General features: G+C 71.7%; 58 protein-coding genes (1 of these 58 only partly in view). 29 read left to right on the top strand and 29 right to left on the bottom strand.

Annotated elements, in window-relative coordinates:
* The 7 genes from ACYU7L_RS21325 to ACYU7L_RS21295 form a co-directional block, all read right to left on the bottom strand.
* Nucleotides 1-1374: the 5' portion of an LCP family protein gene (locus tag ACYU7L_RS21325; RefSeq protein ID WP_460800782.1), read on the bottom strand. The gene continues 111 nt to the left of window position 1, outside the view; the window shows 1374 of its 1485 coding nt (coding positions 1-1374); the start codon lies at nt 1372-1374; the stop codon falls past the left edge of the window.
* A gap of 140 nt (nt 1375-1514) precedes the next feature.
* The gene (locus ACYU7L_RS21320) at nt 1515-2042 is read right to left on the bottom strand and encodes an acyl-CoA thioesterase (RefSeq protein WP_460800780.1); all 528 of its coding nucleotides are present in this window, start codon (nt 2040-2042) and stop codon (nt 1515-1517) included.
* A gap of 76 nt (nt 2043-2118) precedes the next feature.
* A complete protein-coding gene (locus tag ACYU7L_RS21315) occupies nt 2119-2520 on the bottom strand; it encodes a hypothetical protein (protein ID WP_460800778.1) in 402 nt (133 codons plus the stop codon).
* A gap of 27 nt (nt 2521-2547) precedes the next feature.
* Nucleotides 2548-4182 carry an NAD(P)-binding protein gene (locus ACYU7L_RS21310; protein WP_460800776.1) on the bottom strand — a complete coding sequence of 545 codons (1635 nt, stop codon included), beginning with the start codon at nt 4180-4182 and terminating at the stop codon, nt 2548-2550.
* A gap of 1 nt (nt 4183) precedes the next feature.
* Nucleotides 4184-5218 (bottom strand): thiamine pyrophosphate-dependent enzyme, encoded by a 1035-nt coding sequence (locus tag ACYU7L_RS21305; protein ID WP_460800774.1) that lies wholly within the window; start codon nt 5216-5218, stop codon nt 4184-4186.
* Between the two features lie 27 nt (nt 5219-5245).
* Nucleotides 5246-6568, bottom strand: a complete 1323-nt coding sequence (locus ACYU7L_RS21300; protein ID WP_460800772.1) for a transketolase C-terminal domain-containing protein — start codon at nt 6566-6568, stop codon at nt 5246-5248.
* Nucleotides 6546-7166, bottom strand: a complete 621-nt coding sequence (locus ACYU7L_RS21295; protein ID WP_460800770.1) for a 2-oxoacid:acceptor oxidoreductase family protein — start codon at nt 7164-7166, stop codon at nt 6546-6548. The genes ACYU7L_RS21300 and ACYU7L_RS21295 overlap by 23 nt, the downstream gene beginning before the upstream one ends.
* Nucleotides 7167-7377: 211 nt before the next feature.
* On the opposite strand from ACYU7L_RS21295, the gene ACYU7L_RS21290 reads away from it, so the two are divergent.
* Genes ACYU7L_RS21290 through ACYU7L_RS21280 form a run of 3 tightly spaced genes read left to right on the top strand, consistent with a single transcriptional unit; the run spans nt 7378 to nt 10902 of the window.
* Entirely contained in the window at nt 7378-8760 is a 1383-nt protein-coding gene (locus ACYU7L_RS21290) for a WS/DGAT/MGAT family O-acyltransferase (protein ID WP_460800768.1), read from the top strand.
* Nucleotides 8761-8770: 10 nt separating this feature from the next.
* Nucleotides 8771-10030: an LCP family protein gene (locus ACYU7L_RS21285; RefSeq protein WP_460800766.1), complete on the top strand. Its 1260-nt coding sequence runs from the start codon at nt 8771-8773 to the stop codon at nt 10028-10030.
* Nucleotides 10027-10902 carry a crotonase/enoyl-CoA hydratase family protein gene (locus tag ACYU7L_RS21280; RefSeq protein ID WP_460800764.1) on the top strand — a complete coding sequence of 292 codons (876 nt, stop codon included), beginning with the start codon at nt 10027-10029 and terminating at the stop codon, nt 10900-10902. Before ACYU7L_RS21285 ends, ACYU7L_RS21280 begins: the two co-directional genes overlap by 4 nt.
* Here ACYU7L_RS21280 and ACYU7L_RS21275 read toward each other — a convergent pair.
* Complete coding sequence (locus tag ACYU7L_RS21275) at nt 10859-11227, bottom strand: hypothetical protein (RefSeq protein WP_460800762.1); 369 nt, start codon at nt 11225-11227, stop codon at nt 10859-10861. The two genes, ACYU7L_RS21280 and ACYU7L_RS21275, sit on opposite strands and share 44 nt — an antisense overlap.
* Nucleotides 11228-11271: 44 nt before the next feature.
* Nucleotides 11272-11871, bottom strand: a complete 600-nt coding sequence (locus ACYU7L_RS21270) for a flavodoxin family protein (RefSeq protein WP_460800760.1) — start codon at nt 11869-11871, stop codon at nt 11272-11274.
* A gap of 255 nt (nt 11872-12126) precedes the next feature.
* On the opposite strand from ACYU7L_RS21270, the gene ACYU7L_RS21265 reads away from it, so the two are divergent.
* From ACYU7L_RS21265 to ACYU7L_RS21255, 3 genes are all read left to right on the top strand, one after another.
* Nucleotides 12127-12945, top strand: coding sequence for a hypothetical protein (locus ACYU7L_RS21265; RefSeq protein ID WP_460800758.1), 819 nt, complete (start codon nt 12127-12129; stop codon nt 12943-12945).
* 9 nt (nt 12946-12954) lie between these two features.
* A complete protein-coding gene (locus ACYU7L_RS21260; RefSeq protein WP_460800756.1) occupies nt 12955-14592 on the top strand; it encodes an ABC-F family ATP-binding cassette domain-containing protein in 1638 nt (545 codons plus the stop codon).
* 94 nt (nt 14593-14686) lie between these two features.
* Nucleotides 14687-15961: a metallophosphoesterase gene (locus tag ACYU7L_RS21255; RefSeq protein WP_460800754.1), complete on the top strand. Its 1275-nt coding sequence runs from the start codon at nt 14687-14689 to the stop codon at nt 15959-15961.
* Between the two features lie 7 nt (nt 15962-15968).
* Here the strand turns inward: ACYU7L_RS21255 and ACYU7L_RS21250 are convergent, their stop codons facing one another.
* Both ACYU7L_RS21250 and ACYU7L_RS21245 read right to left on the bottom strand, forming a co-directional pair.
* On the bottom strand, nt 15969-16244 hold the full coding sequence (locus ACYU7L_RS21250; protein WP_460800752.1) for an ANTAR domain-containing protein: 276 nt from the start codon (nt 16242-16244) through the stop codon (nt 15969-15971).
* Nucleotides 16241-16450: a hypothetical protein gene (locus tag ACYU7L_RS21245; protein ID WP_460800750.1), complete on the bottom strand. Its 210-nt coding sequence runs from the start codon at nt 16448-16450 to the stop codon at nt 16241-16243. Before ACYU7L_RS21245 ends, ACYU7L_RS21250 begins: the two co-directional genes overlap by 4 nt.
* A 264-nt stretch (nt 16451-16714) precedes the next feature.
* On the opposite strand from ACYU7L_RS21245, the gene ACYU7L_RS21240 reads away from it, so the two are divergent.
* A complete protein-coding gene (locus tag ACYU7L_RS21240) occupies nt 16715-17398 on the top strand; it encodes a GAF and ANTAR domain-containing protein (RefSeq protein WP_460800748.1) in 684 nt (227 codons plus the stop codon).
* A gap of 7 nt (nt 17399-17405) precedes the next feature.
* Here ACYU7L_RS21240 and ACYU7L_RS21235 read toward each other — a convergent pair whose 3' ends face one another.
* The gene (locus tag ACYU7L_RS21235) at nt 17406-18605 is read right to left on the bottom strand and encodes a class I tRNA ligase family protein (protein ID WP_460800746.1); all 1200 of its coding nucleotides are present in this window, start codon (nt 18603-18605) and stop codon (nt 17406-17408) included.
* A gap of 40 nt (nt 18606-18645) precedes the next feature.
* Here ACYU7L_RS21235 and ACYU7L_RS21230 point away from each other — a divergent pair, with 40 nt between their 5' ends.
* Nucleotides 18646-19161 carry a DUF421 domain-containing protein gene (locus tag ACYU7L_RS21230; RefSeq protein ID WP_460800744.1) on the top strand — a complete coding sequence of 172 codons (516 nt, stop codon included), beginning with the start codon at nt 18646-18648 and terminating at the stop codon, nt 19159-19161.
* Between the two features lie 126 nt (nt 19162-19287).
* Complete coding sequence (locus tag ACYU7L_RS21225; RefSeq protein WP_460800741.1) at nt 19288-19692, top strand: four-helix bundle copper-binding protein; 405 nt, start codon at nt 19288-19290, stop codon at nt 19690-19692.
* Between the two features lie 55 nt (nt 19693-19747).
* On the opposite strand, the gene ACYU7L_RS21220 is transcribed toward ACYU7L_RS21225, so the two are convergent.
* The 3 genes from ACYU7L_RS21220 to ACYU7L_RS21210 all read right to left on the bottom strand — a co-directional run bounded on the left by ACYU7L_RS21220 (nt 19748) and on the right by ACYU7L_RS21210 (nt 23110).
* On the bottom strand, nt 19748-21364 hold the full coding sequence (locus tag ACYU7L_RS21220) for a LamG domain-containing protein (protein WP_460800739.1): 1617 nt from the start codon (nt 21362-21364) through the stop codon (nt 19748-19750).
* Nucleotides 21365-21455: 91 nt separating this feature from the next.
* Nucleotides 21456-21821: a DUF1330 domain-containing protein gene (locus ACYU7L_RS21215; RefSeq protein WP_460800737.1), complete on the bottom strand. Its 366-nt coding sequence runs from the start codon at nt 21819-21821 to the stop codon at nt 21456-21458.
* 104 nt (nt 21822-21925) lie between these two features.
* Nucleotides 21926-23110 (bottom strand): acyl-CoA dehydrogenase family protein, encoded by a 1185-nt coding sequence (locus tag ACYU7L_RS21210; RefSeq protein WP_460800735.1) that lies wholly within the window; start codon nt 23108-23110, stop codon nt 21926-21928.
* A gap of 77 nt (nt 23111-23187) precedes the next feature.
* Here ACYU7L_RS21210 and ACYU7L_RS21205 point away from each other — a divergent pair, with 77 nt between their 5' ends.
* From ACYU7L_RS21205 to ACYU7L_RS21190, 4 genes are all read left to right on the top strand, one after another.
* Nucleotides 23188-23601, top strand: coding sequence for a CoA-binding protein (locus ACYU7L_RS21205; RefSeq protein WP_460800732.1), 414 nt, complete (start codon nt 23188-23190; stop codon nt 23599-23601).
* A 78-nt stretch (nt 23602-23679) separates the two neighbouring features.
* A complete protein-coding gene (locus ACYU7L_RS21200; protein ID WP_460800729.1) occupies nt 23680-24213 on the top strand; it encodes a 2Fe-2S iron-sulfur cluster-binding protein in 534 nt (177 codons plus the stop codon).
* Complete coding sequence (locus ACYU7L_RS21195; protein ID WP_460800727.1) at nt 24210-25220, top strand: FAD binding domain-containing protein; 1011 nt, start codon at nt 24210-24212, stop codon at nt 25218-25220. Before ACYU7L_RS21200 ends, ACYU7L_RS21195 begins: the two co-directional genes overlap by 4 nt.
* Entirely contained in the window at nt 25217-27358 is a 2142-nt protein-coding gene (locus ACYU7L_RS21190; protein ID WP_460800724.1) for a xanthine dehydrogenase family protein molybdopterin-binding subunit, read from the top strand. The genes ACYU7L_RS21195 and ACYU7L_RS21190 overlap by 4 nt, the downstream gene beginning before the upstream one ends.
* 223 nt (nt 27359-27581) lie before the next feature.
* On the opposite strand, the gene ACYU7L_RS21185 is transcribed toward ACYU7L_RS21190, so the two are convergent.
* The gene (locus ACYU7L_RS21185; protein ID WP_460800722.1) at nt 27582-28151 is read right to left on the bottom strand and encodes a GNAT family N-acetyltransferase; all 570 of its coding nucleotides are present in this window, start codon (nt 28149-28151) and stop codon (nt 27582-27584) included.
* 134 nt (nt 28152-28285) lie between these two features.
* On the opposite strand from ACYU7L_RS21185, the gene ACYU7L_RS21180 reads away from it, so the two are divergent.
* The 9 genes from ACYU7L_RS21180 (at nt 28286) to ACYU7L_RS21140 (ending at nt 36823) form a co-directional block, all read left to right on the top strand.
* Nucleotides 28286-29884 (top strand): methyl-accepting chemotaxis protein, encoded by a 1599-nt coding sequence (locus tag ACYU7L_RS21180; protein ID WP_460800720.1) that lies wholly within the window; start codon nt 28286-28288, stop codon nt 29882-29884.
* Nucleotides 29885-29940: 56 nt separating this feature from the next.
* Nucleotides 29941-30300 (top strand): hypothetical protein, encoded by a 360-nt coding sequence (locus ACYU7L_RS21175; RefSeq protein ID WP_460800718.1) that lies wholly within the window; start codon nt 29941-29943, stop codon nt 30298-30300.
* A gap of 181 nt (nt 30301-30481) precedes the next feature.
* Nucleotides 30482-30790: a hypothetical protein gene (locus ACYU7L_RS21170; RefSeq protein ID WP_460800716.1), complete on the top strand. Its 309-nt coding sequence runs from the start codon at nt 30482-30484 to the stop codon at nt 30788-30790.
* Between the two features lie 92 nt (nt 30791-30882).
* Nucleotides 30883-31524: a M15 family metallopeptidase gene (locus tag ACYU7L_RS21165; protein WP_460800715.1), complete on the top strand. Its 642-nt coding sequence runs from the start codon at nt 30883-30885 to the stop codon at nt 31522-31524.
* A complete protein-coding gene (gene alr, locus ACYU7L_RS21160) occupies nt 31521-32717 on the top strand; it encodes an alanine racemase (RefSeq protein WP_460800713.1) in 1197 nt (398 codons plus the stop codon). The genes ACYU7L_RS21165 and alr overlap by 4 nt, the downstream gene beginning before the upstream one ends.
* Nucleotides 32717-33781 carry a D-alanine--D-alanine ligase family protein gene (locus ACYU7L_RS21155; protein WP_460800710.1) on the top strand — a complete coding sequence of 355 codons (1065 nt, stop codon included), beginning with the start codon at nt 32717-32719 and terminating at the stop codon, nt 33779-33781. Before alr ends, ACYU7L_RS21155 begins: the two co-directional genes overlap by 1 nt.
* Entirely contained in the window at nt 33778-34872 is a 1095-nt protein-coding gene (locus ACYU7L_RS21150; protein ID WP_460800708.1) for an acyltransferase family protein, read from the top strand. Before ACYU7L_RS21155 ends, ACYU7L_RS21150 begins: the two co-directional genes overlap by 4 nt.
* Nucleotides 34869-36149: a sensor histidine kinase gene (locus tag ACYU7L_RS21145; RefSeq protein WP_460800706.1), complete on the top strand. Its 1281-nt coding sequence runs from the start codon at nt 34869-34871 to the stop codon at nt 36147-36149. The genes ACYU7L_RS21150 and ACYU7L_RS21145 overlap by 4 nt, the downstream gene beginning before the upstream one ends.
* A complete protein-coding gene (locus ACYU7L_RS21140) occupies nt 36146-36823 on the top strand; it encodes a response regulator (protein ID WP_460800704.1) in 678 nt (225 codons plus the stop codon). The genes ACYU7L_RS21145 and ACYU7L_RS21140 overlap by 4 nt, the downstream gene beginning before the upstream one ends.
* A 123-nt stretch (nt 36824-36946) precedes the next feature.
* On the opposite strand, the gene ACYU7L_RS21135 is transcribed toward ACYU7L_RS21140, so the two are convergent.
* The 8 genes from ACYU7L_RS21135 to ACYU7L_RS21100 form a co-directional block, all read right to left on the bottom strand.
* Nucleotides 36947-37123, bottom strand: a complete 177-nt coding sequence (locus tag ACYU7L_RS21135; protein ID WP_460800702.1) for a DUF1059 domain-containing protein — start codon at nt 37121-37123, stop codon at nt 36947-36949.
* Complete coding sequence (locus ACYU7L_RS21130) at nt 37120-38019, bottom strand: sensor histidine kinase (protein WP_460800700.1); 900 nt, start codon at nt 38017-38019, stop codon at nt 37120-37122. Before ACYU7L_RS21130 ends, ACYU7L_RS21135 begins: the two co-directional genes overlap by 4 nt.
* Before the next feature lie 146 nt (nt 38020-38165).
* Nucleotides 38166-38774 (bottom strand): 5-(carboxyamino)imidazole ribonucleotide mutase, encoded by a 609-nt coding sequence (gene purE / locus ACYU7L_RS21125; RefSeq protein WP_460801735.1) that lies wholly within the window; start codon nt 38772-38774, stop codon nt 38166-38168.
* Complete coding sequence (locus ACYU7L_RS21120) at nt 38698-39927, bottom strand: 5-(carboxyamino)imidazole ribonucleotide synthase (protein WP_460800698.1); 1230 nt, start codon at nt 39925-39927, stop codon at nt 38698-38700. Before ACYU7L_RS21120 ends, purE begins: the two co-directional genes overlap by 77 nt.
* A 9-nt stretch (nt 39928-39936) precedes the next feature.
* Nucleotides 39937-40293, bottom strand: coding sequence for a winged helix-turn-helix domain-containing protein (locus ACYU7L_RS21115; protein ID WP_460800695.1), 357 nt, complete (start codon nt 40291-40293; stop codon nt 39937-39939).
* A 130-nt stretch (nt 40294-40423) separates the two neighbouring features.
* Nucleotides 40424-41407: an adenylate/guanylate cyclase domain-containing protein gene (locus ACYU7L_RS21110; protein ID WP_460800693.1), complete on the bottom strand. Its 984-nt coding sequence runs from the start codon at nt 41405-41407 to the stop codon at nt 40424-40426.
* Nucleotides 41397-41906: a PH domain-containing protein gene (locus tag ACYU7L_RS21105; RefSeq protein WP_460800691.1), complete on the bottom strand. Its 510-nt coding sequence runs from the start codon at nt 41904-41906 to the stop codon at nt 41397-41399. Before ACYU7L_RS21105 ends, ACYU7L_RS21110 begins: the two co-directional genes overlap by 11 nt.
* Nucleotides 41907-41918: 12 nt before the next feature.
* Nucleotides 41919-42734, bottom strand: a complete 816-nt coding sequence (locus tag ACYU7L_RS21100; RefSeq protein ID WP_460800690.1) for a biotin--[acetyl-CoA-carboxylase] ligase — start codon at nt 42732-42734, stop codon at nt 41919-41921.
* A gap of 41 nt (nt 42735-42775) precedes the next feature.
* Between ACYU7L_RS21100 and ACYU7L_RS21095 the strand changes: the two genes are divergently transcribed.
* The 4 genes from ACYU7L_RS21095 to ACYU7L_RS21080 all read left to right on the top strand — a co-directional run bounded on the left by ACYU7L_RS21095 (nt 42776) and on the right by ACYU7L_RS21080 (nt 47203).
* On the top strand, nt 42776-44383 hold the full coding sequence (locus tag ACYU7L_RS21095) for an acyl-CoA carboxylase subunit beta (protein WP_460800686.1): 1608 nt from the start codon (nt 42776-42778) through the stop codon (nt 44381-44383).
* 23 nt (nt 44384-44406) lie between these two features.
* Nucleotides 44407-44625, top strand: a complete 219-nt coding sequence (locus ACYU7L_RS21090) for an acyl-CoA carboxylase subunit epsilon (protein WP_460800684.1) — start codon at nt 44407-44409, stop codon at nt 44623-44625.
* 266 nt (nt 44626-44891) lie between these two features.
* On the top strand, nt 44892-46418 hold the full coding sequence (locus ACYU7L_RS21085; RefSeq protein ID WP_460800681.1) for a glycosyltransferase family 2 protein: 1527 nt from the start codon (nt 44892-44894) through the stop codon (nt 46416-46418).
* Nucleotides 46419-46483: 65 nt separating this feature from the next.
* Nucleotides 46484-47203: a hypothetical protein gene (locus tag ACYU7L_RS21080; RefSeq protein WP_460800679.1), complete on the top strand. Its 720-nt coding sequence runs from the start codon at nt 46484-46486 to the stop codon at nt 47201-47203.
* 78 nt (nt 47204-47281) lie between these two features.
* Here ACYU7L_RS21080 and ACYU7L_RS21075 read toward each other — a convergent pair whose 3' ends face one another.
* Nucleotides 47282-48328 (bottom strand): response regulator transcription factor, encoded by a 1047-nt coding sequence (locus tag ACYU7L_RS21075; protein ID WP_460800677.1) that lies wholly within the window; start codon nt 48326-48328, stop codon nt 47282-47284.
* 76 nt (nt 48329-48404) lie between these two features.
* Nucleotides 48405-49430, bottom strand: coding sequence for a glycoside hydrolase family 6 protein (locus tag ACYU7L_RS21070; RefSeq protein WP_460800675.1), 1026 nt, complete (start codon nt 49428-49430; stop codon nt 48405-48407).
* Between the two features lie 83 nt (nt 49431-49513).
* Here ACYU7L_RS21070 and ACYU7L_RS21065 point away from each other — a divergent pair, with 83 nt between their 5' ends.
* Nucleotides 49514-50125, top strand: a complete 612-nt coding sequence (locus tag ACYU7L_RS21065) for a Maf family protein (protein WP_460800673.1) — start codon at nt 49514-49516, stop codon at nt 50123-50125.
* On the opposite strand, the gene ACYU7L_RS21060 is transcribed toward ACYU7L_RS21065, so the two are convergent.
* Entirely contained in the window at nt 50055-50627 is a 573-nt protein-coding gene (locus ACYU7L_RS21060) for a GtrA family protein (RefSeq protein WP_460800671.1), read from the bottom strand. The genes ACYU7L_RS21065 and ACYU7L_RS21060 overlap by 71 nt on opposite strands.
* A 90-nt stretch (nt 50628-50717) precedes the next feature.
* Nucleotides 50718-51899 (bottom strand): acyl-CoA dehydrogenase family protein, encoded by a 1182-nt coding sequence (locus ACYU7L_RS21055; protein ID WP_460800669.1) that lies wholly within the window; start codon nt 51897-51899, stop codon nt 50718-50720.
* A gap of 110 nt (nt 51900-52009) precedes the next feature.
* Between ACYU7L_RS21055 and ACYU7L_RS21050 the strand changes: the two genes are divergently transcribed.
* Nucleotides 52010-52402, top strand: a complete 393-nt coding sequence (locus tag ACYU7L_RS21050) for a MerR family transcriptional regulator (RefSeq protein WP_460800667.1) — start codon at nt 52010-52012, stop codon at nt 52400-52402.
* Here ACYU7L_RS21050 and ACYU7L_RS21045 read toward each other — a convergent pair.
* Nucleotides 52392-53621 carry a glucose-1-phosphate adenylyltransferase family protein gene (locus ACYU7L_RS21045; RefSeq protein ID WP_460800665.1) on the bottom strand — a complete coding sequence of 410 codons (1230 nt, stop codon included), beginning with the start codon at nt 53619-53621 and terminating at the stop codon, nt 52392-52394. The genes ACYU7L_RS21050 and ACYU7L_RS21045 overlap by 11 nt on opposite strands.
* Nucleotides 53622-53774: 153 nt before the next feature.
* On the opposite strand from ACYU7L_RS21045, the gene ACYU7L_RS21040 reads away from it, so the two are divergent.
* Nucleotides 53775-55505, top strand: a 1731-nt coding sequence (locus ACYU7L_RS21040; RefSeq protein WP_460800663.1) for an acetyl/propionyl/methylcrotonyl-CoA carboxylase subunit alpha, incomplete at its 3' end; no start/stop codon positions are given.

Raw genomic sequence — 55505 nt, 5'->3', positions numbered from 1 at the left:
GGCGTCGCTCTCGGAGGCCTCGATGGCCTCGGCGACCTTGCTGTGCACCAGGTCGATGTCGGGGTCGGCGGTGTTGATCATCGGCGGCACCAGGGAGAGCGTCGAGATCCGCTCGCCCTTGGCCTTGAGGGCCAGGGGGATGAAGCGGTCCAGCTCGCTGCCGGGCAGGCTCGTGGAGACCATCGCGGAGCTCGCCGCGGCGATCTTCTCGAAGTTGCGGATCGCGGTGGTCGGGCTGATCTGGGTGATCAGCGCGTTCATCACGCACTTCTGGCGTGCCATCCGCGAGTAGTCGTCGGAGCCCTCCCGGGCCCGGGCGAACCACAGCGTGTCGTAGCCGTCGAGCTTGCGCTCCCCGGGCTCGATGTAGTGGAAGAAGTCGTCGTGGGGCAGACCGACGGGGATCCGGTCGCGCACGTTGAGCGTCACGCCCCCGAACGCGTCGACGAGGTCCTTGAAGCCCTTGAGGTTGACCATCGCCCAGTAGTTGATGTCGAGGTCGGTGATCCCCTCGACCGCGGAGACCGTGGCGTCCATGCCCGGGTCGACGGAGCCGGGGAAGAGCTCGGTGTTGTCCTGGGCCCAGGTGCTGACGCCGTTGAGGTAGCAGTCGTCGCAGTCGAAGCCCTCGGGGAACTGCTCGGCCATCACCGAGCCCTCCTCGAAGGGGAAGTCCGCCATGTTGCGCGGCAGGCCGATCAGGACCGTACGTCCGGTCTCGGCATCGATGCTCGCCACCGTCAGCGAGTCGGGCCGCAGGCCCCAGCGCCCCGCGCCGGAGTCGCCGCCCAGCAGGAGCACGTTGAAGCGTCCCTCGTGGGAGCCGCTGACCTCACCGTTGCCGAACATCGCGAGGAAGTCGCGCTGGACCCCCACCAGGTGCGCACCGAAGAGCAGGGTGCCCGCGACCGAGAAGCACAGCACGCCGTTGACGCCGACCACGGCCAGGCGATGGTTCTGGCGCAGGGTGAGCGGCGCCCCGAGCCGCCAGGCGTCCATGAACAGCACCGCCCACCCGATGGCGAGCGCCATCAGGACCAGCCGCACCAGTCCGAGCAGCGTGGTGTTGGTGCCCGCCCAGAAGGCGAGCCCGTGCCAGAAGAAGCTGACCAGCAGGAGCGGGACGCCGATGGCCAGGATCGCCGCGCTGGTCAGCAGCGCGGCCCGGCCCACCTTGCGGTTGCCGGCGACGAGCTGGGCCGAGCCGGGCAGCACCAGCGTCATCAGCATCAGCGTGATCGCTCGACGGAACCGCACCCGCGAGGCGCGGTCGTCGGCGCTCAGCGTGGTCGGTCGCCCGCGGCCGGTCGGTCCGCTCGGCCCACTGGGGCCGCGGTCTCGATCGGGCAACCCGGGGGAAGATTCGGGTGGCATCCGAGGTGCCTCTCTGCTGGGGAAGTGCCTGGTGAATGACGCAGTGTCGCGACAGCCAGTATCACCAGTCACACGCGTCACAGCCGGCTGCGACGCGCCGGGAGCCGGTCACAGGTCGACCGGGGAAACCAACACGGGGATCAGCGGTCGCGCCCCTGGTCGATCTCCTGCTTGCGGGCCAGGCGGTGGGCGCGGCGGATCTCCGCCTCCCGGGAGCGGCGGATCTCGGTGGGGGTCTCGGGCACCAGGGCCGGCACCGTGCGCGCCTCCCCCTGGGCGTCGACGGCCACGAAGACGAAGTAGGCCGACGCGACGTGGCGTGGGGCGTTCGCGTCGTCCCAGGGCTGCGCCTCGACGCGCACCCCGATCTCCATCGAGGAGCGCCCGGCCCAGTTGACCTGGGCGGAGGTGCGCACGATGTCGCCGATCCGCACGGGGTTGAGGAAGACCATCTCGTCCATCGCCGCGGTCACTGCCGGACCGCCGCTGTGGCGTTGGGCGACCGCACCGGCCGTCGAGTCCGCCAGCTTCATGATCTCGCCGCCGTGGACGTTGCCGAGCAGGTTGGCCTCGGCGGTGTGCATGAGCATCGCCAGGGACACCCGGGCGTAGGACGGCGGGTGCGCCTCCGCGGTCTGGTCCAGCGGCTCGGTCACGTGCTCCGTCATGCTCATCACGCTAACCCGAGCGGGGCGTTCGGAGGTCGAAGGCCGGCGCCGACCTGGCCGGGAAGTGGCGGTCATCTCACTCGGCGTGGTCCACGTCTCCCCCCAGGGTCTCGGTGAGGCTCTGGCGCAGCCTGTTCCAGTGCGTGCTCCAGGCCTCCACGGGTGCCAGCGAGCGCTCGAAGACCTCCAACTGGCGGTCGAGCACGGCGAGCTCGGCCTGCAGCGCCTGGATGCTCTGTCGCTTGGCGTGCACCTCCTGGATGAGGACGTCGAGCTGGGCCGTCACCGGCGGCATCTGCTCGGCCACCTGGGCCAGGGAGGAGAGCATCCGGCTCACCGCCCGCGGGACCGGCTCGGGCAGGGCGCCCAGGGCTCCGGGCCCGGCGCCCGCCATCATCTCGGCGAGCGCCCGCGTGCGCTCCAGGAACCCGTCCACCGCGCCCTGCAGCAGGTGGGGCAGCTCGTTGTCTCGCGTCATCGGCCCTCCCTTTGATCTCTCCGGCCCTCAGATCTCCTCGGGCACCATCGCGATGGCCCCAGCGGGGCACTCGGACACGCACAGGCCGCAGCCCTTGCAGTAGTCGAGGTCGATGAGGTACTTCTCCCCCGGCTCGCCGAGCTTGATCACGGCGTTGTCGGGGCAGACCCCGAAGCAGTTGTCGCACGAGAAGCAGTTGCCGCACGACATGCAGCGTCGCGCCTCGTAGAGCGCGTTGTCCTCGCCGAGCCCCTGCACCACCTCGTCGAACGTGGACTGGCGGCGCACGCTCTCCAGCAGCGGGCGGTGCACGCGGGGTGCGTCCGCGTAGTACCAGGTGTTGAGCATCGCGAAGTCGGCGAGGTCGCGCTCCGGCGGCCGGTCCTCCACGACACCGCGCAGCCAGGCGTCGATGTGCCGTGCGGCCTGGGTCCCGTGCCCGATGCCCACGGTGACCGACTGCTCGTCGGGGATCATGTCGCCGCCGGCGAAGATGCCCGGGCGTCCGGTCATCATCCGGTCGTCGACCACGACCACGCCGTCGGTGACCTCGACACCGGCGAGCTCGCGGACGACCGACAGATCGGAGTCCTGGCCCAGCGCGAGCACCAGCGAGTCGGCCTCCAGCTCCTCGACCTCACCGGTGGGGCGGGGGAAGCCGGACTCGTCCAACTCCATCCGCTCGACCGCCATCGTGCCCACCTCGACCTGCTTGATCGTGGTCAGCCAGCGGAAGAGCACCCCCTCGTCCTCGGCCTCCTTGACCTCGCTCGCGTGCGCGGGCATCTTGTCGCGGGTCCGCCGGTAGACGACGATCGCGTCCTCTGCGCCGAGACGCTTCGCGGAGCGGGCCGCGTCGAGAGCGGTGTTCCCTCCCCCGTAGATCGCGACCCGTCGCCCCAGCAGCGGCGGCTCTCCCCCGGCCAGGTCACGCAGGAGGGAGATCGCGTCGAGCACTCGCGCCGCCGAGCCGGCGGGGATGTAGGCCCGCTTGCCCACCTGGGCGCCGATCGCCAGGAACGCCGCGTCGAAGCCGTCCCCGGCCATGGTCAGCTCGAGGTCAGCGACCCAGGTGTTCAGCTCCAGGTGCACGCCGAGGTCCAGGATGCGCTGCAGCTCCGCGTCGAGCACGTCGCGCGGCAGGCGATAGGCGGGGATGCCGAAGCGCAGCATCCCCCCGGCCTGGGCCGCCGCCTCGCGCACCGTGACGTCGTGGCCCATCCGGGCCAGGTGGTACGCCGCGGCGAGGCCGGCCGGACCCGCACCCACGATGAGGATCCGCTTGCCGGTGGGGGGCGCGTCCACGCTCACCGACCAGCCCTGCTTGATCGCCTCGTCGCCGAGGAAGCGCTCGACCGAGTTGATGCCGACCGCCTCGTCGAGCTGGCCGCGGTTGCAGGACGTCTCGCACGGGTGATAGCAGACCCGGCCCATCACCGCGGGGAACGGGTTGTCCTCCATGATCGTGCGCCAGGCACGCTCATAGCCGGCGCCGCCCTCCTCGGCGTCGTACAACCAGGACTGGACGTTCTCACTTGCCGGGCAGGCCCGGTTGCAGGGCGGCTGGCGCTCGATGTAGACGGCGCGCTCGGTGCGCCAGGAGCCGGTCTTGTTGGCCCGGCTCGACCCGACGTCGAGGGTGATGGCGAACGGCTTGTCCATCTCATGCTCCTGAGGGGTCGGGTGAGTCGGCGGGGTCGTCGGTGGGGTCGTCCAGCAGCCCGAAGCGGGCGACGTTGCGGTCGGCCGCCTCCTGGATCCGGGCGATGGTCTCGGAGTCCGGGCTCTCGCCGAAGAGGTGCGCATAGCGGCGCTGCAGGCTCAGGTAGTCCTCGACCGGCACCTTGCGGCGGATCTTCGAGACCTCGGTGACCTCGCCGTCCACCGCCTCGAAGACGGGGAAGATCCCGGTCTCCTTGGCGAGCCGGGCCACCCGGATGGTGTCCTTGGAGGCGGCACCCCAGCCGAGCGGGCAGGGCACGAGCACGTGGAGGTAGCGGGCGCCGCGGAAGCTCATCGCCCGCTCGACCTTGTACTCCAGGTCGTGCAGGTCGGCGACCGTCGCGGTGGCGACGTAGGGGATCTCGTGCGCCATCGCGATGAGGGGGACGAACTTGCCCTGCCCGAAGGCGTTGCCGGGTCGCGGCCCCAGCACCTTGGTGTTGGCGGTCCGGGCGGCGGGCGGCGTGGCGGCCGAGCGCTGCACACCGGTGTTCATGTAGCCCTCGTTATCGTAGCAGACGAAGAGCACGTCGTCGTTGCGCTCGAACATCCCCGAGAGGCTGCCGAAGCCGATGTCCACCGTGCCGCCGTCGCCGGCCTGGCCCACCACCCGCGTGTGGGTGTTGCCCTTGGCCCGCAGCGCGGCGGCCACGCCGCTGGCCACCGAGGGAGCGTTGCCGAAGAGCGAGTGCAGCCACGGGATCTGCCACGACGACTCCGGGTAGGGCGTCGAGAACACCTCGAGGCACCCGGTCGCATTGACCGCGACCATGTCGCCGTCGGTGGCGCGCATCGCGGCGTCGAGGACGTAGCGCGCACCGAGCGCCTCGCCGCACCCCTGGCAGGCACGGTGCCCGGAGGTCAGGGAGTTGGAGCGGTCCATCCGCGCCTGCACCGACCGCTGCTCGGGGTCGAGCAGCCGGTTGCCGGCCACCGAGGTGCCCACCTGGTAGAGCTTGATCTCCTGGAATGCCACGACGATCTCCTCAGCTCGGGCCTTCGGTCAGTGCGGTTCGGTGGCGACGGCCCCGAGCGAGCGCAGCAGCTGCTCCGCGTGCGGGCCGGTCCCGCCGGCGTCCGCGCGGGCCAGCTCACGCTCGACCAGTGCGGTGTCGAGGTCGTGGAAGTGCAGGACGTGCGGGTCGATCCGGTCGGCGAGCACGTCCTCGATCAGGCGACGCACGCTGGCCCGGGTGATGGGGCGACCACCGAGCCCGGCGACGACGTCGAAGACGACAGGAGGCTGCGCGGTCCTCGCCCCCATCAGGGCGAGCTGGGTGTTCTGCCCGACGATCCCGCCGGCCCCCACCGCGAACGCCTTCTCCAGCACCACGACCCGGCGCGCCCCGGCGAGCGCCTCGCGCACCTCCTCGCGCGGCCACGGGCGGAAGCAGGTGATCCCCAGAGCCCCGACGCTGACGCCCTCGTCGCGGAGCTCGTCGACGACCTCCTCGATCGTGCCGAGGACCGATCCCAGGGCGACCACGACCGTCTCCGCTCCGTCCAGCCGGTACGGCGCCACGAGGCCGCCGCTGGACCGGCCGAAGGCGGCCTCGAAGTCGGCGGCGATCCGCGGCACCTCGTCGAGCGCCTGCACCTGCTTGGCGTGCATGAGGTACTTGACCTCGGAGAACGCCTCCGGACCGACCATGGCGCCGATCGAGACCGGGTCGGCCGGGTCCAGCACCTGGCGCGGGACGAAGGGCGTGAGGAAGGCGTCGACCTGCTCCTGGGTGGGGAGGTCCACCGCCTCCGTCGCATGGGTGAGGACGAAGCCGTCCATGCAGACCATCACCGGGACCGACAGTCGCTCGGCGAGCGCGAAGGCCTGGACGTGCAGGTCGGCGGCGCTCTGGTTGGAGTCAGCGAAGAGCTGGATCCAGCCCGAGTCACGCATCGACATGGAGTCGGAGTGGTCGTTCCAGATGTTGATGGGGGCGCCGATCGCGCGGTTCGCGACGGTCATCACGATCGGCAGCCCGAGGCCGGAGGCGTTGAAGAGTGCCTCCGCCATGAAGAGCAGCCCCTGGCTGGCGGTGGCGGTGTAGGTCCGGGCGCCCGCCGCTGAGGACCCGATGCACGCGGACATGGCACCGAACTCCGACTCCGCCATGAGGTAGTCGCAGTGCTCCAGCTCTCCCATCCGGACGAGGTCGGAGAGGTCCTCCACGATGTGGGTCTGGGGCGAGATGGGATAGGCGGCGATCACCGCCGGGCGACACAGCGCCACCATCCGCGCGACAGCCTCCGAGCCCTCGATCTGGCGCAGTCCGGGAGGCCTGCTGCTCCGGCTGGGTGGGACGTCACCGGTCCTGTGCTGAGACATCGAGCTGTTCCCTTCCCTCACGGGCCCTCATCCGCCGGACCTGGGCTACGACGTGTGCGTGGGCCTCCTCGGCGGCGGCCACGTTGGCCTCGCCCATCCGGCCCGAGAAGCGCTGCCGGATGGCGTCGGCCACGGCGGCCAGCGAGACCCGCCCGGTGAGCGCGGCGAACCCGCCGAGCAACGCGGTGTTGGGCAGCGGCTTGCCGATGTGCTCGCGCGCCATCGCGGTGGCCGGCACCGTCATCGCCCGGCCAGGGGACAGCCGGCCGGACACGTCGGAGATCCCGAGGTCGCTGAAGCTGCGGGTGGTGTTGATCAGCACGTAGGTGTCGGTCCCGATGCCGTCGAAGACCTTGACCTGATGCAGGAGCGTCGGGTCCTGCACGATGAGCGCGTCCGGGAGCGTGATCGGCTCGTGGATGCGGATCGGGCGGTCGTCGAAGCGGCAGAAGGCGACCACGGGGGCGCCGGTGCGCTCGGAGCCGAAGGTCGGGAACGCCTGCGCCTGCCAGCCCTCGTCGAAGGCCGCCACCGAGAGCATCTCGGCGGCGGTCACCGTGCCCTGGCCGCCGCGGCCGTGAATTCGCACCTCGAACATGGTTGCCTCCTGCGTCGGACGGTAGGCGTGGTCACGACCCGCGGGCAGAGCACAACGTCCCACCGGCCACCGGCCATCCGACTCAGCCGTCCGGATCGACTCGGGCACTCGCCGTACGCGCGTGTGACCTTCGACCCGTGCCAGCACGGCTCGGGGTGGAGATGCTGGCCATCTCGGGGGCCTCACGAGCTCCCCTCGCCGAGGAGCGACCATGGAGCGTCTGACACCACTGGCGGCGGCCTTCCTGGAGGCCGAGGACGTCGACCCCAACGCCTCCATGTCCATCGGGTCGTTCGCGATCTTCGAGGGCCCGGCGCCCGACTTCGACGAGTTCGTGGCGACGATCGCGGGCCGGCTGCCGCTGCTGCCGCGCTATCGCCAGAAGCTGCGCCAGGTCCCCTTCGACATCGCGCCCCCCGCCTGGGTGGACGACCCGGACTTCGACGTGCGCTGGCACATCCGCAACACCGCGCTCCCGTCGCCCGGAGGGCCTGCCGAGATCGGCCGGCTGCTGAGCCGCGTGATGTCGCGCCGGATGGACCGGGGTCGCCCCCTGTGGGAGTACTGGTTCTGCGAGGGGCTGCCGGACGGCCGGTGGGCTCTGCTCTCCAAGATCCACCACAGCGTCGTCGACGGGGTCTCCGGGACCGACCTCTACAAGCTGGTGCTCGACCCGACGCCCGAGCCCCGTCCCGCCATCCCTGACGACTGGCGGCCCGCTGCCCCGACCTCGCTCGTGGAGTTCACCGCCCGTGCGCTGTGGGACCTGGGCACCACGCCGGCCCACACGATCGCGGCGGCAGGTCGAGCGGTGCGCAGCCCCGTCCGGCTGGTCCGCTCGAGCCTCGACTCCGCACGCGGCATGCTCACCATCGCCGGCGCCATGCGACCGGGACCCGCCACCTCCCTGACCGGCGTGCTCGACGGCAGTCGCCGCTATGCGTGGACCGATACCTCCCTGAGCGACGTGCGCACGGTGCGCCAGGCGTACGGCGTGACCGTCAACGACGTCGCCCTGGCGGCGGTGGCCAGCGGGTTCCGCACCCTGCTGCTGAGCCGGGGCGAGACCCCCGACGCGCGGGCGCTGCGCTCGCTGGTGCCGGTGTCGACGCGCGCTCCGGGCGAGGAGTCGATCCTCGACAACCGGGTCTCGCTGATGCTCCCCCATCTCCCGGTCGACCTCGCCGATCCCGTGGAGCGGTTGATGGCCGTCCACGAACGGATCGGCGCGCTGCGTGCCAGCCACCAGATCGAGGCCGGGGGCAGCCTCACGGCCGCGATGGAGCTGGGCCCCTTCGCGCCGATCGCCTGGGCGATGAAGATCGGGCTGGGGATCCCCCAGCGTCAGATCTCGACCGTGACCACCAACGTGCCGGGGCCGCGTCAGCCGCTCTACGCCCTGGGCCGGGAGGCGGTGGCGCTGCTGCCCTATGTGCCGATCGCGGACCAGGTGCGCTTCGGGGTGGCGATCTTCTCCTACCAGGACACGCTGACCTTCGGTGTGACCGCCGACTATGACGCGGCACCCGACATCGACGTCCTCGTCGACGCCATCGCGGCGTCGGTGACCGAGCTGGTGGGGACGGCCCGGTAGCGTCTGGTCCATGGTTGACCGTCCCCCGAACGGCGGACCCGAGAAGGGGACTCCGGAGTACGACTGGCTCTACGGCTCACGCGGCGCCGGTTCAGGCGCCGGCCCAGACTCAGGCGCCGACGACGCGACCCGCGTGGTGCCGCCCTCGTCGGGTGGTGGCGGGCGGCCGGACGAGACGCGGCACCTGCCCGTGCAGCCGCGCCCGGCCGAGCCGCGCCAGCAGCCCGCGCAGCGCCCCACCCGGAGTGGCACTCCCCAGCAGCCTCCCCAGCAGCCACCGGCGCCCCCGCCCGCCCGAGCGCCCCGAGGACGGGGCTGGCGGCCTCGTCCCCGCCTGCGGTGGATCTGGGCGCTGTTCCTGCTGTGGCTGGTCTTCCTGGTCGCCACTCCCATCTGGGCGCTGCAGAAGGTCGACGACGTCGATGCCTTCCCCGACGGTGACCGTCCCGGCGAGCAGCCCGGCACGACGTACCTCATCGTCGGCAGCGACAAGGCCGACGACCTGACGGCCGAGCAGCGCAAGGCCGTGCGTGCCGGCGACCGCGCCGGCCAGCGCACCGACACGATCATGCTGCTGCACACCGGGTCGGGTCCCAACCTGCTGATGTCGATCCCCCGTGACTCCTACGTCGAGATCCCCGGCTACGGCACCAGCAAGGTCAACGCGGCCTATGCGTACGACGGCGCGAGGCTGCTGGTCGAGACCATGGAGCAGAACACCGGCATCCGCATCGACCACTACGTCGAGATCGGCTTCGGTGGCGTGATCAACATGGTCGACGCCGTGGGAGGGGTCGAGATCTGCCCCAAGCGGGCGATGAACGACCCCGACGCCCGACTGAAGATCAAGAAGGGCTGCCAGGAGGCCGACGGGCTCACCGCGCTGGGCTACGCCCGCTCGCGCAAGACCTACACCGCCCGGGGCGACGTCGACCGGGCGGCCGCCCAGCGCGAGGTCGTCTCCGCGCTCGGCGACAAGGTGCTGTCGCCCTGGACGGTGCTCAACCCGTTCCGCTACGTCGGCGTCAACACGGCGGGCGCCGAGTCGGTGCGCGTCAGCGAGGGCACCGGCGCCTTCACCCTGGGCAAGTTCGCGATGGCGATGACCCGGGTCAACGGCGACAAGGGCCTGACGTGCGGGGTGCCGATCTCGGACCTGCGGGTCACCTGGGACGCCCAGCGCTCCCGGCAGATGTTCGACTACATCATCGACGACAAGACCGACGACATCCCCAAGAAGCTCTGCACACCGTCAGGACTCCCCAAGTGACCACTTATTCCACGCTCGACTGGGCCGTCGACGCCGACGGCGTCGCGACCCTCACCCTCAACCGGCCGGACGCGCTGAACTCGTTCACGGTCACCATGGCCGCCGAGCTCGAGCAGGTCTTCCTCGACGCAGCACGCGACGACTCCGTGAAGGCGATCGTCGTGACCGGCGCCGGCCGGGCCTTCTGCGCCGGCATGGACCTCTCCGCCGAGGGCAACGTCTTCGGTCTCGACGAGAGCGTCGACCCCACCCCCGAGGACCTGCGCGACCACCTCACCGAGGCGCCGTACGACGAGGGCGTGCGCGACACCGGCGGCAAGGTGACGCTGGCGATCCACGCCTGCCCCAAGCCGGTCATCGCCGCCATCAACGGTCCGGCCGTCGGCATCGGCGCCACGATGACGCTGGCGATGGACATCCGGCTCGCCTCGTCGAAGGCTCGGATCGGGTTCGTGTTCGGCAGACTCGGCATCGTCCCGGAGGCATGCTCGACCTGGTTCCTGCCGCGCATCGTCGGCATCCAGCAGGCCCTGGAGTGGGTCTACTCCGCTGACATCCTGACCGCGGAGCAGGCGCACGCCGGGCGGCTGGTCCGCTCGGTGCACGAGCCCGAGGACCTGCTGCCGGCCGCCCTGGATCTCGCCCGCTCGTTCGTGGTGGACCGCTCCCCCGTCGCCCTGGCCCTGGCCAAGCAGATGCTCTATCGCAACATGGCCGCGCCGCACCCGCTCGACGCGCACCTGTCCGACTCCCTGGCCATGTGGCACACCTCGGTGGGCGACGGCAAGGAGGGCGTGGCGGCGTTCCGCGAGAAGCGCGACCCGCGGTTCAGCGGCCGGGCCTCGGAGCTGCCCCGGATCTTCCCGAGCTGAGCACGTCCAGCGGCGGAACGTCGTCGCGCTGGCCGGCGCGTGCCTCGGGGATCGGGACCGGTCCCGGCCCGGTGCGCCGCACGTGCGGGAGCGGCACCGGCGGAAGCCCGCGCGGACGGACCCGCGGCATCGGGTCGGTGTCCTGATCGGCGGCTCGGTCGTCGGGGACGGACACAGGGCCGAGGGGGGCCGACTGGGCGACCTCGGCGGTGCCGGCGGTGCCGGCGGCGCCGGCCTGTCCGGCCGCTCCCGTCGTCAGCAGCGCACCGGCCACGCCCAACCCCACGCCCAGCCCCAGGACGCGCACGGCAGGCAGTCGAGCCACGTCACCACCTCCCCTCGACAGGATAGGCGCGAGGCGGACCGCTGTCAGTGCTGGCGCACCAGCTGCCGGGCACCCAGGTCGCGCGCCCAGGCCCTCGCCTGCTCGATCTCCCCGTCCAGCAGCGGTCCCGCCATGTCGGCGACGAAGAAGCTCTTGGGGTGGGCAACGGCGTCGAACCCCCGCTCGCGCAGCATCTTCATCGCCTTGCGCGCCGCCGAGCCGGGCAGGTGCTTGACCTGTGCGACGCGGGTGTCGAACGTCGCGACCACGGCGCGGTGCGGGCCGTAGCCCAACCCCTCCAGCCAGTCCCGGAGTCCAGGCTCGGCGGAGGGCCGAGTGGCTCCCTTGCCGAGCGCGTCGGCACGCGTGGAGTGCCGGCTCAGGGAGAACGCATGGGTCGGCCCGCCCACCACGAGCAGGTCGAGGTCCTCGGGCAGGGTCGCCGGGGCGGCCCCCACCTCCAGGAGCTCGACCTCCACGAGCTCGACGGCGCCCGATGCTCCGGCAGACTCTCCGGCAGACTCTCCGGCCGGCCCTCCGGCGAGGCCCTCGGCCAATCCCTCGGAGATCGCCCGGGCCACCCGTTCGCTGTTGCCCCACATCGACTCGAAGATCACCAGCGCTCGCATGGTGTCCACCTCCATCGTCTCTGCTCCCCACGCTCCTCCTCGGGCGCGGCGGCGGACAGGGCCCTAGGTCCCCGGTGCCCACCACGCACCGTCCACCGCCGCCCCCGCCACGCGCCCCGGGACCGACGCCCCCCGATCCCGGGCTCTTGGACTCTGCCCCCGTGCCCGCCCCGGATGTCGGATGGTGACATGGGCAGCCGCCGGAGGACGTCGCGTCACTCCTCCACACCCCGGACCGTCCTGCGCCGAGCGCGCCTGGGGCGCCTCCCCGTGATCCTCACCCTGGTCCTGGCACTGCTGGCGGCCGCCACCGCGACGGTCGGCCTGGTCCTGCCGGACCGGATCTACGCCGACACTGAGCCGATGCTGCGACACGCCGCCCTCGCCCAGGACGCGACCACGCTGCTCGTCGTACCTCTTCTGGTGGGACTGGTCATCGCTGCCCGCCGCGGCTCGTTCGGTGCCTGGATGCTGTGGCTCGGGGTCGTGCAGTTCCTGCTCTACGACTATGGGATCCATGCCTTCTCGGTGGACTTCGGCGTCCTCTTCCTGCCGTGGGTCGCGCTGCTGGGGCTGTCCGCCTACACACTGGTCATCGGCGCCTGGCAGCTCGAGTGGTTCCACCACCATCCGGGCGGCGCCGTCCGCTGGGTCGCGGGGTTCGTGCTGCTGCTGGTGCCGGTCGCGTTCGGCATCGCCTGGCTCAGTGAGATCGCCACCGACCTCCGCGCGGGCAACGGCTCCTCGAGCGCCGCGCAGTGGGGTGTCCCGACCAACCCCGTGCACGTGCTCGACCTCGCCCTCTTCCTGCCGCTGGCGGCGATCGCCGCCGTCCTGCTGCTGCGCGCGCGCCCCCTCGGCGCTGCGCTGGCCACCGTGCAGCTCACCTGGGCCGCCCTGATGTGCGTCCCGATCCTGCTCACCCCGGTCGTGCACACCCTGCACGACGATCCCTCCGAGACCGGCATGGTGGCCCCCTTCCTCGTGGTCCTCGTGCTGACAGCGGTGTGCGCCGTACGCCTGGCGATGACCGCCCACCGCTGGAACGAGAACAGCCTCCGGGAGCTGGCGAGACCCGAGCGCACCTAGGATGCACGCGTGAGCGCAACCCTCGTGGCGAAGGACCTGTCCGGAGGGCACGCCCACCGCACCCTCTTCGAGTCCCTGGACCTGACCGTCGCCCCCGGCGACGTGGTGGGGGTCGTCGGCGCCAACGGGGCCGGCAAGACCACGCTGCTGCGGCTGCTCGCCGGTGTCGACACCCCGCTGTCCGGGACGGTCTCCACTGCTCCGTCCGACGCCTTCGTGGGCTGGCTCCCCCAGGAGCACGAGCGGATCGTGGGCGAGAGCATCGCCGGCTACATCGCCCGGCGCACCGGCGCTGCTCAGGCCACGGCCGCGATGGAGGCCACTGCCACGGAGCTGGAGTCGGGCGCCCCCGGCGTCGAGGACGCGTACGCCGTGGCCCTGGACCACTGGCTGGCCAGCGGCGCAGCCGACCTCGACGAGCGGATCCCCGCGGTCCTGGCCGACCTCGGCCTCGACGTGGGCGCCGACGCCGCGATGACCTCGCTCTCCGGTGGTCAGGCCGCGCGCGCCGCCCTCGCCGCCCTGCTGCTGAGCCGCTTCGACATCGTGCTGCTCGACGAGCCGACCAACGACCTCGACCTGGCCGGACTCGACCGGCTGGAGTCCTTCGTCCGCGGTCTGCGCAGCGGGGTCGTGCTGGTCTCGCACGACCGCGAGTTCCTCGCCCGCTGCGTCACCCGCGTGGTGGAGCTCGACCTCGCCCAGCAGCAGGTCGCGGTGTACGACGGTGGCTACGACGCCTTCCTGGAGGAGCGCGCGATCGCCCGTCGTCATGCCCGCGAGGCCTACGACGAGTTCGCCGACAAGAAGGCCGACCTGGTCGCGCGGGCGCGCACCCAGCGCGAATGGAGCTCGCAGGGGGTGCGCAACGCCATCAAGAAGGCGCCCGACAACGACAAGATCCGCCGCAAGGCGAGCGTCGAGTCGTCGGAGAAGCAGGCGCAGAAGGTGCGCCAGATGGAGTCGCGGATCGCCCGGCTGGAGGAGGTCGAGGAGCCGCGCAAGGAGTGGGCGCTGCAGTTCACGATCGGCTCCGCCCCCCGCTCCAGCTCGGTGGTGGCGACGCTCAACGAGGCGACCCTGCACCGCGGAGACTTCACGTTCGGGCCGGCATCGTTGCAGGTGAGCGCCCGGGACCGGATCGGCATCACCGGCCCCAACGGTGCCGGCAAGTCCACCCTGCTCGGCCTGCTGCTGGGCCAGCTGCTCCCCGAGTCCGGGAGTGCGAGTCTGGGCGCCTCGGTCGCGGTCGGCGAGATCGACCAGGCGCGCGCCGGCCTCGCCGAGGATCTGCCGCTGGGAGACGCGTTCGAGGCGGTCGTGCCGCAGCTGACGCCGGCAGAGGTGCGCACCCTGCTCGCGAAGTTCGGCCTCAAGGCCGACCAGGTCTCGAGCCTCGTGGGGCGTCTCTCCCCCGGGGAGAGGACGCGTGCCGCCCTCGCGCTGCTCCAGGGCCGTGGGGTGAACCTGCTCGTGCTCGACGAGCCGACGAACCATCTGGACCTGCCCGCGATCGAGCAGCTCGAGCAGGCGCTCGAGAGCTATGACGGTGCCCTGCTGCTGGTCTCCCACGACCGGCGCCTGCTCGACAACGTCCGGCTCGACGCGCGCTGGCACGTGGAGGCCGGGAGGGTGACGGTCTGTTAGCAGCGGGGCCGTGTGTCCTATATCACCAGGCCTGAGGGCCGGCAATAAGTGCATGAGCCAGCGAAAGAGTGCCTGAGCCCCGTCTACTGCGGCCATGCCATTCACGATCCTTCACCGCGGCGGGCGCGGGCGCTCCCCCCGACGTTCCGCTCGTCTGGGCACGGGCCTCCTCGCGGCCCTCGTCCTGTCCGCTCCCCTGGCCGGCTCTCCCGCCGCCGCCGCCCCTGCCGGCACAGCCGCCGACAGCGCAGCCACTCGCTCCACCGCGGAGCCGATCTACACGTTCCTCTCGGCTCCGGACCTGTCGAACGGCGATCTCGGCGACCTGCGGAAGCTGTCCACCTGGCGCCCTGGGATGCCCAACTCCTGGTCGCCCTCCTGGGCCGCCAACGTGCGCCACGTCTACAGCCACCTGGCCTCCTTCGGCGCCGACGACGTCCTGATGGCCGGTGACGCCGTCAACGGGCACTGGGGCCGCGACCCCAGTGGGAGCGGAGTCTTCGGTCGGGTGTCCACGCAGCGTCAGCAGCGAGCAGCCGTGAAGCGGGCCGGGACCTTCTACTACCGGGAGTGGCGCTCGTTCTTCTCCGACAACGGCATCTCGATGGACAACGTCCACCCGGCGGTCGGAGACCATGAGATCGGGGACAACCCCTGGCCTCGCGGCACGTTCAAGCTCGCCGGGGTGGGCGCCTTCAAGCGCGTCTGGGCCGCCAACTTCACCTCCCCCGACGGACGACGCAAGTACGCCTCCCGACCGGTAGGGACTCCGTTCGCCAACACCTCGTACGCGACGTACCTCCACCCGAAGGTGCTCCTGGTCACCCTCGACGTGTTCGACGCGACCAAGCAGGGCATGCGTCACGACGTCACCAGCGGGCACCTGACGTGGCTCCGCAAGGTCCTGGGGGCCGCACCGTCCGATGCGACCATCATCGTCCAGGGCCACAACCCGGCCCTGTCCCCGGTTGAGATCCGCGGCTCGTCGGGGCTGATGATCGACGGGGGCGCCAACTCCAACCTGTGGAAGGCCCTGCGTGACTACGACGTCGACTTCTACTTCGCCGGCGAGGTCCACGCCAACACCATGACCCAGACCTCTCCGGGCGAACCCGTGCAGCTCGCACACGGCGGCGTGATGGCCGGAGGCCGCACCAAGTTCGCGATCGGCAAGGTGTATGCCGACGGCACCGTCGACCTCGAGACCCGGTCAATGGAGCCGATCTCCCGATCGGGGTGGATCTGGCAGACCAAGCGGAGGCTGCCCGACAACGTCCGCCTGCGGGACTCGGTCCCCACCGGGCATGCCGTGATCCGGGACGGCCGGATCACGGAGCGCTCCGGGGATCTGCTGCCCTACGGCTCGTGATCCCGGGTCACGGGAGCGTGCGCAGCTGAGACGTCAACCAACGCACCAGGTGCGACTCCTGCTGCTCAGTGACGGGGTCGTTCTGGCAGATCGCGTGCAGCAGGACGTGGGCGATGCGGCCGGTGTCGGTGCCGGCCTCATGCGCCCACCGCAAGAGCACCGCGTAGGCCTCGTGGGAGTTGATCCCGTAGCGGAGCATCAGGACGCCCTTGGCCTGCTCGACCTTGATCGTGTCGATGGTGGGCGTGAACACCGACGGCCGTGCGGCTGCCTCCGTCCTCATGAGCGCAGCGCCAAGTCGAGGGCGGCGTGGGCGCGCACGCCGACGCTGGTGGGTCGCTGGAGCAGCGCACGCGCCACCCGGGCGCGGAGATGGCGCAGCACGCGCTCGTCGCCGTCGGCAAGATCGCGCAACCTGGCGGCGGCGATCTCGGCGGACCAGTCGTCGGTCGAGACCAGACGGAGCATCTCGAGAACGGCGTGGTCCATCCGGGGTCTGGCCCGACGGGTCGACGCACGCGATGATGTGGCGGAGGATGAGGAATAGATCAAGACAGGCACCCCGGTGACTCGCTGACACGGTTAGGGCGGCCACCGGCTTCTGGGGTGACTCGGCTCCGTCGGGGTCCGGGACGGGCTGCGTGATGCGAATAACATGGAAACAGTCGGCGGAGCGAATGGCAAGCCCATGCGGCGGGAGGGGACCAAGGTCCCGGGAGGTGGTGAGTGGTGACGCACGATCCGACACTCCTGATGAGCACGCTCACGGAGTTCACCTCGACGCTGCTCACCTCGTACGACGTCGAGACCGTGCTGAGCGGACTCACCGTGCGGCTCACCGAGGTCCTCGGTCTCGCCGGTAGCGGCGTCACGCTGGCCCGCGACGGCCGTCTCGAGCTCGTCACCGCGGTCCCGGCCCACATCGAGCTCCTCGAGCGCGCCCAGTCCGAGGTCCAGGACGGCCCGTGCGTCACGGCGTTCCGCACCGGGCAGATCGTGGCGGTCGAGTCGCTCGCCGAGAGCCAAGCGACCTGGGGGGCCTACCTCCGGGTGGCCAGGGAGATCGGCATCGAAGCGGTCGCAGGTGTGCCGATGCGGTTGCACGACCAGGGCGTGGGAGCTGTCAACCTCTACTCCGCCGTACCCCGAAAGTGGAGCGAGCGCGACCTGGCCGCGGCCCAGGTGATGGCCAACATGGCGACGGCCTACCTGATCAACGCCTCGCTCTACGACAAGCAGAGGCGACTCGCCGAGCAGTTGCAGGGTGCGCTGGAATCGCGGATCGTGATCGAGCAGGCCAAGGGTGTGCTCTCCAACGAGTACGGCGTCGACGTCGACGAGGCCTTCGCGCGGATGCGCTCGCACGCGCGCACCCACGGTGCGAGCGTCCAGGCCGTGGCCCGCGCAGTCCTCGACGTCGGGCTGCGCCCCGGCTGAGCCTGTCTCAGACCCCGGCCTCACGCAGCTTGAGCACGTCGATCAGGAAGCGCGCCGCCGCACCGCCGTCGGCTAGCGCCAGTCCGAGGGCGCCGGGCACGTCGAGCTCCTCGCCCAGGACGCGCAGCACCTCGTGGCGCGCGGCCTCTCCCGTGCCGCGTGACCCCGAGCCGGCCGCGGCGTACAACCGCTCGAGGTCTCCGGCCGCCTGGTCGAACTCGTCCTCGACGCAGTCCCACGACTGATCCCAGGCCCGGTTCAGCAGCGCCAGGCGCACGGCCGGGCCCGCGTGGCGCTCGAGCAGGTCGCGCACGAGCACGAGGTTGCCGGTGGACTTCGCCATCTTCTCGCCGTCCAGGCGCACCTCTCCCACGTGCACCACGGTCCGGGCGAACGGCGCGACGCCGGTGGCGGCCTCCGCCATCGCGGCCTGGTAGGCGTGATGGGGGAACGCCAGGTCGCAGCCGCCGACGAGCACGTCGACCGAGCTGCCGAGCGTCGCCACCGCCATCGCCGCGCACTCGGCGTGCCAGCCGGGCCGGCCCCAGCCCCAGGGACTCGGCCAGGCCGGGTGCTCCTCGGGGGACGGCCGCCACACGGGCACGTCGAACTCCGACTCGCGCCCGGAGAGGTCCTGCTGGTCGCCGAACTCCCGGGAGGCCGCCAGCGCCGCGGCCCGGTCACGCTCGCCCAGCACGCCCTCCCCGCGGAAGTAGACGAAGCCGTCGGTCTCGTAGGCCGCGCCGGCGTCCAGCAGCGCCGCCGCCAGCCGCGCGACGTGTCGGACGTGGCCGCGCGCGTGCGGGGCCATCGACGGCCTGGCCACGGACAGCGCGCGCATGTCCCGGTCGAAGAGGAACTCCTGGCTCAGCGCGAACTCGTCGTAGTCCCAGCCTCTCCCCCGGGCCGCCGCGGTCAGCACGTCGTCGACATCGGTGACGTTGCGGGCCAGGACCGCCTCGACGCCGATGGCGTGCGCCAGCGACGCGATCAGGTCGGCCCAGACGAACGTGGAGGCATGGCCCACGTGCGTCACGTCGTACGGCGTGATGCCGCAGGTGTAGACCCGCAGGGGGCCGACCGGCAGGACCCGGCGTCCGGCGAGGGTCAGACCGAGCGCTTCAGGGGTGGGGACGGGGTAGCGGCCGGCGGTCCCCACGACACCGAGCAGGTCCGGGACGGCGGGGCGAGCAGCAGGGATGGACACGTAGCCGAGTCTGCCTCATCGAGATGGGTACGAGCACGGCATGTGGTTCGACACCTGGTCCGACATCGTGAGGGTCCTGCTCGTGGGCCCCGCCTCCTACGCCCTGCTGGTGGTGGTGCTGCGCGTCTCGGGGAAGCGCACGCTCGCCAAGCTCAACGCCTTCGACCTCGTGGTGACCGTCGCCCTGGGATCCACGCTCGCCACGATCTTCCTCAGCAAGGACGTGTCGTGGTCGGAGGGCGCGGCGGCCCTGATCGTGCTGGCCGGGCTCCAGTACGTGGTGGCCGCCCTCACGGCCCGACTGCCCGGAGGGCGATCCGTGGTGACCGCGCGCCCGACGCTGCTGCTGCGCGATGGGCGGCTGCTGGACGGGGCGCTGCGCCAGCAACGGGTCACGGCTGACGAGGTGCGCCAGGCGATCCGCGCCAGCGGGTCAGGGGAGGTCGGCGCCGTCGGCGCCGTGGTCCTCGAGAGTGACGGGACCCTGAGTGTCATCCCCGCCAGCAGGGCCGGTGACCGGTCGGCGCTGCAGGGCGTCTCCGGCCACCGGGGCTGATCCTCCCGCCCTGCGTCGCGCTGCCGCCACGCATGGCGGCGCCCGCCTCGGGTACGCCTCCACGTGGGCCCGTACCGCCGGCCGAGGCGGTCGGCCGGGTCCCCCGCAGAGAAACGGAGGAAAGTCATGGCAACGACTCAGATGCTGCAGACCCACCCCCTCGGACTGAGCGGGATCGACCACGAGAGGCTCGCCGAGTGCATCGACGCCTGCCTCGCGTGCGCCCAGACCTGTACGTCGTGCGCCGACGCGTGCCTGGCCGAGGACATGGTGGCCGACCTGCGCGCCTGCATCCGCACGAACCTCGACTGCGCCGACGTCTGCGTGACGACAGGGCGCGTCCTGTCGCGCCGCACCGAGCCGAGCACGGAGGTCCTGCGCAGCATCCTGGAAACCTGCGCCACCGCGTGCCGGGCCTGTGGCGACGAGTGCGGCGAGCACGCCGAGATGCACGAGCACTGCAAGGTCTGCGCCGACGCGTGCCGCCGCTGCGAGCAGGCCTGCCGCGACCTGCTCGCCACCCTGGGCTGACGCAGCGCCCCGCCGACGGGGGCCGGCCCCGTCGAGGGGGCCGGCCCGTCAGGCGTCAGCAGCCCGAGGCCGGCCGGCCCGTCAGCTTCTTGCGGGCCACGGTGTGCTTCCCGGAGGAGATGGGGAAGCCGCGCACCCAGTCGGAGACCAGGCTCACGTGGTTCATCTCCTCGCTTCCCTGTCCGACCAGCGAGAGCCGGATCGTCATCGGCACGCCCGCGTAGGCCGCGCGGCTCTTCACCGACCCGATCGGCTTGCCGTCGAGGAACCAGGTGATGTGCCGCTTGGACACCTCAACCGCGACGGCGTAGGCCGAGCGCAGGGGCGTGGCCGAGGCGGTCGCGGCGCCGCTCCAGCTGCGCTGCGGGGAGCGCGCACCGAAGGTCACCCGGCGCGAGAACGGCGAGACGCTCGCGATCGTGATGTTGTGCGTGCCGCAGTCGTAGTCGGAGGCTCGGGCCGGGACGAGCTCGGCCAGGATCCCGTAGCTGCGGCCACCGGCCTCGTAGGCGCCGCGGACGCGCATCCGCGCCTCCCACCGTCCCTGCTTGGCGGCGTTGCCGCTCAAGGTGGCGTGGGTGGTGCCGAAGTCGCCGATGCCTGCGCCGGCGTAGCGCTTGCTGTCGAGGGTCAGCTGGCCGTTGTACCTGCTGACCCGTCCGGCGCCGTCGACGTAGTCGACCCAGCGACCACGGGGCCGCGTCCCACGGCTCGGGCCGTCGGTCAGCGACTGGCCGTGCTCCCAGGCGAAGTCCCAGAGCATCTTGCCCCAGCGGTGGCGCGAGCTGGCGGTGGGCGTTGCCCTGCCGACCCCCGAGTCGGGGATCCGCGGGGGCGCGGTCGAGACGGCGTTCTCTGCGCGCCGACGCTCCTGCTGGTAGCCGTTCCAGGCCGCGGAGCCGGTGTAGACGAAGAGCGGGAACGAGTGGGTCCACCCGATGTTGTGGCCGTCGCGGCGGTAGTCCTCCAGGCGGGCCCGGTAGACCGAGACCCCTGCCTTCTCCGTGAGGCCGGTGAACTGGGCCAGCCCGCCGTCTCCGACGGCGGCCGTGGCCACGGTCGCCCACGAGGCACCGTCGATGCGGCGCTGCAGGGTCACCGGCCGGCCGGGGAAGACCGGGAGGTTGCGGGAGCTCGGGTTGCGGAAGATGTTGTCCGGGGCCGTGTCGACCGTGATCCCGAAGGACCTGTTCTCGGAGACCGACGCAGGCTGGCCGGCGTTGTTGTCCTCCTGCCCGGTCACCCGCAGAGTGAGGTCCTCGCTCTTGGCGTTGAACAGCCGCGACGGCGACACGTGTCGTCCCGCCTTGACCCGGTAGCGGATGTTGAACATGCCCGGCGCGGGGTAGGCGAACGAGAAGCCACCGTCAGCACGGGTCTTCGCGCTGAAGCCCTTCACTGTCGTCCACCGGTCGCCAGGGCGCAGCATGTGGAACTGCAGAACCAGCGACCGCACGCCACGGGCGCCGACGTTGCCGGTCCACGTCAGGCGCTGACCGCCGACGTGGTTCGCCGGGGACACCGCCAGAGCCGGTGAGGCGGCCTGGGCCGCTGGGGCGGGCGCCCAGGTGACCAGAGAGAGGCTGGTTACGACCAGGGCGAGGGCGGTCAGCGCGAGCAGCAACCGCCGCCGCGCCGAGTCGTGGGGGCTGCACGCAGGGTGAGTCGGCATGTCTGGACCTATCGGGCGGCTGGGAGGCGATGTTGAGCCCCCACTGTGACATTTCGGTCGCTCGCCCGACGAAGCGCGCCGTCGGGTCGGCTCAGCCCCAGGGGACGGTTGCCTGGAGGACGGCCTCGCTGAGGGCACGGGTGCGGAGCTCGGTGACCTCCTGGTATTCCGGGTCGGCCACCATCTGGCCGAACGCCGCGCGCGACGGATAGCGGACGACGACCACGGCGTCCCACTGCTGGCCGTCCTCGGCCACCAGCACGCTGGAGCCGTCGCCGGCGTAGAGCACCTGGGCGCCGTACCGGGGCAGGAACGTCTTCGCCAGGGCCGCGCCGTACTGCGCGTAGAGCTCGCGCCCGCCATCGGCGAAGCGCAGGAGATTGAGCATCACCACCGGACCGCCCGGGTCATCGGCGAGGAAGCTCTTGAGGTCGGCACCGCGGGGGTCAACAGCCATGGGCGGCATCCTGGCACGCGGCGCCCTGCGTCCGAGAGCCCCCGTCCCGGGTCTGGTCGCTCAGCTCTCAGCAACTGGGCGGTGCGCCCAACTAGCCTCCGCGATCAGATCTCGGACTGCACCCCGGCGAGCAGCTGGCGCGCCATCACGATCCGCTGCACCTGGTTGGTGCCCTCGTAGATCTGGGTGATCTTGGCGTCGCGCATCATCCGCTCGACCGGGTAGTCGCGGGTGTAGCCGTAGCCCCCGAGGATCTGCACCGCGTTGGTGGTGACCTCCATCGCGACGTCGGAGGCGAAGCACTTCGCGGCCGCCCCGAAGAAGGTCAGGTCGTCGTCCCCGCGCTCGCTGCGCCCGGCGGCGGCGTAGGTCATCTGCCGCGCGGCCTCCACCTTCATCCCCATGTCGGCGAGCATGAACTGCAGGCCCTGGAACTCCGCGATCGCCTTGCCGAACTGCTGGCGCTCCTTGGCGTAGCCCAGCGCGTAGTCGAGCGCCCCCTGCGCGACCCCGACGGCCTGCGCCGCGATCGTGACGCGGGTGTGGTCGAGGGTCTTCATGGCGGTCTCGAAGCCGGTGCCCTCGGCGCCGATCATCCGGTCGGCCGGGATGCGGACGTTGTCGAAGTAGACCTCGCGGGTCGGCGAGCCCTTGATGCCGAGCTTCTTCTCCGGAGCCCCGAAGGAGACGCCGGCGTCGGACTTCTCCACCACGAACGCCGAGATGCCGCGGCTGCGCTTGTCGGGGTCGGTCACAGCCATGACCGTGTAGTACTCCGACTCCCCCGCGTTGGTGATCCAGCGCTTCACGCCGTTGAGGACCCACTCGTCGCCGTCGCGCACGGCGCGTGTCTTCATGCCCAGTGCGTCGGAGCCGGCGTCGGGCTCGGAGAGGCAGTAGGAGAAGCCACCCTCTCCGGCCGCGAGCTTGCCGAGGTACTTCGCCTTGAGCTCCTCGGAGCCCGCGATCTGCACCGGCAGCGAGCCCAGCTTGTTGACCGCCGGGATCAGCGACGAGGAGACGCACGCGCGGGCGACCTCCTCGATGATCAGGACGGTGGCGAGGGCGTCGGCCCCGGCGCCGCCGTACGCCTCCGGCACGTGGGCCGCGTGGAAGTCGGCGGCGAGCAGCGCGGCCGCCGCCTCGTGGGGGTAGCGGACCTCCTCGTCGACGGCCGCGGCGAAGGGCGCCACCTTCGCGTCGCAGACCGCACGGACCGCCTCCCGGATCGCCTGGTGCTCCTCGGAGAGGGCATAGAGCGGGTACGACGAGGAATCCTGGGAGCTCATGCGCCCAATCCTACGCGCCGGTAGTTGTGCGATGCATCCAGCGCAGACCCCCTTGGCCCCGGTCGTAGCGTGGCTCCATGAGCGCGAACTGGCAGGACCCCGCAGCCGTCTCCCTCATGCTCGACGACCTCGAGACCTGGGCGGTCGTCGGCCTCTCCGGAGACCCCAGCCGCACGGCGTACTCGATCGCCTCGCTGCTGCAGGAGCGCGGCAAGCGGATCGTCCCCATCCACCCCACCGCGCCGACGGTGCTGGGCGAGCAGGGCTACGCGACGCTGGCCGACGTGCCCTTCCCCATCGACGTCGTGGACGTGTTCCGCCGCTCGGAGGCGGCCGGCCAGTTCGCCGACGAGGCCGTGGCGATCGGGGCGAAGGCGGTGTGGTTCCAGCTCGGCGTGATCGACGAGGACGCGTTCCGTCGTACGACGGACGCCGGGGTCGCGATGGTGATGGACACCTGCCCCGCGATCGAGTGGCGCCGCTCGGGCTGAGCCTGTTCCACCCCGGCCCGTTTGCGCGGGTCCTATCCGGATACCGCCCTCCTCGGCACGACTGACGAGGGGGAACCAGTGGAGACCGAGATCGAGCTCACCGTCGACGGGAGCCCGCGGCGGCTCCGTGTGGACACCCGCACGACACTGCTGGACGCGCTGCGCGAGCGACTGGGGGTGACGTCGCCGAAGAAGGGCTGCGACCACGGCCAGTGCGGGTCGTGCACGGTGCTACTCGATGGGCGACGCCACCTCACCTGCCTCGCGCTGGCGGTGGCCTACGACGGCTCCGAGGTGGTCACCGCCCAGGGGCTGGCGGATGCGGCCGACGGCGATCTCCACCCGATGCAGCGGGCCTTCCTCGACAACGACGCCCTGCAGTGCGGCTACTGCACGCCGGGCCAGGTCTGCTCGGCGGTGGGCATGCTCGACGAGGCGGCGCAGGGCCAGCCCAGCCACGTGACCGGCGACCTGTGCGGCCCGATCGACCCGGTCGACCTCGGCGACGACGAGATCCGCGAGCGGATGAGCGGCAACCTGTGTCGCTGCGGCGCCTACCCGAACATCCTCGCCGCCGTGCGCGAGACCGCCTCGAACGGAGGCTCGGCATGAGGGAGCTCGACTACCAGCGCCCGGACGATGCCGCGGGTGCCGTGGCCACGGTGAGTGCCGATCCTGAGGCGGCCTTCCTCGCCGGCGGCACCAACCTCGTCGACCACCTCAAGCTGGGCATCGCCACACCGGCCACGCTGGTCGACGTCCGGCGGTTGGGCATGGACACGGTCGAGGACGTCGACGGCGTCCTGCGGATCGGCGCGAACGTGCGCAACAGCGACCTCGCCGCACACCCCGAGCTGCGCCGGCGCTACCCGGTCGTCGCGCGTGCCCTCCTCTCGGGAGCCTCCGGCCAGATCCGTCACCAGGCGACGACGGCCGGCAACCTCCTGCAGCGCACGCGCTGCGTCTACTTCCAGGACCTGAGCACGCCGTGCAACAAGCGGGAGCCCGGCACCGGCTGCTCGGCCGCCGAGGGCTACGGCCGCTACAACGCGATCCTCGGCGCCTCCCCCGAGTGCGTGACCGTGCACCCCTCCGACCTCGCGGTGGCGCTCGCAGCGGTGGACGCGACCGTGGTCGTGCTCGGCCCCGACGGGGAGCGGCGGGTGCCGTTCGAGGAGCTGCACCGGCTGCCCGGCGATCGGCCCGACCAGGACACCACGCTGGAGCACGGCGAGCTGATCACCGCCGTCGAGCTGCCGGATCTGCCGATGGCCGCTCGCTCGGGCTATCACAAGGCGCGCGACCGCGCGTCGTACGCCTTCGCGCTGGTCTCGGTCGCGGCGGCGCTCGACCTCGACGGCGACACCGTGCGCGACGTGCGCATCGCCTGGGGCGGGGTGGCGCACAAGCCGTGGCGGGCTCGGCGCGCCGAGGACATGCTGCGGGGCGGGCCGCTCACCGAGGAGACGGTGCGGGCCGCCGTCGACGCCGAGCTCGCCGACGCGACGACCACCGACCAGACGGCCTACAAGCTCGCGATGGTGCGGGGTGCGACGGCGTTCGTGCTGACCGGCCTGGCCGGATCGCAGCTGGACCGGACGCAGGGAGGCGACCGATGAGCCCCACCCCCGAGCACCTCGCGACCCCCATCGGCACCAGGTCCGTCGGCTCCCCTGAGCTGCGCCACGACGGCCGCGCCAAGGTCACCGGGGCCGCGACGTACGCCGTCGAGCACGGAGCGGACGAGGGCATCGAGGATCCGCTGCACCTGTGGCTGGTGACCTCGACGATCGCCAAGGGTCGCATCGTGCGCGTCGACGACGCCGCGGCGCTCGCCCACGCCGGCGTCGTCTCGGTGCTCGACCACACCAACGCCCCGCGACTCGCCGACACCGACGACCGCGAGCTCGCCGTGCTGCAGGACGACCGGGTTGCCTTCCACGGCCAGGTCGTGGCCTGCGTGGTGGCGCGCTCCTCCGAGGCCGCCCGCGAGGGCGCCCGGCTGGTGCGCGTGGACTACGACGTCGAGCCGCACCGCGCCGACTTCACCGACGACAGCGAGCTCTACACGCCCGAGGAGGTCAACGCGGGCGATGCCCCGGACACCGAGGAGGGCGACCCCGACAGTGCCTTCGACGCCGCGCAGACCCTGATGCAGGCGACCTACCGCACGCCGCACGAGCACAACAACCCGATGGAGCCACACGCCGTCACCGCCCGGTGGTCGCTCGACGGCGAGGGGCCGCGCCTCACCCTGTGGGACTCCACCCAGGGGGTGCACGGTGTCGCATCGACGCTGGCGGGGGTGCTCGGGATGGAGCCGGAGCAGGTGCGCGTCGTCGCGCCGTACGTCGGGGGCGGCTTCGGCAGCAAGGGCCTGCCCCACTGCCACGAGGTGGTCGCCGCGCTCGCCGCCCAGACCAACGCGGGCCGTCCGGTGCGGCTGGCGCTGACCCGGCAGCAGATGTTCGCGCTGGCCGGCTATCGCACCGCGACGGTGTCACGCTTCCGCCTCGCCGCCGACCTCGACGGTCGCCTCGAGGCGATCGAGCACCGCGCCGAGTCGCAGACGTCGGCGATCAAGGAGTTCGCCGAGCAGACGGCGACGGTCACCCGGATGATGTACGCCGCCGAGCACCGTCGTACGACCCATCGGGTGGCGGAGCTCGACGTGGCGGTGCCGTCGTGGATGCGCGCGCCCGGGGAGATGCCGGGCGCCTACGCCCACGAGATGGCGATGGACGAGCTCGCCGTCGCCTGCGGCGTCGACCCGATCATGCTGCGCTCGCGCAACGAGCCGGAGCTCGACCCGGAGACCGGCCAGCCCTTCAACGACCGGCAGCTGATGGAGTGCTTCCGTCGGGGCGCCCAGCGGTTCGGCTGGGCGGAGCGGCCGGTCGAGCCGCGCGCGACAGTGGACGGCGCGTGGTGGGTCGGCACCGGGGTCGCCGCGGCGACCTACCCGGCCAACGTGATGCCGGGCAACGAGGCCACCGTGCGCGCGCTGGGCGAGGGCCGCTTCGCCGTGGAGATCGGCGCCGTCGACATCGGCACCGGGGCGTGGACGGTGCTGGCCCAGATCGCCGCCGACGCGCTCGAGCGCCCGGTCGGGGACATCGACCTCGCCCTCGCCGACAGCCACCTGCCGTCGGCCTCGGTGGCGGGCGGGTCGTCGGGGACCAGCTCGTGGGGCACCGCGATCGTGGCGGCCGCGCAGGCCTTCCGCGAGGCGCACGGCGACGCACCCGCGGTCGGCGCCGAGACCACCGCGTCGCCTGCCAACGACCCGATGAGCGGCGGGCTGGCCCTGCACTCCTTCGGGGCAGTCTTCGCGGAGGCGCGGGTGCACCGCTTCACCGGCGAGATCCGGGTGCCGCGGCTGCTGGGCGTCTACTCCGTGGGGCAGGTGATCAACCCGGTGACGGCCCGCTCGCAGCTGATCGGCGGGCTCACCATGGGGCTCTCCGCCGCGCTCTTCGAGGAGGGGGTGCGCGACCCCCGCTTCGGCCATGTCGTCACCCAGGACCTCGCGACCTACCACGTCGCCGCTCACGCGGACGTGCTGGACATCGATGCCGAGTGGCTCGAGGAGTCCGACACCTCCGTGTCGCCGATGGGCTCACGCGGGCTCGGCGAGATCGGCATCGTCGGCACGGCTGCGGCCGTCGCCAACGCCACCTTCCACGCCACCGGGGTGCGGGTGCGCGACCTGCCGGTCACGGCCGACCACTTCCTGTCCGAGCCGACTCTGCGCTAACGCGCACCCCAAACCCGCCGAGTCGGCGCTAACGCTCACCCCGAACCCGCCGAGTCGGCGCTAACGCTCACCCCGAACCCGCCGAGTCGGCGCTAACGCTCACCCCGAACCCGCCGAGTCGGCGCAAGCGGGCGTCGTACGGCGCGCACTTGCGCCGACTCGGGGGTCCTAGGGCGTGCACTCGCGCCGACTCGGGCGTCGTACGGCGCGCACTTGCGCCGACTCAGGGGTGCCACTCGTCGGCCAGCAGGGCATAGCCGTAGCCGTCGAGCCACTCGCCCGAGCGGTGCAGCGACTCGCGGACGGTGTGCAGCTCACGGCGCATCCCGATCCGCTCCATCAGCCGCCAGGAGCGCTCGTTGTCGGCGAAGCAGTTGGCCGTGACCCGTCGCAGGCCGAGGTCCACGAAGCAGATCCTCAGCAGCGCTCGGACCGCCTCGGTGGCATAGCCGTGCCCGACGTGGTCGGGATGCAGGCCGAAGCCGATCTCCGCCTGCACGCCGCGCGCCTGCTCAGCGACCTCGGTCTGTGCCCACGCGTCCTCGACCGCCAGCATCAGGTCGCCGATGATCGCGCCGTCGAGCTCCACCACCAGGGTCCGGGCGAGCCTGTCGGGGTCGAGGAAGAGCCGCTGGAAGGCGGCGAAGTCCCGGGGCGCGAAGGTCATCCACCGGCTGACCTCCTCGATCCGCCGGATCCGCCAGATGGCGGGCAGGTCATCGGGTGCGAGAGGTCGCAGGGAGAGCCGGTCCGTGCGCACGGGCCAGTCGATCGTATCGAGCTTCGTGGCCATGGGCTCATCATGCCTGCGCCGTCGCCGCTGGTCCGGACCAGTGGGAGATGAGCACTCAGAACGCTGCTCGATCTGCCGATGACTGCCCCTGGAGGCGTGTACCCGACAGCGCCAGGACGGGGAAGGAACCCCAGATGAGCCCTCAGAGCAGCGCCCTGCAACACATCGGCCTACGTGGACGCCTCGTGGGGGTGATCGTGCTCATCGCATTGACCACCGTGGCCGTCGGGGCCTTCGGCATCCAGCGGATGTCGACGATCAGTGACAAGGCCGATCAGGTCTACACCGAGGGCGCCGTCCCGCTCGACGGTCTCCGCCAGCTGCAGGCCGACTGGTGGGAGCTGTCCGCCTACACCGCGCGCGCCGCGATCACCACGCTGCCCCCTGAGTCCATCGAGCGCGCCCAGAAGGACTCTGCTGCCACGCTGGGCGAGATGCAGGAGCACACCGAGCAGGTCCGCGCCATGAAGCTGTCGGGGGACACGTCAGCGGCCTTCGACGAGTTCGCAACGAGCACGGAGCGCTACCTGGGTCTTCTGGGGCAGCTGCAGACGCTCGGACTGGAGAGCGACCCCGCGGAGGCAAACCGGATCCTGACGGAGATGAACGAGGCCGAGCTGGCCATCGCCAGCTCGCTCGTGGATGCCACCGCTGCGGCGGAGGTGACGGCGACCACGACTGCCGATGAGGCGAACGCCGCCTACACCTCGGCACGCACCTGGACCATCGCGATCATCCTGGTGGCGCTCGCCACCTCGATCGCGGCGGCCCTCCTCCTGGTCCGCAGCATCATCGGCCCGGTCCGCCGGGTCAACGCCGTCCTCGACCAGGTGGCGGGGGGCGACCTGAGCGTCCGCGTGGGCACCACGGGCGGCGCCGAGATCGGCGAGGTCGCCGCATCGGTGGACCGCACGCTCGACTCGCTGAGCGCCGTGCTGACGCTGGTCGGCAGCTCCGCCACGCGCCTGGGTGAGGCGTCCGAGCAGCTCACGGGCGTCGCCGACGGCATCGCCGACAACGCTCGCACCGCCGCGGGCCAGGCCGAGATGGTCGTCGGGTCGGCGGGCGAGGTCGCGCACAGCGTCGACACCGTGGCCAGCGGCTCGGAGCAGATGGACGCCGCGATCCGCGAGATCGCCGTCAACGTCACCGAGGTCGCCCGCGTGGCCGGTCAGGCCGTCGGGGTCGCCGAGGAGACCACCCGGATGGTCGGCAAGCTCGGGGACTCCTCGCAGGAGATCGCCGCGGTCGTCAAGCTGATCAACGGCATCGCCGAGCAGACCAACCTGCTGGCGCTCAACGCGACCATCGAGGCGGCGCGAGCCGGCGAGGCCGGCAAGGGCTTCGCCGTCGTGGCCAGCGAGGTCAAGGAGCTCGCTCAGGAGACCGCTCGGGCGACCGAGGACATCTCCAGCCGGGTCGCCGCGATCCAGTCCGACACCGCCGGTGCGGTGGAGGCGATCGGCCACATCAGCGGCGTGATCGGCGAGATCAACGACTACCAGTCGACCATCGCCGCCGCCGTGGAGGAGCAGACCTCCACCACCAACGAGATGAACCGCAACGTCAGTGAGGCCGCTCACGGCTCGCGCCAGATCGCGGAGTCCATCTCGGGCCTGGCTGCCGGCACCCAGCAGACCACCGAGCGGGCGGCGGACGCCCAGACGGCGGCGATCGAGCTGGCCCGGATGAGCGGGGAGCTCCAGGAGGCGGTGGGTCGCTTCACGCTCTGAGCGAGGTCCGCGGTTGACAGGTCATGGCACAGTCACGGCACGAGGAGGAACACGGCATGGTCACCACGCACTGCCCCGCCTGCTCGGGACCGCTCCCGTGGCACGAGGACACCGTCAACTCGCTGGTGGGCGACATCGCCGAGGGTGGCTCGTCCAGGGCTCTTGCCGATCTGCTGGACGAGCACGCCACAGGCGCGCTGCGAGCGGCTGTCCGCGCGCTCGAGGACGCGGCCGCCGGCGTCCGCTGGCGGATGACGCGGGCCGACGCTCCCCCGCAGCTGGACGAGGAGCTGGTGCGTCTCGAGCAGGAGGTCGCTGTCTTGAACGAGGTCGTCCGGCCACGGGCCCGCGCCGTACCCACCCCCGCTCCGCGGCAGCGGACTCCCGCGCGTCGGCTCCGGGCCGAGGTGGCCTGAGCAGGACCGCCCGAGTCCGCTGTCCTGTCCCCCTCCCGGTGGACCAGGACAGCGGACTCGGCAATTTCGCTGCGCCACCGGGGCTGGGATGCGAGCATCGTTCTCGGGGGACGTCCGTGCCACCGCGGTGCGGCGGGTCCGCTGGGTGAGGTGCACCCTGCGGCGGGAAGGGAGCACCCGCGTGATCTCTGTTCACTGTCCGGTGTGCTCGGGGCCGTTGCACTGGCACGACGAGACCGCGGAGCACCTGGTCGGGCCCTCCTATGCGGACGGCCAGCTCGCCGAGACGCTGGGACGCCACCTGACCCAGGCCCTCTGGTCGGCCATCCGGGCCCTGGAGGACAGCGCGGCTGGCAGCCGTTGGCGCCTGTCCCAGCCGAACGCTCCGGCGCTGCTGGCCAAGGAGCTGGACCAGCTCCAGCACGACATCGATGTGCTGCGCGAGCTCGTGCGTAGCCGAGCCGGGCAGGCCACGCCTCAGACGACCTGACCCGTCTCGGAGGAGCCGTCTCCTCCCAACGGCCATCGAACCGGTACCCGCGGTGGAGGCGCGAGGACCTGCCGCGCTTCTAGCGTCGAAGCATGACGATCCTCCTGTCCGACCCGCTGGTCTCGGCGGTACCGGTCCGCGACTGCGGCGACCCGCTCGTGCCCCTGGACCTCTCCTCAGGGCTGGTGCTAGACCCGCCCGCCACCCGGGGGGCGCTTGTCCGCGCCGGGCTCGCGACCCGCCTGTCGCTGGCCCAGGCAGCCCTCCCCGCCGGGCTCCGACTGCACGTCGTCGAGGGCCACCGACCGGTCCATGCACAGCGCGCCATCATCGCGTCGTACGGCGCGCAGGTGCGGCGCGCACACCCCCGGGCCGGGACGGCCGAGCTGCACCGCCTGACCAGCCGCTTCGTCGCGCCGCTGGAGGTGGCTCCGCACGTCGCGGGGGCGGCGGTGGACCTGACGCTGGTGGACGCCGACGGGCGCGAGCTCGACCTGGGCACCCACATCGACGCGACGCCGGAGGAGAGCGGCGGGGCGTGCTACTTCGCCGCCCCGGTCTCGGCCCGGGCGCGGGCGCACCGGGACCTGCTGGCGCGGGTCCTCGAGGGAGCGGGTCTCGTCAACTACCCCACCGAGTGGTGGCACTGGAGCTACGGCGATCGCTACTGGGCGCTGGTCACCGGGGCGCCGCACGCCCTCTATGGCCCCGTCGATGCCGAGGTGGCCGCATGAGCGCGCTCGCCGCCGAACCCACCGTGGGGTCCCCGATGTCGAGCGTCCGGTCGGGTGCCCGGTCCGGGCCGCGGCTCGAGATCGACCTCGCTGCTGTGGCCGCCAACACGCGACTGCTGGCCGATCGGGCGGCCGGGGAGCTGATGGCCGTCGTCAAGGCGGACGGCTTCGGCCACGGGACCGTCGACGTCGCGCGGACGGCGCTCGCCCACGGCGCGAGCTCACTCGGCGTGACCAGCATCGAGGAGGCCCTGGCCCTGCGCTGCGCCGGACTCCAGGAGCCGATCCTGAGCTGGCTCAACCCCGTCGACGCCGACTTCGCGAGCGCCCTCGGCGCAGATGTCGACCTCGCGGTCCCGACGGCCCTCCACCTCCAGGCGGTCGCCGCTGCGGCCGCCCGCACTCGTCGTACCGCCCGGGTGCACCTGCATCTCGACACCGGCATGGCGCGCGACGGCTCCTCCCCTGACGCCTGGTCGGCCTTGTGCGCCCGGGCACGGCGCGCCGAGCGGGCCGGGCTGGTGAGCGTGGTCGGCGTGATGGGGCACCTCGGGTGCGCGGAGGTCGCCGGCGACCCACGCACCGATGCCGGCCTGCGCACCTTCCGCTGGGGACTCGAGGTCGCGCACGCGACCGGACTGCGCCCCTCGCTGCGTCATCTCGCCGCGACCGCGGCGACCCTGACGGAGCCCCGGACCCACCTCGACCTGTGCCGGGTCGGCGCCGGGCTCGTCGGCATCGACCCGAGCGGCACGACCCCGCTCCGAGGAGCGCTCACCCTCACCGCACCCGTCGTGTCCGTGCGACGTGTCGCGGCCGGCACCGGCGTCGGCTACGGCCACACCCATGTGACCGACCGTCCGACGCGGCTCGTGCTGCTGCCCCTGGGCTACGCCGACGGTCTCCCCCGCGCCACGTCGGGGCGCGCCGAGGTCCTGCTGCGCGGCCGGCGTCGCCCGATCGTCGGCCGGGTCTCGATGGACCAGATCGTCGTCGATGTCGGCGACGACCGCGTGGCGATCGGCGAGACGGCCGTCGTCCTGGGCCCGGGCGACCGGGGCGAGCCCACCGCGACCGAGTGGGCGGCGTGGGCCGACACCATCCCGCACGAGATCGTCACCGGCATCGGCCCCCGCGTCGGCCGGGTCGTGTCGGCAACCTCCTCCCTCCACCACCAGCTCAGGAGCCTGTGATGTCCCCCCTCCACCCCCGCGCCGAGTCCGGCCGCACCCGGGTCGCCGTCATCGGTGGCGGCCGCAGCTGCGAGCACGAGGTCTCGCTGGCCTCGGCGGCGTCGGTCGCAGCAGCCCTCGACCCGCGCACGTTCGACGTCGTACGCCTCACGATCGGCCGCGACGGCACCTGGCACGACGACCGTGGCGCCCTCGGCGACGACGCGGCCGCCTCCCTGGCTGCGGCGGTTGGGCTCCTCGCCGGCTGCGACGTCGCGCTGCCCGCCGTCCACGGCCCGCACGGCGAGGACGGCACCCTGGCCGCTCTGTGCGACCTCGCCGGCATCCCCTGCGTGGGCTCGGCGGTCGGCGCCGGCGCCCTCGCCATGGACAAGTGGGCGACCAAGCTCGTCGCCGAGGCCGTCGGGGTCGGCACCGCCTCCGGCGCCCTGGTCAGCCGCGACGCCGCCGCCCGCCTCACCTGGGCCGGACCCGTCGTGGTCAAGCCGGTGGCCGCGGGTTCGAGCCACGGGGTCACGCTGGTGCGCGAGCCCGCGGCCCTCTCCCCTGCGCTCGACGCAGCGCTCGCCGTCGACAGCCGGGTGCTCGTCGAGGAGGTCGTCGTCGGGCGCGAGATCGACATCGCGGTCCTCGAGCTGCCCGACGGCACCCGCCGGCTCAGCCCGCCGCTGGAGATCGTCGTCACCGGTGGCGTCTTCGACCTCGACCAGAAGTACGACGGGAGCGCCGACTTCCGCGTCCCCGCCCCTCTCGACGCGGCTGCCCTCGCCGACCTCGAGCGCGCCGCGCTGGCGACGTACGACGCGCTGGGCTGCCGCGGGGTCGCCCGCGTCGACTTCTTCCTGACCAAGCGGGGCTGGGTGCTCAACGAGGTCAACACGATGCCGGGGATGACCGAGCATTCGCAGGTGCCGCGGATGTTCGCCGCCGACGGTCTGCCCTACCCCGAGCTGCTCGCGACCCTGGTCCGGGTCGCCCTCGGCCACGGACTCGGGCACGGGCTCGGGCACGGTCTCGAGTCGGGCCCGGAGGGCCGGGGGGCTCTGGTCGGCGCCGCCGGGTGAGCGGCCGGATCGCGGGGCTCGACCTGCTGCGCGGGATCGCCATCGCGCTGGTGATGCTGCGCCACGCCCTGCCCGCTCAGCTCCCGGGGGCGGGCGTCGTGGGCGTCGTCATGTTCTTCACGCTGAGCGGCTACCTCATCACCGGCGTGCTGCTCGGCGAGCTCGAGCGCACCGGGCGGGTGGACCTGCGTCGCTTCTATGCGCGCCGGGCGCTGCGTCTGGTGCCCGCCATGCTGCTGCTGGTGGCCGGGGTCGTCGGCGTCACGCTGCTGCTCGACCCGCTCGGCGACCGCGACGAGCTGCCGCGCACCGTCCTCGTCGCCCTCACCTGGACCGCCAACCTGCCCTTCGACCAGGGCAGCGACGCGACCTTCCACCTGTGGACGCTCGCCACCGAGGAGCAGTTCTACCTGCTCTGGCCGGCCGTCCTGGCCCTGGCCGTGCCGCGTGGGCGGGTCCGGACCGCACTCGTGGTCGTCGCCGCACTCTGCCTCACCGGCTGCGTCGCGACGCTGGTCTGGCTCTCCTCGGACGCCGACCTGGCCTATGCGCTGCCCACCTCGTGGGCGGTGTGCTTCGTGATCGGAGCTGCGACCCGGGTCGCGACCGGCAGCCCGTACGACGCGTCGTACGGTCCGCGGGCGGGGTCGCTCCCGGCGCTGGCCGCGGTCGGCGCCGGTCGGGCAGCGACGCTGGCCCTGACCGGACTGCTGGTGCTGAGCGTGGTTCCATTGCGGGGTCACGCCCTCACCTACCTGGCAGGAGGACCCGCCATCGCCGGCCTGACCGCAGTGCTCGTCGTCGTCTGGCGTCGCTGGTCGATGGCCGACACCCCGCAGGCGTGGGCGCCTCTGACACGTGGGCTGATCGCCCTGGGCACGGTGTCGTACGGCGCCTACCTCTGGAACTACCCGATCACGCTGTGGCTGCGCGCCGGGCTGGGCCAGGAGCCGGTGGCCGGCGCACTCGGCGTCGTCCTCACCCTCCTCGCGGCCGCCCTGAGCTGGCGGCTCGTCGAGGAGCCGGCCATGCGGCGCTGGCGCTCGCGGACCCTGCCGCGTGTCCCGGCTCCGGTCGGGAGTGGCACGTGAGCGGCACGACGAAGCAGGTCGCCCCCGGCACCGGGGCCCGCTGGGACGGTGCGTGGTGGGAGGCGACCCTGCGGCGCTGGGCGCCCGACGTCGGGCTCGCCCTGCTGGTGCTGGTCGTCGGCATCCTCACCGCGACCGGGAACCAGCAGCACGACCTCGTCCTGGTCGCCCTGGGCATGGCGCTGGCGGTCCTGCTCAGCCGCCACCAGTCGGGCTGGGCGCTCGTCGTCGTGTGGTTCACGTGCGGCGCGCAGATCTATCTGGGCATCGACATCAGCCTCGTCCAGCTCGCCGTGGTGATCGTGGCCTACGGCTGCGCGCGCTACGGCACCACCGGCGTGCTGTGGGTGAGCGGCGCCTCGATCCCGGCGGGCGGCGCCATCGCCATGTGGTACGTCCTGGCGCGGATGCCGGCGCGCACCGAGCCGCTGCTGGAGATCCTCGTCGACACCGAGGCCGTGCGCGTGCGTCCCTCGCTGGCCCTCGCCCTCGGCGGGCTCGTGCCGCTGATGATGCCGTGGCTGATCGGGCTCGTGCTGCGCGCCCGCGACCGCGCGAAGGACTCCCAGGCGGCCACCGAGTCCGCGGAGGCCGAGCGCCGCGCCGCCGAGATCGGACGGGCCGAGGCCCAGGAGGTGGCGCGGCTGCGCGAGGAGCAGACCCGACTCGCCCGCGACGTCCACGACGTCGTCGGCCACTCCCTCGCGGTGATCCTGGCCCAGGCCGAGTCGGCGCAGTTCCTCCCCGACGACGACCCCGATCGACTCAAGGAGACGCTGGCCAACGTCGCCACGTCCGCGCGCGCGTCGCTGGGCGACGTACGCCGCGTGCTCACCTCGACCAGCGACCCGGCCGCCGCCTCCGCGCTGCCCGCGGGTGGCCTGGACAGCCTCGTGGAGGGCGTCCGGGCGTCGGGCCGAGCCGTCGAGTCGACCGTCGTGGGCACGCCGAGACCACTGCCGCCGGAGCTCGACGTGGTGGCGTTCCGCGTGCTGCAGGAGATGCTTACCAACGCGCTCAAGCACGGACGACGGGGCGAGCCCGTGCTCGTCGAGCGGCACTGGCAAGGTGATCTGCGCATCGAGGTGCGCAACGTGGCCAGCGCCTCCGACGGCGTCGACGGCCACGTCATGGAAGGACGGGGACTGGACGGCATGCGACGACGACTGGAGTCGGTGGGCGGGCGCCTCGACGTGCGCCGCCGCGACGACGCGGGCGGCGGATCGACGTTCACGGCGACGGCGTGGGTGCCGCTGCGGGCGCAGGAGGCGCGATGAGCGATCAGAGAGCGTCCGGCCTGATCCGGGTCCTGCTCGTCGACGACCAGGAGCTGTTCCGCGCCGGGGTCTCGGTGATCGTCGGCGCCCAGCCCGACATGGAGGTCGTGGGATCCGCGGCCGACGGCGTCGAGGCGGTCCGGCTCGTCGACCACCTCGCACCCGACGTGGTGCTGATGGACATCCGGATGCCCGAGATGGACGGCGTCGAGGCGACCCGGCAGATCTTCTCCCCCGAGCGTGCCGCCCGACGGCCGCGGCCGGTCCGGGTGGTCGTGCTGACGACGTTCAACCTCGACGACCGGGCGGCGACCGCTATCCGGTACGGCGCGAGCGGCTTCCTCCTCAAGGACGCGACCCCGGCGATGCTGGTCGACGCGATCCGCACCGTCCACTCCGGCAACGCGGTGCTGGCGCCGCAGGACCTCGGCACGCTGCTGGAGGGACAGTTCCGTGCCCGGCGGCCTGTGCCCGCGTCGTACTCCTCGCTGACGGAGAAGGAGCGCGAGGTCTTCACTGCCGTCGCCGCCGGTCTCACCAACACCGAGGTCGCCGCGCGGGTCTTCGCCGGCGAGTCCACCGTGAAGACCCACGTGGGCGCGATCCTGCGCAAGCTCGACCTGCGCGACCGCGTCCAGATCGTCGTCTTCGCCCACGAGCACGGCCTCGTCTGAGCTGCCCGCCTGGCCCGCCACCCCAGCGGTAACGCGGGGTTATCGCGTCCACCACAGCGGTATAGCGCTGTGGCAGGTGGCATAACCCCGCGTTACATGGGGGCGGGCGGGCCGGGGCGAGGCTCAGGCGGCGACGATCTTCTGCTCGATGGCGGCCCTCGTCTCGGGGGTGATGTCGACGATGCCGTGGGCCTCACCGGCGTGCGCGGCGACCTGGCCGAGCAGCTGGTCGCGGTCGGGGCTCTCGAAGCGGGCGGGGCAGCCCGGCATCACATCGCCGCAGGCGAGCTTGAACGTCATGATTCCTCCACGGTGCTCTCGGGACGCCGACGGTCGGTCGCCCCCTCGTCGGAGCAGGGCACGCGCACCCAGAGCACGGCCCCGTCCTCGTCTTGGTCGACCCCGACGGTGCCGCCATGGGCCACGGTCAGGGCTCGGGCGAGGTAGAGCCCGATCGTGATCCCCGTGCCGTCGTCGTTGAGGTCGAAGGGCTCGAAGAGCGCCTGCAGCAGGTGCGGCTCGATCGGGTCGGCGTCGCGCTCGACGCGCACCTCGACCCACGGCTCCACGGTCGAGACGACGAGCCGCCTCGATCGCGGCGTCGGCCGTGCCCCCGCAGCCTCCCAGAGGTCGCGCAGCACGCGGGCGAACAGCTCGGGGTCGACGGTGAGCACGACGTCCGCACCCTCGCCGCCGACGGTCCCCACCCCGGACAGCTCCTCGACCATCTCGCCGAGCCGGACGGGGCGCGGCTCGAGGGTCAGCCGCCCCAGCGAGGCCGCGACGAGCAGCTCGACGTCGCGGACCCGGCCTGCGAGCCGCTCCAGCGCCTCGTGGGTACGTCGCACGGCGCCGTCGCGCGCGGCCGGCGGCAACACGTCCTCGTGCATCATCGTGACCCAGCCCTGGGCCACGGCCAGTGGTGTGCGCAGCTCATGGGCGAAGGCAGCGAGGAAGCGGTCGCGCTGCTGGGCCGCCTCGGCGGTCGGGGTGTTGGTCACCTGGGCGGTACCGGCGTCGACGAACGCGCGCACCCACCGGTGGAGCACGGCCACGTCGACCGACCAGAGCCGGGCGACCTCGACGGCACTGCGGCCCGCCAGGACCTCCAGCACCGCGGCGACCCGGTGGTCGACGCTCGCGTCACTACGGCCGCCTGGCAGCGCGTGCGGCATGGCCGCGTGCTCCTCCGCCATCAGCCGCTCCCCCCGGTGGCGCCGGCAGCCAGCACCGGCACGGCCGCCGCTCGGCGGACCACGGGTGAGGCTCCCACGAGAGGGGCCTCCTCGGCAGGGTTCAGGCCCCGGACGCGTCTGAACCCGGCGCCGGGATCAGTGGGGGCTCAGAACCCGAGACGCCGCGGCCCCGCCTGGGCCTCGCGCCGGACCACGGCGCCCTTGTCGTGGGCCACGTCGCGCAGCGTCTCCTGGAACTCCACCATCCGCTCGCGCAGGGCGGCATCGCTCGCCGCCAGGATGCGTACGGCGAGCAGCCCGGCGTTGCGCGCGTTGCCGATCCCGACGGTCGCCACGGGAACGCCGGCCGGCATCTGCACGATCGAGAGCAGCGAGTCCATCCCGTCGAGGTGCTTGAGCGGCACCGGCACCCCGATCACGGGCAGCGGCGTGACGGAGGCGAGCATGCCCGGCAGGTGGGCCGCTCCCCCGGCGCCGGCGATGATCACCGAGAGCCTGCGGCCGGCCGCCTCCTTGCCGTAGGCGAGCATCTCCTCGGGCATCCGGTGCGCCGAGACCACGTCGGCCTCGCACGCCACCTCGAACTCCGCCAGCACGTCGGCGGCGGCCTTCATCACCGGCCAGTCGGAGTCCGAGCCCATCACGATCCCCACACGGGCAGTGGCAGTGCTCACCTGTTCACTCACTTTCGTTGCCGAGGTCGCCCGCGAACCACGCGGCGGCGTGCCGCGCGCGCTCGAGGCAGTCGTCGAGATCGTCACCGTAGGCGTTCACGTGCCCCACCTTGCGTCCGGGGCGCAGATCCTTGCCGTACAGGTGCACCCGCAGCCGGGGGTCGCGGGCCAGCGCGTGCGGCAGCCCGTCGTACAGCCGCCCGGCCTCGTGGGGCCCGCCGAGGATGTTGACCATCACGGTCCACCGCTCCCGCGGTGCCGGCGAGCCGAGCGGCAGGTCCATCACCGCGCGCAGGTGGTTCTCGAACTGCGAGGTGACGGCCCCGTCCTGGGTCCAGTGACCGGTGTTGTGCGGCCGCATCGCCAGCTCGTTGACGAGGATCCGGCCGTCGACGGTCTCGAAGAGCTCCACGGCGAGGATCCCGGTCACTCCCAGGGCACCGGCCACGCGCAGCGCGATCGCCTGCGCCTGACCCGCGAGCTCGGGGTCGAGGTCGGGGGCGGGGGCCACGACCTCCTTGCAGATGCCGTCGAGCTGCATCGAGGCGACGACCGGGTACGCCGCGGCCTGGCCGCTCGGCGAGCGCGCCACGAGTGCCGAGAGCTCGCGGCGGAAGTCGACGAGCTCCTCGGCCAGGATCCGCACGCCGGCGGCCGCTGCCGTCGCGAACGGGTCGGCGCACTCCTCGACCGACCGGACGACCCAGACGCCCTTGCCGTCGTAGCCGCCGCGGGTGGTCTTCAGCACGCACGGGAAGCCGAACGCCTCCACCTCCGCGGCGGAGGTCACGACGGCGTGCCGCGGGCTGGGGACCCCCAGCTCGTCGAGGCGGGCGCGCATGACGGCCTTGTCCTGGGCGTGGACGAGGGCCTCGGGGCCGGGACGGACGGCGATCCCGGCGTCCTCGAGCGCGTGGAGGTGCTCGGTGGGGACGTGCTCGTGGTCGAAGGTGACCACCGAGCAGCCCTCGGTGATCGCGACCAGGGTGCCCAGGTCGCGGTAGTCGCCGACCCGGTGGTCGGGGATGACCTGGGCCGCCGAGCCCCCGGGGGCCTCGGCGAGCAGCCGCAGCGGCAGCCCGAGAGCGATCGCCGGCTGCGCCATCATCCGAGCCAGCTGCCCCCCACCGATCACGGCCAGTGTGGGAGCCGCCCCGGTCGTCAGAGCGGGTGGTGCTCCACTCGGCGTCTGCGCGGGGGTCGGATCGGCGGAGGCAGCGGAGCGGTCGGGCACGCGCTCAGACTAGCCGTGGGCGGCAACGACCTCGCGGTTGACCGATCCCACGAGACCCGAGGCCGCAGAGGCGAGCTCGAAGCGGAGCCCCTTGCCGCGGTGGGTGCTGATCAGCGTGGGGTGGCGCGGGTCGTCGCCCAGCTTGCGGCGGACCCAGCCGAGGTGGACGTCGATGGTCTTCGAGGAGGTGTAGAAGGAGGTCTGCCAGACCTCTCGCATGAGCTCCTCGCGGGTGACGATCTGTCCGGCCTTGGAGATCAGGGCGAGGACGAGGTCGAACTCCTTGCGGGAGAACACGATCTCGGATCCCCCGCGCCACGCACGGCGGGAGACGGGGTCGACCTGGACGTCCTGAACGGTGATCATTCCGCCACGTTAAGCAAAGAAACGCCACCTCCCCGGGGATGTGGCAGATCTGTGGAGGTGCTGTTCCGCAACCGTTTCCGCGCCCGCGAAACAAACGGCCTGCGACGTGACGCGCCCCCGCCGGGCACGCCTAGTGACGACGTACGGCGACCGGCTCGACCAGCCCGAACCCGCGCACCGGGCGGGCAGGCAGCCGCCGGGTGTCGAAGTCCTCCTCGGGCAGCAGCGCGGCCGTCGCGGCGTCGACGATGACCCGGTTGCGCCGGGCGACACCGGTCAGCCGGGCGGCCATGTTGACCGGTGGGCCGAACACGTCGCCCAGGCGCATGACCACCGAGCCGGTCGCCAGTCCGACGCGGACATCGGGCATCCGCGGGTCGCGGCCGATCACCGAGATGATGCCCTCGGCGATGTCGATGGCCTGGATCGGCTCGTTGGCGACGAAGAGGACCGAGTCCCCGATGCTCTTGATGACGCGTCCCCGGTGGGTGGCGACCACGTCGTGGCAGCGCGACTCGAAGATCTCCACCATGTCGCCGATCCGGCTCTCGCCGATGTCGTTCGACAGCGCCGTGAAGGCCACGATGTCGGCGAACCCGACGGTCACCTGCACCGTGTGCAGGTCGTCCTCCTCGGACCCGAGAGCTTCGATCCGGGCCACGCTGGCCGCCAGGTGGCGCCGCCACGCATAGACCATCAGCTGCTCGAAGGGCGTGTTGAACTCCTGGACCAGGCGCAGCGCCGAGCCGAGGCGACTGCCGGTCGCCTCGTCGGAGGACTCCAGCTCGTCGACGCGGGCCAGCAGCGTGCCGACCTCCCAGTCCGCGAGCCGCGCCATCGTCTGGCCGACGGCGCGGGTCAGGTTGACGGCGGTCGGGAAGTCGAGGAGTCCGTCGTTGACCGCGTTGTTGAGCGTGCTGAGGGCCTCCAGGTCGCCCTCGGTGAAGATGACCTCGCCCTCGTTCTCGGGGAACCCCAAGGAGCGCCACAGGCGCTTGGCCACGTCGAGCGGCACACCGGCCCGCTTCGAGACCTGGGTCGAGTCGTAGGCAGGCGTGTCGCGCAGGATCGCGCGCTCGAGCTGCTCACGGGTGATGGGTGGCTCAGGTCCCATCGTCGTCCTCGCGCTGGCTGAGCCGGTGCAGCTCGTCAGCGACCTGCAGCTGGACCTTCTCCACGTGGGGGATGTCGTTCAGCTCGACGCGGCCCTGCTCGCTGGCGTCGGAGACGACGAGGGTCCCGCAGCCGAAGAGGCGGTCGATGAGGCCGATCTCGAAGTCGACGCCGCTGATCCGGTTCAGCGGGATCGTGCGGCCCGACTTGGCCACGACGCCCGCGCGCTTGATGAAGCGTCGGTTGGTGAACGTGTAGCTGGTGGTCGCCCAGAGCAGCAACGGCCGCAGGAACCACCACACGACGACCAGGGCCGCGAGCACCCAGACCGCCCAGTGCAGGATCCGGCCACCGTCACCGCTGCCGAGCGTGGAGACGAACGCGGCAACGGCCACCGCGAGCAGCGCCACGAGCGTGGGCAGCAGCATCACCTTGAGGTGGGTGCGGGTGGACACCACGACGCGTTCGCCCTCGTTGAGGAGCTTTGCAGGAAAGGACACCCGCTGATCCTCTCATTGTGGGGCGGGTCGCACGTGAACAACGTCACCCGCGCTCACGGCCACCTCCCCGGTGGGGCCGTTCACGACCAGCCGGCCCTCGGCGTCGACGCGGGTCGCCTCGCCCAGAAGGTCCTCCCCCGTAGGGAGGTGGACGCGGACGCGCTGGCCCACCGTCGCGCAGGCCGCGGAGTACGACGCGCCCAGCTCGCTCGGCGCGGCCTGCCACGCGGCGTACTCCGCGAAGAGCGCACGCAGGCACGCGATCAGCACCCCGGTGCGGTCCGGCTCCTGGCCCGCCGCGATCGCCAGCGAGGTCGCCGTGGGGACGGGCAGCTCCCCGGGCCGGGTGGACACGTTGAGCCCGATCCCGATGACCGCAGCCGGGCCGGCCGGCGACTCCACCCGTTCGGCCAGGATCCCGGCGATCTTCAGACCGTCCAGCAGGAGGTCGTTGGGCCACTTCACCTGCGCGGCGAAGCCCAGGTCGCGCAGGCCGCGTGCCGCGGCGTACCCGGTCAGCAGCGGCAGCCAGGGCCACGCCGCCGGCGTGACGGTGGGACGCAGCAGCACCGAGAAGGTGAGTGCGGCGCGCGGCGGCGTCTGCCAGGAGCGGTCCAGGCGCCCGCGTCCTGCGGTCTGGTGCTCCGCCACGACGACCAGGCCCTCGGGCTCGCCCGCCCGAGCGCGCTCGGCGACCAGGGCGTTCGTGGAGGCCGCGCTCTCGACGATCTCCACCCGGATGTCGGCCGCCCTCGCAACGGGCACCGCCAGCTCCGCGGCGAGCCGGGTGTGGTCAAGTGGTGGGCGCGTCGCGTGGTCGTCGGTCACGGGCGCTAGATTGCCGCACAGACGACGAGGAGGCCATACGCGTGAGCGCACATGTTGGCGAGGGGACCGAAGTCCCCACCGATATCAACATCCACACCACCGCGGGGAAGCTGCAGGACCTCGAGCGCAGGCTGGACGAGGCGGTCCACGCCGGTTCAGCCAAGGCGATCGAGAAGCAGCACGCCAAGGGACGCAAGACCGCACGTGAGCGGATCGAGCTGCTCTTCGACGAGGGCTCGTTCGTCGAGCTCGACGAGCTCGCCCGCCACCGCTCGACGGCGTTCGGCCTGCAGGACCGACGCCCCTACGGCGACGGAGTGATCACCGGCTACGGTACGATCGACGGTCGTCAGGTCTGCGTCTTCTCGCAGGACTTCACGGTCTTCGGTGGCTCCCTGGGCGAGGTGTACGGCGAGAAGATCACCAAGGTGATGGACCTCGCCATCAAGACCGGGTGCCCGATCATCGGCATCAACGAGGGCGCCGGCGCCCGCATCCAGGAGGGTGTGGTCTCGCTCGGGCTCTACGGCGAGATCTTCCGACGCAACGTGCACGCGTCCGGCGTGATCCCGCAGATCTCGATGATCATGGGCTCCTGCGCCGGCGGGCACGTCTACTCCCCCGCCGTCACCGACTTCACGATCATGGTCGACGGCTCCTCCAACATGTTCATCACCGGTCCCGACGTCATCAAGACCGTCACCGGCGAGGACGTCACGATGGAGGAGCTGGGCGGCGCCCGGACCCACAACACCAAGTCCGGCAACGCGCACTACATGGCCTCCGACGAGGACGATGCGATCGAGTACGTCAAGGCGCTGCTGTCCTACCTGCCGCAGAACAACCACGACGAGCCGCCGGCGTTCCACGACCCGGCCAACCTCGAGTTCTCCGAGCTCGACCTCGAGCTCGACACGCTGATCCCGGACAGCCCCAACCAGCCCTACGACATGCACACCGTCATCGAGACGGTGCTGGACGACGAGGAGTTCCTCGAGGTCCAGCCGATGTTCGCGCCCAACATCCTGATCGGCTACGGCCGGGTCGAGGGTCGTCCGGTGGGCATCGTGGCCAACCAGCCGATGCAGTTCGCCGGCACGCTTGACATCGACGCCTCGGAGAAGGCCGCGCGCTTCGTGCGCACCTGCGACGCCTTCAACATCCCGGTGCTGACCTTCGTCGACGTGCCCGGCTTCCTGCCCGGCACCGACCAGGAGTGGAACGGCATCATCCGTCGCGGCGCGAAGCTGATCTACGCCTACGCCGAGGCGACGGTCCCGCTGGTCACGATCATCACCCGCAAGGCCTACGGCGGCGCGTACGACGTGATGGGGTCCAAGCACCTCGGTGCCGACATCAACCTCGCGTGGCCGACCGCCCAGATCGCGGTGATGGGCGCGCAGGGTGCGGTCAACATCCTCTACCGCAACGAGCTCAAGGAGGCGGCCGACCCGGAGGCGAAGCGCGCCGAGCTGATCACTGAGTACGAGGACCACCTCGCCAACCCCTACCTCGCCGCCGAGCGGGGCTACGTCGACGCGGTCATCACGCCGCACGAGACGCGCATGGAGATCGTTCGGGCGCTGCGCCTGCTGCAGTCGAAGCGGGAGACGCTGCCGCCGAAGAAGCACGGGAACATCCCGCTGTGAGTGGGGTGAGCGAGGTGAGCGACGTGAGTGAGCCGATCCAGGCCCCCCTCCTGCGCATCGAGCAGAAGGACGTCACCCCCGAGGAGGTCGCCGCGCTGGTGACCGTCTTCGGGGCGCTGGCCGCCGCCCAGGACGACGCGAACCCGCCGCCGAGCCCGTCCTGGAGCGCTCCGCACCGCAAGATCGCGCCGCCGGTCCAGCACGGACCCGGAGGCTGGCGCAGCAGCGGCCTGCCCAGCTAGCCCCCTCACCAGCACCAGCACCAGCACCAGCCGAGTCGGCGCATCTTCACCGCCCAGTCGGCGCACTTTCACCGCCGAGTCGGCGCGTCTTCACCGTGAAATTGCGCCGACTCGAGGGTGAAGATGCGCCGACTCGGTCTTTGCTCTTGAGGCAAAACAAGGGCGATCTTGAGCAGGAACGACCGTCCTCTTGAGGTTGCCCACCCAGACTGGATCTGCGAATTGCAGCAGGGCAGTCTCCCGATTGCCCCAGGACGGGAGACAGCGTGAACCCCAGCAACAACGGTCAGGGCGGGTGGCCTCAGCCCACGCCTGGCGCTCTCGGGGGCAACGACCACTACCCCGCCGACGCCCCGGCGAAGGCCTACGTCCAGCGCCTGCCGCGCCCCGACCCGGGGATGCAGGCCTACGCCGACGACTTCCTCGCGGGGATCGAGGAGATCCCGACCTATCGACCCACGATCGGGTGCGTCATCCCGGCCTACAACGAGGCCGACTCGATCGCCAGCGTGCTCGACAGCCTGCTGCAGCAGACCCGGCTCCCCGACGTCATCCACGTGATCGTCAACAACACCACCGACGAGACCGTCGAGTTCGCGAGCCACTACGCCGGCGAGCACATCCGCCAGACGCTCGAGGGCGAGCAGGTCACCGAGATCTTCGTGCACGACATCGGTGAGAACCCCGACAAGAAGGTCGGGGCCCTGAACTACGGCTACTCGCTCGTGGAGGGCTACGACTACCTGCTCGGCGTCGACGGGGACACCACCCCTGAGCCGAACGCGATCAAGGAGCTGGTCGACGAGATCGCCAGCGACGACCGGATCGGCGGCATCTCGGCGATCTACAGCATCGACGACAGCGCCCTGAAGGGCCCGATGGAGAAGTTCCTCATCGCGGGCCAGCGCGCACAGTTCTCCGCCTTCAACATGCAGAACCTGCTTCGCGGCCGCAACATGGCCGTGCTGGGCGGCCAGTTCTCGATCTTCTCGACCCAGGCGCTGCGTGACGTGATCCGCGACAGCCACCAGCGCCACCCCTGGGTCAAGGACAGCGAGGTCGAGGACTCCCTGCTCTCGCTGCAGATCAAGAGCGCCGGCTACCTCACCAAGATCAGCGCGACGGCGCGCGCCCACGTCGGCGGCATGACCACGCTGCGTGGCCTGGACGCCCAGCAGGTGAAGTGGAACTTCGGCGCCATCGACCTGATGTGGCCCGGCCAGCGTGGCGACACCCGCGGTCAGCCGCTGCACCCCAACCTGCGGCTGCGCTGGTTCGAGCACGTCTCGATGGTGCTCAACATGGTCACCCGCACGATGTTCTTCACGCTGCTCTTCGCCTCCCTGTCGATCAGCGCGTTCGTGTTCAGCCCCTGGTGGCTGATCCCGCCGGCCGCCGCCACCCTGCTGAACCTGCGCGTGGCCCGGTCGATGTACTACCGCAACCGGCGCGACTACCTCTTCGCCGTCCTGGTCTTCCCCGCCGAGATCTACATGTGGGTGCGACTGGGCCACTTCACGCGCTCGTGGCTGAAGTTCTTCAGCCGGCAGCAGACCGACAACTGGGCGGCGCAGGCCAAGGCGGAGCGCGGCAGCGGCAACTCCTACCTCTACCCGGCCGCCGCCTTCCTGGTCGTGCTCTGCGCGCTCGCCGCGATCTGGCTGCAGCTGCCCCTGAGCCTGCAGTCCGACGTGCTCTCGGTGGGCTGGCCGATCCTCGGCGTGATCACCGTGCTGCAGACCGCCTGGATGCTGATCAAGGCGATGCGGCGCTATCGGGGGTACCAGGCATGACGCCCCTCCTCCCGACCCCGCCGCCGACCCCGCTCGCGCCCCCCGCCACCGCCAGGAGATCCCCGATGCCCCGCCCGAAGCGTGCGCGCCTGCTCATCGTCGCTGTGTGTGTCGTCCTCCTCCAGGCCACCCTGAGCGGCTGCTCGTTCTGGGGCGACGACGACGAGGCGGAGCCTGCACCGCCGGCCGCCTCCGCGACCACGACGCCGCAGACGCCGTACAACTCGCAGTTCACCCGGGACGGGACCTACCAGTCGCACATCGACGTCGAGGGTCTCGACTTCGTCTACACGCTGTGGCCGACGAAGTCGACGCCCCGCACCAACGAGTGGTACCCCCGCGGCAACAAGTTCTTCTCCTTCACCTTCCAGGCCTACGACCTCGACCGCCCGCTGCGCGCGCCGTTCGCCTCCAAGCGCCGGGTCTACCTCGGGAACATCTCGGTGCGCTCGAAGACCATCCGCACCAAGGGCCGCTCGGAGAGCCCCTACCGCCTGAACGCCGACGCCAAGAAGATCACCTTCGACCCGGAGCCGGTGGCCACGGACTACGGCATGCTGATCACCTCCCCCAAGGGCTCGTTCGAGCTGCGCAACCAGCGGATCCGGCCGACGGCTCTGGAGACGGTCGGACTCAAGCTGACGTTCCGTGCGACGGTCTGGATCGAGCGTTCCGCCGGGTCCGACGCCTACCGCAAGACGGTCATCACCGAGACCGTCCCGATCGCGATCTTCTCGTCCAAGGAGAAGACCGCCGTCGCCAGGATCCCGATCAACGCCAACTGATCCGACCCAGTCGCCGTACGACGAAGGGCCCACCCCCCCGCGGGGGTGGGCCCTTCGTCGTGCGCGTGGAGTCGTCGGTCAGAGCTCGACGGCCAGGCGGTAGCCCACGCCCCGCACGGTCTCGATGAAGCGGGGCGTGGCCGCGTCGTCGCCGATCTTGCGGCGCAGGTTGGCGATGTGGACCTCGACGGCCCGCTTGTCGGCCTCGTTGACGAAGTAGGCGGTGACGTAGTTCTGGCCCCGCATCGTCAGCACGAGGTCTGCCTTGCTGCGCACGCGGCGGCCCGTGCTGAGCAGGGAGGCCAGCAGGTCGAACTCGGTGCGCGTCAGCTCGACGGATCGCTCGTTGACCGTGACCACGCGGGTGTCGGTGTTGAGGGCCAGCCCGTTGAAGCGCACCCAGGCCCCGTCGACCGACGCCTGGTCCACGTCGGAGTGGAAGGAGTGGTGCGGCCCGGGCTGGTGCTGCTGACTGGCCGGCGCGGGCGCCGGTGGCAGCGGAGCGAACCGCGGCGCCTCCGCCGGAGGAGCCACCGGCTGAACCATCTGCTGGGGCGGCTGGGTGACCCAGGCGGCAGGCGGTTGAGCAGCAGGAGGCTGGGCCACCTCCGGGTGCTGGCTCAGGGCCGACAGCGGCGATCCCTGCTGAAGGTCGCGGGCTGCTGCGGCCGCCCAGGACTCTGCCGTGTCGTGGGTGGGAGCCGGGTCCGGCTCACTGAGCGCCGGTCCGACCTGTTCCTGCCGCGCCCGCGGACGACGAAGCATCGAGTCGGCGCGTGCCCGCAGCTCGCGGGGACGAAAGGGCTTGACGAGATAGTCGTCGGCCCCTGCCTCGAGGCCTTGCACGACGTCGATCTCGTCGTTGAGGGCGGTGATCATGATGAGGTAGGTGTTGCTGAACTCGCGTAGCCGCTTGGCGACGGCGAAGCCGTCCATGCCCGGCATGTTCACGTCCAGCGTCGTCAGCAGCGGGTCGTGGCGGCGTACGGCCTCGACGCCCTCCGGGCCGTTCGAAGCGACCACCGTGTGGAATCCGCTCTGAGTGAGCACGATGTCGAGGAGGTCTCGGACATCCGGGTCATCCTCGATGATGACCGCGACCCATTCCGACTCCACTGAACTCATGCCACGACTCTAACAACGCACCGGGACACAACGCGCCGATTCGACCGCCGGATAGGTCAAGAGTGCGTGGTCGGCGTCACCAGCCGGCCGCCGACGCCAGTTCCAACGCTCTCTCGACCCAGAAGTCCCCGGCCGGGGGACCACCGCCGCACTCACCGTCGCTCTCCCCCGGAGGCTTGACCCACAGATGGGCGTCGAGCGCAGAGTCGTCGTCGACGGGCCCCGGCGGCGTGCCCAGCCGGCGTCCGGACGGGTTGCACCACACGCGCTCCCCCGCTTCGTCGAGGGCCGGTCCACCGCCGTTGCGGCCCGTGTCGATGACGTAGTGGCCGCCCCCGAGCGCCTCGACCAAAGCGTCGCCGTAGGCCAGCTCGTCCTCGTCGGTCTCGAAGTTGGACACGTTGAGCGCGAAGCCACGCACCGACTCCACACCCACCGACCGCAGGCGAGTGGCCATCGCCTCGACCGGCACCCACGAGGAGTGCCCCGCGTCGATGTACGTCGTGGCGCCGTTCGAGCGCAGCACCTCGACCGCGTCGCGCAGCAGCCCGAGCCGCTGCTCCTGACCGGTGCACCCGACGAGAGTCGCCAGCGCGTCGGGCTCGAGGACCACCGCGACCTTCTCCGCCACGGTGGAGGCCTCGGCGATCTCCCGGACCCAGGCGCGGTAGTCCTCCGGAGGAAGTCCCCCGGAGGAGAGCCCGTCGACGCAGTCACGATCGGTGATGCCGTAGACCACCAGCAGGGGCAGCCGGCCGGCCTCGTTCGCCGCCGCCGCCTCCTGGCGCACCAGCGCACCGACTGCTCCCCTCGGATGGGTCTCGGGTGTCAGCCAGATCCCGGTCGGGACCGCGGCGAGCCGCTTCAGCGTGTCGGCCTCGTCAGTCCGACCGGCGTCGGCGGCCTCGCGCGCCGCCACGGCCGCCTTGCTGTCGCTTCGGACATGGAGCGGGGTGCGGGCGAACGGGTTCACCTCCTGCGCCCCCTTCGCCCACGGCATCACGTCCCACAGGAGCGCCACCGAGACGGCGGCGACCACACCGAAGACCATGACCACGAGCCCGACGACGGTGCGGCGCTTCCTCCAGGCATGCGGTCTCACGTGCGCAGCGTAGTCAGGCCCCGGCTCGCCCCAACGGACCCGTCTAGTCGGGGACCCGTCTGGTCGCGCACTAATCTCAGGACGTGACCAGCCTCGTCCTCGCCTCCGCCTCGCCCGCCCGCCTTGCGACGCTTCGCTCGGCGGGGATCGAGCCCGTCGTCATCGTCTCCGGGGTCGACGAGTCGCAGCTCGACGGACTCCCCCCGGCGGAGCTGGCCCTGGGACTGGCGCAGCTCAAGTGCCGGGCGGTGGTCGAGGGCTCCGGGGTGCCCGACGATGCCCTGGTGCTCGGCTGCGACTCCGTCCTCGAGCTGGACGGCACGGCCCTCGGCAAGCCCGTCGATGCGCCCGACGCCGTACGACGCTGGCAGCAGATGCGGGGGCGAAGCGCCGTGCTGCACACTGGTCACCACCTCTACGACACCGGCCACGACACGCGCGCCGAAGGGGCCCGCTCGGCGACGGCCTCGACGACGGTGCACTTCGCCGACGTCGACGACGACGAGATCGCGGCGTACGTCGCGACCGGCGAGCCGCTGTGGGTCGCCGGCGCGTTCACCGTCGACGGGCTCGGCGGCGCGTTCGTGCGTGGGATCGAGGGCGACCACCACAACGTGGTCGGCGTCAGCCTGCCGCTCGTCCGGGAGCTGGCCGCCCAGCTGGGACACTCGTGGCCTGACCTGTGGAACCGCTGAGGTCGGCAGGACCCTCCAGTCCGTCGATCTCCTCGGGCAGGTGGTGCAGGTGCAGCAGGTGCACCGGGCGCCGGAAGACGAAGCGCCGGAAGAGGTAGAAGCGGGCGACGAGACCCATCGACAAGCCGATCACGTTGGCGGAGATGTTGTCCGACACCGGGTCGGCCAACCCGAGGACACCGCGGCTGAACGACAGGCACGCGATCGGCAGCGTCATCGTGACCACGTTGATGATCACGAACGCAGTCCGCCCCCCGTCCGCGTGGACCGGCTCGCGCTCCTTGAACGCCCACAGCCGGCTGCCGCGATAGCTGATCAGCATGCCCACGGTGTTGGCGATGACGTAGGCGAGGATGACGTGGTCGGCCAAGGGCGGCTCGTAGCCCGTGCTGAAGCCGTGGACCATCAGGTTAAACAGGAAGAGGGCGACCATGGTGGCCACGCCACCCACAGCGAGAAAGCGACCGCCCTCGGCGAGGACGCGCTGCCAGCGGTTACCCATGAAGGCAAGGCTAAACCCCCGGGGCCCCCACGCCACCTTCGGGTACCCCGGGGGGTATGACCCGGCTACTCCACCGGGCACATCACCGGGCTACTCGACCGGCAGACCCAGCCCACGCGCGATCAGCATCCGCTGCACCTCCGAGGTGCCCTCACCGATCTCCAGGACCTTCGCGTCCCGGTAGAAGCGCGCGACCGGGTAGTCCTCCATGAAGCCGTTGCCGCCGAAGACCTGGGTGGCGATCCGGGTGGCCGTGACGGCCGACTCGGTGGCATAGAGCTTGGCCACCGAGGCCGCGTGCTTGAACTCCTTCACCGAGGCGCCCGCGTCCTTCATCGCCGCTGCCCGGTAGGTCAGCAGGCGCGAGGCGTGCAGCATCACCTCGAGGTCGGCGATCTGGAAGGCCACGCCCTGCTTGCGACCGATCGGTCCGCCGAAGGTCTGCCGCTCGCCGGCGTACTCCACGCTCATGTCGAGGCAGGCCTGGATGCAGCCCACGGCCAGGGCGGCGATCGCGACCCGACCGTCGTCGAGGGTGGCGAGGAACTGGGCATACCCGCGGCCCCGCTCACCCAGCAGGTTGGCCTCGGGGACGCGCACGTCCTCGAACGACAGCGGGTGGGTGTCCGAGGCGTGCCAGCCCAGCTTGTCGTAGGCCTTCTCGGCGGTGAAGCCGGGCGTGCCGCTGGGCACCATGATCGTGCTGAGCTCGGCCGAGCCGTTGTCACGCGTGCCGGTGCGGGCGGTGACCGTGACCAGCGAGGTGATCGACGAGCCGGAGTTGGTGATGAACTGCTTCGCCCCGTTCACGACCCACTGGCCGTCCACGAGCTCTGCCTTGGTCCGGGTCGCGCCCGCGTCGGAGCCGGCGCCGGGCTCGGTCAGCCCGAAGCCCGCCAGTCGCTCTCCTGCGACGAGCGCCGGCAGCCACTCCTGCTTCTGGACGTCGGTGCCGTAGGTCAGGATCGGGTTGATGCCGAGCCCCACCGCGGCCTCGAGGGTGATGCCCATCGACTGGTCGACGCGGCCGATCTCCTCGATCGCCAGGCACAGCGACGTGAACCCGCCCTCGTCGCCCGCGAGCCCGGCACCGCCGTACTCCTCGGGCGCGGTGAGACCGAAGAGCCCGAGCTGGCCCATCTTGCCCACCACGTCGACGGGGAAGTGGTGCTCGCGGTCCCACTGCGCGGCGTGGGGCTTGATCTCGGCCTCCGCGAACTCGCGGACGCTGCGACGGAACTCCTCGTGCTCACGGGACAGCTCGAACGACATGCATCTCTCCTGGGTGCTGGGCTCACGTGCCGGGACTTACGCTGACGTCAACGTAAGGCGCTTCCGTAGCGTCACCGCAAGCCCTGCCGACCCCTGACCCGAGGAGCGCGATGGAGCAGACCTGGTCGATCACCGAGCTGGCGCAGGAGTACGGCGTGACCCTGCGGACGATCCGGCACTACGAGGCGCTCGGCCTCGTGCACCCCGAGCGGCGCGGCACCGCACGCGTGTTCCACCGACGCGACCGGATCCGCCTCGAGCTCGTCCTGCGCGGGCGCCGCCTGGGCTTCGCGCTGGACGAGATCGCCCGGATCGTCAACATGTACGACGATCGCCCCGGGGAGGCGGGCCAGCTGGAGTACCTCCTCGACCAGATCGGCGTGCGTCGCGCCGAGCTGGCCCGGATGCGCGCCGACATCGATCAGACCGAGCGCGACCTGGACGAGGTCGAGGCCCGCTGCCGCGACACCCTCGCCACGCTCAAGCCCTCCCTCAAGCCGTAGTCCCCGGCTCCAACCGTGCCCCCGGCGCCAGCCGGACGCCCTCCCCCACCGTCGACCCGCGTCCCACGAGGATCACCAGATCCGGGTCGCTGGTGGCATCGACGTCGGGGTCGCCGACGACGGCGTCCCTGCCGACGACACAGCCGGAGTCGACCACCGCGCCGTCGAGCGTCGCTCCGGCCTGGATGACGGTGTCGCCGAAGATCACGCAGCCCCGCACCACCGCGCCGGCCTCGACGACCGCGCCGGGACCGATGACGCTGCGGATGACCGTGCCCGACACGCGGCTGCCCGTGCTGAGCATGCTGTCGCGCACCTCGGCCCCCGCCAGCACACGGGCAGGGACCCGCGAGGGCTGTCGGGTGAGGATCGGCCAGCCGGGCTGCGAGAGCACGCCGACGTCGTCGACGAGGACGTCGAGATGGGCGCGCAGGTACTTGTGCGGCTGCCCGAGATCGCACCAGTAGCCGCCGAGCGGGTGCACGTGCGCCCGGCCGCGCTCGATGAAGCGGGGCACCAGGTGCTCCCCGAAGTCGCCGAGCCCGCTGTCGCCCTCCTCGCTGCCGGAGCTCAGCTCACGGTGCAGCTCCTCGACGACCTCGATCAGCGCATCGGGCTCATAGACGATGATCTCCGCGGCGACCGTGCCGCTGCTGGGCTCCTCAGGCTTGTAGGCGAAGCCCGTCACCCGCCCGTCCTGGTCGTGCTCGACGACCGCGTGGTCGACGGCCTCCTCGACCGGCACGTCGGTGACGACGAGCGTGCACTCCGCCTGCGCTGCGCGGTGGGTGGCGACGACGTCGGTGAAGTCGAGGCGATAGACGTGGTCGGCGCTGAGCACGATCACCAGGTCGGGCGCCAGGTCGCGGATCTGGTCGCGGATCCGATAGAGCTCATCGGCGTTGCCCTGCGCGAACCCGTCCTCCTCGTCGGTGCCGCTTCCCTGCTGCGGCATCAGCAGCCGCAGACCGCCGCGGTTGCGGTCCAGGTCCCACGGCCGCCCGTTGGCGACCGGCTCCTCCAGCGTGGCGCCCTGATACTGCAGCGAGAGCCAGACGTCGGAGATCCCACTGTGCGCCAGGTTCGACAGCGGGAAGTCGACCAGCTGGAAAACCCCGGCGAAGGGCAGGGCGGGCTTCGCCCGCTCCCGGGTGAGCACGTCCATCCGGCCACCGGCTCCACCGGCCTGGATGATGGCGAGAATGCGTTCACGAGGCATGAAACCGATCGTGGCACGCGCGCGGTGACGAGGTCGGCCTTCCCCGGGGTGGCCCCTGAGGCGTGAGACCCGGGCCGAAGGTCCCGGACGGTGGCGGTACGCTGCCGCGCAGAACAGCACAGATCCTCCGAAGTCAAGAGCAGGAGTCAACGGGTGCCCCAGTTGCAGAAGGTCCTCATCGCCAACCGAGGCGAGATCGCAGTCCGCGTCATCCGCGCGTGCCGCGACGCCGGCATCGGCAGCGTGGCCGTCTACGCCGAGCCCGACCGGGACGCGCTGCACGTGCGTCTGGCCGACGAGGCCCATTCGCTGGGCGGCAGCACCCCTGCCGACTCCTACCTCTCGATCGAGAAGATCATCGAGGTCGCGAAGAAGACCGGTGCCGACTCGGTGCACCCGGGCTACGGCTTCCTCGCCGAGAACTCCGCCTTCGCCCAGGCCGTCGTCGACGCCGGGCTGATCTGGATCGGCCCCCCGCCGGCCGCCATCGACTCCCTCGGCGACAAGGTGCAGGCCCGCCACATCGCGCAGAAGGTCGGCGCCCCGCTCGTCGCCGGCACCGCCGACCCGGTGGAGAACGCCGACGAGGTCATCGCGTTCGCCCAGGAGCACGGCCTCCCCATCGCCATCAAAGCGGCCTTCGGCGGCGGCGGCCGTGGTCTCAAGGTGGCCCGCAAGGAGGAGGAGGTCGCCGAGATGTTCGAGTCGGCGGTCCGCGAGGCCGTCGGCGCGTTCGGTCGCGGCGAGTGCTTCGTCGAGCGCTACCTCGACAAGCCCCGCCACGTCGAGACCCAGTGCCTGGCCGACCAGCACGGCAACGTCGTCGTGGTCTCCACCCGCGACTGCTCGCTGCAGCGCCGCCACCAGAAGCTCGTCGAGGAGGCGCCCGCGCCGTTCCTCACCGATGAGCAGATCGAGACGCTCTACACCTCCTCCAAGGCGATCCTCAAGGAGGCGGGCTACGTCGGCGCCGGCACCTGCGAGTTCCTCGTGGGCCAGGACGGCGTGATCTCGTTCCTCGAGGTCAACACCCGCCTGCAGGTCGAGCACCCGGTCAGCGAGGAGGTCACCGGGATCGACCTGGTCCGCGAGATGTTCCGCATCGCCGCCGGCGAGGAGCTCGGGTACGACGACCCGCAGGTCGTCGGCCACTCGATCGAGTTCCGGATCAACGCCGAGGACGGTGGGCGCAACTTCATGCCCGCCCCCGGCACGCTCACCAAGTGGAACCCTCCGTCGGGTCCCGGTGTCCGCGTGGACGGCGGCTACGAGGCCGGCGAGACGATCCCCGGCTCGTTCGACTCCCTGGTCGCCAAGCTGATCGTCACCGGCCGTGACCGCACCCAGGCGCTGGAGCGCTCGCGCCGCGCGCTGGGCGAGTTCAGCGTCGACGGGATGCCCACGGTGATCCCCTTCCACGAGACGGTCGTCAACGACCCGGCCTACATCGGCGACGGCTCGACGTTCGGGGTCTACACGTCCTGGATCGAGACCGAGTTCGACAACCAGATCGAGCCCTACGCCGGTGAGCACGGTGAGGGCGCGGAGCAGGGCGAGCGCCAGACCGTGACCGTCGAGGTCGGCGGCAAGCGCATCGAGGTCGTGCTCCCCGGCGGTCTCGCCGGTCTCGGCGGTGGCCTCGGCCCCGTCTCCACCTCCCCCACCGGCAAGCGGGTCCGCCGCGGCGCCAAGAAGTCCGGCTCGGCCGCGTCCGGCGACTCCGTCACCAGCCCGATGCAGGGCACCATCGTCAAGGTCGCCGTCGAGGAGGGCCAGAGCGTCGCCGAGGGTGACGTCGTCATCGTCCTCGAGGCGATGAAGATGGAGCAGCCGCTCAAGGCTCACAAGGCCGGCACCGTCACCGGCCTCAAGGCCGAGGTCGGC

This window comes from Nocardioides pacificus (assembly GCF_054775955.1).
The sequence above is the reverse complement of the archived record's forward strand: the minus strand, read 5'-3'. Positions and strand labels throughout refer to the sequence as shown.

Coding starts and splice junctions, on each gene's coding strand:
- ACYU7L_RS21240 (WP_460800748.1), top strand. CDS start 16,715: ATGAGCACGCTCACGGAGTTCACCTCGACGCTGCTCACCTCGTACGAC.
- ACYU7L_RS21060 (WP_460800671.1), bottom strand. CDS start 50,627: ATGGGTAACCGCTGGCAGCGCGTCCTCGCCGAGGGCGGTCGCTTTCTC.
- ACYU7L_RS21295 (WP_460800770.1), bottom strand. CDS start 7,166: ATGTTCGAGGTGCGAATTCACGGCCGCGGCGGCCAGGGCACGGTGACC.
- ACYU7L_RS21230 (WP_460800744.1), top strand. CDS start 18,646: ATGTGGTTCGACACCTGGTCCGACATCGTGAGGGTCCTGCTCGTGGGC.
- ACYU7L_RS21270 (WP_460800760.1), bottom strand. CDS start 11,871: ATGGAGGTGGACACCATGCGAGCGCTGGTGATCTTCGAGTCGATGTGG.
- ACYU7L_RS21110 (WP_460800693.1), bottom strand. CDS start 41,407: ATGGGACCTGAGCCACCCATCACCCGTGAGCAGCTCGAGCGCGCGATC.
- ACYU7L_RS21245 (WP_460800750.1), bottom strand. CDS start 16,450: ATGGACCACGCCGTTCTCGAGATGCTCCGTCTGGTCTCGACCGACGAC.
- ACYU7L_RS21215 (WP_460800737.1), bottom strand. CDS start 21,821: ATGGCTGTTGACCCCCGCGGTGCCGACCTCAAGAGCTTCCTCGCCGAT.
- ACYU7L_RS21250 (WP_460800752.1), bottom strand. CDS start 16,244: ATGAGGACGGAGGCAGCCGCACGGCCGTCGGTGTTCACGCCCACCATC.
- ACYU7L_RS21320 (WP_460800780.1), bottom strand. CDS start 2,042: ATGACGGAGCACGTGACCGAGCCGCTGGACCAGACCGCGGAGGCGCAC.
- ACYU7L_RS21255 (WP_460800754.1), top strand. CDS start 14,687: ATGCCATTCACGATCCTTCACCGCGGCGGGCGCGGGCGCTCCCCCCGA.
- ACYU7L_RS21185 (WP_460800722.1), bottom strand. CDS start 28,151: ATGGCCACGAAGCTCGATACGATCGACTGGCCCGTGCGCACGGACCGG.
- ACYU7L_RS21210 (WP_460800735.1), bottom strand. CDS start 23,110: ATGAGCTCCCAGGATTCCTCGTCGTACCCGCTCTATGCCCTCTCCGAG.
- ACYU7L_RS21130 (WP_460800700.1), bottom strand. CDS start 38,019: ATGGCGGAGGAGCACGCGGCCATGCCGCACGCGCTGCCAGGCGGCCGT.
- ACYU7L_RS21135 (WP_460800702.1), bottom strand. CDS start 37,123: ATGACGTTCAAGCTCGCCTGCGGCGATGTGATGCCGGGCTGCCCCGCC.
- ACYU7L_RS21315 (WP_460800778.1), bottom strand. CDS start 2,520: ATGACGCGAGACAACGAGCTGCCCCACCTGCTGCAGGGCGCGGTGGAC.
- ACYU7L_RS21190 (WP_460800724.1), top strand. CDS start 25,217: ATGAGCCCCACCCCCGAGCACCTCGCGACCCCCATCGGCACCAGGTCC.
- ACYU7L_RS21205 (WP_460800732.1), top strand. CDS start 23,188: ATGAGCGCGAACTGGCAGGACCCCGCAGCCGTCTCCCTCATGCTCGAC.
- ACYU7L_RS21055 (WP_460800669.1), bottom strand. CDS start 51,899: ATGTCGTTCGAGCTGTCCCGTGAGCACGAGGAGTTCCGTCGCAGCGTC.
- ACYU7L_RS21310 (WP_460800776.1), bottom strand. CDS start 4,182: ATGGACAAGCCGTTCGCCATCACCCTCGACGTCGGGTCGAGCCGGGCC.
- ACYU7L_RS21075 (WP_460800677.1), bottom strand. CDS start 48,328: ATGAGTTCAGTGGAGTCGGAATGGGTCGCGGTCATCATCGAGGATGAC.
- ACYU7L_RS21180 (WP_460800720.1), top strand. CDS start 28,286: ATGAGCCCTCAGAGCAGCGCCCTGCAACACATCGGCCTACGTGGACGC.
- alr (WP_460800713.1), top strand. CDS start 31,521: ATGAGCGCGCTCGCCGCCGAACCCACCGTGGGGTCCCCGATGTCGAGC.
- ACYU7L_RS21175 (WP_460800718.1), top strand. CDS start 29,941: ATGGTCACCACGCACTGCCCCGCCTGCTCGGGACCGCTCCCGTGGCAC.
- ACYU7L_RS21300 (WP_460800772.1), bottom strand. CDS start 6,568: ATGTCTCAGCACAGGACCGGTGACGTCCCACCCAGCCGGAGCAGCAGG.
- ACYU7L_RS21080 (WP_460800679.1), top strand. CDS start 46,484: ATGCCCCGCCCGAAGCGTGCGCGCCTGCTCATCGTCGCTGTGTGTGTC.
- ACYU7L_RS21195 (WP_460800727.1), top strand. CDS start 24,210: ATGAGGGAGCTCGACTACCAGCGCCCGGACGATGCCGCGGGTGCCGTG.
- ACYU7L_RS21140 (WP_460800704.1), top strand. CDS start 36,146: ATGAGCGATCAGAGAGCGTCCGGCCTGATCCGGGTCCTGCTCGTCGAC.
- ACYU7L_RS21115 (WP_460800695.1), bottom strand. CDS start 40,293: ATGATCACCGTTCAGGACGTCCAGGTCGACCCCGTCTCCCGCCGTGCG.
- ACYU7L_RS21285 (WP_460800766.1), top strand. CDS start 8,771: ATGGTTGACCGTCCCCCGAACGGCGGACCCGAGAAGGGGACTCCGGAG.
- ACYU7L_RS21050 (WP_460800667.1), top strand. CDS start 52,010: ATGGAGCAGACCTGGTCGATCACCGAGCTGGCGCAGGAGTACGGCGTG.
- ACYU7L_RS21165 (WP_460800715.1), top strand. CDS start 30,883: ATGACGATCCTCCTGTCCGACCCGCTGGTCTCGGCGGTACCGGTCCGC.
- ACYU7L_RS21220 (WP_460800739.1), bottom strand. CDS start 21,364: ATGCCGACTCACCCTGCGTGCAGCCCCCACGACTCGGCGCGGCGGCGG.
- ACYU7L_RS21155 (WP_460800710.1), top strand. CDS start 32,717: ATGTCCCCCCTCCACCCCCGCGCCGAGTCCGGCCGCACCCGGGTCGCC.
- ACYU7L_RS21225 (WP_460800741.1), top strand. CDS start 19,288: ATGGCAACGACTCAGATGCTGCAGACCCACCCCCTCGGACTGAGCGGG.
- ACYU7L_RS21045 (WP_460800665.1), bottom strand. CDS start 53,621: ATGCCTCGTGAACGCATTCTCGCCATCATCCAGGCCGGTGGAGCCGGT.
- ACYU7L_RS21290 (WP_460800768.1), top strand. CDS start 7,378: ATGGAGCGTCTGACACCACTGGCGGCGGCCTTCCTGGAGGCCGAGGAC.